Genomic DNA, 57,120 nt, shown 5'->3' with positions numbered 1-57,120 from the left:
CACTCGTTCCGCCTGGCGCCGATGCTCTCGGCGATCGGTATGTCATTTGTGCTGACAAATTATTCGCAGGTCGCCCAGGGCGCGCGGGTCAAGCCGGTGCCGCCGATCATCACCGGCGGCTACACCCTGCATGAGGGCGCCGAAGGCTTTGTCGTGCAGCTTTCCAACATCCAGATCATCGTCGTCGTCACCACCGTGGTGCTGCTGGCGCTGTTCACCTGGTTGGTCTCGAGCACGCGGCTTGGCCGCGACATGCGCGCCTGCGAGCAGGACCAGACCATGGCCTCTCTCCTCGGCGTCGACGTCGACCGCACCATCTCCATGACCTTCGTGATCGGCGCCGCGCTCGCCGCGGTCGCCGGTATGATGTATCTGCTCTATTACGGGCTGGTCGATTTCTTCATGGGCTTCGTCGCCGGCATCAAGGCGTTCACCGCCGCCGTGCTCGGCGGCATCGGCTCGCTGCCGGGCGCGATGCTGGGCGGACTTCTGATCGGCCTGATCGAGACGCTGTGGTCGGCGTATTTCTCGGTCGAGTACAAGGACGTCGCCGCGTTCTCGATCCTGATCGTGGTCCTGATCTTCCTTCCGACCGGCCTGCTCGGCCGGCCCGAAGTCGAAAAAGTCTGACGGGCCGTAGCGTGAGCGCGAACCCCGCCGTCCAAACATCGCGCGCTCCGGGCGCCGCCTTCATCCTCAAGAAAGCGCTGGTCAGCGCCTTCGTGGCGCTGGTGCTGTTCTCGCTGATGATTGGCGTCCGCACCGAGGCAGGTCCGCAAGGGCAACTGGTCTACTGGACGCGCTTCGGCGACCTCGCCGCCATGGTCGGAGCCGTGTTCGGCGGCAGCATCATCATCGAGTTGTTGCGGCAATGGTGGGGACCGGTCGACACAGTCAAAGTGGTGCCGGCTTCTGTACAACGTGGGCTTTCGCTCGCTGGACGCCTGCTCCCGCCGGTGCTGCTGGTGTTCACTTTTCTGGTGCCGGTGCTGTTCTATAACGAGCGCTACATTCTCGACCTCGCGATCCTCGTGCTGACCTATGTCATGCTCGGATGGGGGCTGAACGTGGTGGTCGGCCTCGCCGGCCTGCTCGATCTCGGCTATGTCGCCTTCTACGCGGTCGGCGCCTATTCCTACGCGCTGCTCGCCACTAATTTCGGCCTGTCGTTCTGGATCTGCCTGCCGCTGGCCGGCATTCTCGCCGCGTTCTGGGGCGTGCTGCTCGGCTTTCCCGTGCTGCGGCTGCGCGGCGATTATCTCGCCATTGTGACGCTGGCCTTCGGCGAGATCATCCGCCTGGTCCTGATCAACTGGCAGAGCCTCACCGGCGGCCCGAACGGGGTTACCGGCATTCCCCGCCCGACGCTGTTCGGCATTCCGCTTTCGCCCGCCGACGACGGGCTTGCCGCCCTGCTCGGCATCGAGTTCTCGCCGACGCACCGTATCGTATTTCTGTTTTACATCATCCTGGCGCTGGCGCTGCTCACCAATTGGGTCACGATCCGCCTGCGCCGTCTGCCGATCGGCCGCGCCTGGGAGGCGCTGCGCGAGGACGAAGTCGCCTGCCGCGCGCTCGGCATCAACACCACGACGACCAAGCTGACGGCGTTTGCAACCGGGGCGATGTTCGGCGGTTTTGCCGGCGCGTTCTTTGCGACCAGACAGGGTTTCATCAGCCCGGAATCCTTCACCTTCCATGAATCGGCGCTGGTGCTGGCGATCGTCGTGCTCGGCGGCATGGGTTCGCAGCTCGGCGTCGCGCTCGCAGCCCTCACCATGATCGGCGGCTTCGAGCTGTTCCGCGGGCTCGACCAGTACCGCATGCTGGTGTTCGGCATGGCGATGGTGCTGTTGATGATCTGGCGGCCGCGCGGCCTGATCGGCCATCGCGCGCCGACCGTGTTTCTTAAACACAGCCAGGCGATCTCGTCCGACCTCGTCAAGGAGGGCCACGGATGAGCGGCAATCCCATCCTCGGCGTCGATCGCCTGTCGATGCGCTTCGGCGGCATCGTCGCGGTCAACGACCTCACCTTCAATGCCGAGCGGCGTAAGATCACCGCGCTGATCGGGCCGAACGGCGCCGGCAAGACCACGGTCTTCAACTGCATCACCGGCTTCTACAAGCCGACCTCCGGCGCGATGCGGCTCACGCATGAGGATGGCCGCGCCATCCAGCTCGAACGTCTCAACGATTTCCGGATTTCCAAGCTGGCCAAGGTCGCGCGCACCTTCCAGAACATTCGCCTGTTTCCCGGCATGACGGCGCTGGAGAATCTCATGGTGGCGCAGCACAATGCGCTGATGCGCGCCTCCGGGCTGACGTTCCTCGGCCTGATCGGCGCGCCGTCCTGGCGCAACGCCGAACTGGCCGCGATCGACCTGGCGCGGACCTGGCTCGACCGCGTCGGGCTGCTGGATCGCGCCGACGATGCCGCCGGTAACCTGCCCTATGGGGACCAGCGGCGCCTCGAAATCGCGCGCGCGATGTGCACCCAGCCGGCGCTGCTCTGTCTCGACGAACCGGCGGCCGGATTGAATGCACGCGAAAGCGCTGCTTTGAGCGAATTGCTGCTCTCGATCCGCGCCGAACATGGCACCTCGATCCTGTTGATCGAGCACGACATGAGCGTGGTGATGCAAATCTCCGACCACGTCGTGGTGATGGACCATGGCGTGAAGATCGCCGAAGGCACGCCGCGCGAGATCCGCGACGATCCCAAGGTGATCGCCGCCTATCTCGGCGCCGACGAGGAGGAAGCGATCGCGGTGATGGAGAGCGGAACGTGAGCGCCTCACGCGATAAACCCACCTCCCCCTGCAAGCCCCTTTCAGGGGGAGGAAGGACCGAGGCATTCGCGCCGAACGGCAAAGGGGGTGCAACATGACTGCCCCCCTGCTCGCGATCCGTTCGTTGCGCGCGGCCTACGGCAAGATCGAGGCGCTGAAGGGCGTCGATCTTGACATCAAGGCCGGCGAGATCGTCGCGCTGATCGGCGCCAATGGCGCCGGCAAGTCGACGCTGATGATGACGATCTTCGGCCGGCCGCGCGCCCGCGCGGGCCGCATCGAGTTTGACGGCCAGGACATCACCGGCGTGCCGACGCATGAGATTGCGCGGCTGCGCATCGCGCAATCCCCGGAGGGGCGCCGCATTTTCCCGCGCATGACCGTGGCGGAAAACCTGCAGATGGGGGCGGATGCGACCGATAGCAGCGAAGCCGACCGGGCGAGCGGGCTGGAGCGTGTCTTCGCGCTGTTCCCGCGGCTCAAGGAACGCATGACGCAGCGCGGCGGCACGTTGTCCGGCGGCGAGCAGCAGATGCTGGCGATCGGCCGGGCCCTGATGAGCCGGCCGCGCCTGTTGATGCTGGACGAACCGTCGCTCGGCCTCGCCCCCCTGATCGCGCGGCAGATTTTTGATGCGATAAAGACCCTGAACCGGCAGGACGGCCTGACGGTTCTGATCGTCGAACAGAACGCCAACCACGCACTGAAGCTGGCCCATCGCGGCTATGTCATGGTCAACGGCCTGATCACGCTCTCCGGAACCGGCAGCGAATTGCTGCAGCGCCCGGAAATCCGCGCTGCCTATCTGGAAGGCGGCCGGCGGGAGTAACGGTGGATGCGTTCCGCTGCACCGCATCCGGGACACCGCAAACTGCGGCAAGATGCGGCGAACGGACGGTCGATTTGCCCGAAAATTGCCGATGACTTCGCGGTAAAATCAGCCGACAATGGGCCTGATTTTCGTACCCGGCCCGCCGGGTATTTCCCGAAATCGACTGAACTGCGAGGATACCTCATGAAATCACTGAAACTCATCGGCCTGGCTTTGGGCGCATCGTTGGCGCTGTCGACAACCGCGCTGGCGCAGGACATCTCCATCGCAGTTGCGGGCCCGATGACGGGCGGCGAATCCGCATTCGGCCGGCAGATGAAGAACGGCGCCGAACAGGCGGTGGCCGACATCAACGCCGCCGGCGGCGTGCTCGGCAAGAAGCTGGCGCTGCAGGTCGGCGACGACGCCTGCGATCCCAAGCAGGCGCGCTCGGTGGCGGAAAAGTTCGCCAGCGCCAAGATCCCGTTCGTGGCCGGCCACTTCTGCTCGTCCTCGTCAATCCCGGCCTCCGAAGCCTACGCCGACGGCAACGTGCTGCAGATTACGCCGGCCTCGACCAACCCGCTGTTCACCGAGCGCAAGCTGTGGAACGTGGCGCGCGTCTGCGGCCGTGACGATCAGCAGGGCCTGGTCGCTGCCGACTACATCGTCAAGAACTACAAGGGCAAGAACGTCGCCATCCTCAACGACAAGACGACGTATGGCAAAGGCCTCGCCGACGAGACCAAGAAGGCGCTCAACAAGGCCGGCTTCACCGAAAAGATGTTCGAGTCCTACAACAAGGGCGACAAGGACTTTAACTCGATCGTGTCGCGGCTGAAGCGCGACAATATCGATCTCGTCTTTGTCGGCGGCTACCATCAGGAAGCCGGCCTGATCCTGCGCCAGATGCGCGACCAGGGCCTCAAGACGGTGTTGATGGCGGGCGACGCCATGAACGACAAGGAGTTCGCCTCCATCACCGGTCCGGCCGCCGAAGGCACGCTGTTCACCTTCGGTCCCGATCCGCGCAACAAGGCGAGCGCCAAGGCGATCGTCGAGAAGTTCAAGTCCAAGAACATCGATCCCGAGGGCTACACCCTCTACACCTATGCCGCGATGCAGGTCTGGACGCAGGCGGTGGCGAAGGCGAAGACCACCGAGCCGAAGAAGGTGATGGAGACCATCAAGGCCGGTGAATGGGACACCGTGCTCGGCAAGCTGGGCTTCGACGCCAAGGGCGACATCAAGGTGATCGACTACGTCGTCTACAAGTGGGACGCCAAGGGCAACTACGCCGAGATCAATCCGAAGGGGTCTTGATCACTCACGGAAATCATATCGCATGATCGATGCGCCCCGGTTCTAGCCGGGGCGTTTTCGTCTCCGGTTCCAAATAATTTTTAACCGACTGGAACAATCAGGTTCCCGGCGCATTGAGGAACCCGGGCTGAGTTCCATGTCATTGATTTCACGACCTTAACCGTTATTCCGGCTTGATCTGCCGATGGGGCAGCGGTCTATTTGTGAAATCGCATCTCAGCCAATGGGATTCGAGCGAACTGGCCAAGGAAACACCATGAGTGATCTTTCCCCTGGAGCATCACCCTCCGTTCGCCGCGTCAACAAGCCCAAACCACCATCCACCAACGGCACCTCCGACCCGATGCAGGATCTCCTGCACGCCCTGCAGGCAATGCGCGCGGGCGACTTTTCGGTCCGGATGACCGGCGATCATCTCGGGATCGAGGGCAAGATTGCCGACACCTTCAATGAGATCGTCGCCGCCAACCAGCGCATGGCGCAGCAACTGGAGCGCGTCGGCCAGGTCGTCGGCCGCGAGGGCAAGACGCGCCAGCGCGTCAAGTTCGACCTCACCAGCGGCTCGTGGGCGGAGATGGAGGGCTCCGTCAACACCCTGATCGACGACTTGCTGTGGCCGACCCGTGAAGTCACGCGCGCGGTTGCCGCGGTCGCGCAGGGCGATCTGTTGCAGACCGTGCAGCTCGACGTCGACGGCCGCCCGCTGGGCGGCGAATTCCTGCAATCGGCCAACATCGTCAATACGATGATCAAGCAGCTCGGCGTCTTCACGTCCGAAGTGACGCGCGTGGCGCGCGAGGTCGGCACCGAGGGCAAGCTCGGCGGTCAGGCCCAGGTGCCGGAAGTGACCGGCGTCTGGAAGGACCTCACCGAGAGCGTCAACTCGATGGCTAACAACCTCACCGGCCAGGTGCGCAACATCGCCGAGGTCACCATCGCAGTCGCCAATGGCGACCTGTCGAAAAAGATCACGGTGGACGTCCGCGGCGAGATCCTGCAGCTCAAGGAAGCCATCAACACGATGGTGGACCAGCTCCGCTCCTTCGCCTCCGAGGTGACGCGCGTGGCGCGCGAGGTCGGCACCGACGGCAAGCTCGGCGGCCAGGCGATCGTCCCCGGCGTCGCCGGCACCTGGAAGGACCTGACCGATTCCGTCAACGCGATGTGCGGCAACCTCACCGCCCAGGTGCGCAACATCGCCAACGTCACCACCGCGGTCGCCCGCGGCGACCTCTCGCGCAAGATCACGGTCGACGTCCGCGGCGAAATCCTGGAGCTAAAGGACACCATCAACACGATGGTCGACCAGCTCAACTCGTTCGCCTCCGAAGTGACGCGTGTCGCCCGCGAGGTTGGCACCGAAGGCAAGCTCGGCGGTCAGGCCCAGGTCCCCGGCGTTGCCGGCACCTGGAAGGACCTCACCGACAACGTCAACTTCATGGCCTCCAACCTGACGGCGCAGGTCCGCAATATCGCCGACGTCGCCACCGCGATCGCCGGCGGCGACCTGTCGAAGAAGATCACTGTGAACGTCTCGGGCGAAATCCTGCAGTTGAAGGAAACGCTCAACACGATGGTCGACCAGCTCAACGCCTTTGCCGGCGAAGTGACGCGCGTCGCCCGCGAAGTCGGCACCGAGGGACGGCTCGGCGGCCAGGCCAACGTGCTCGGCGTCGCCGGCACCTGGAAGGACCTCACCGAAAGCGTCAACTCGATGGCCTCGAACCTGACGGCGCAGGTCCGCAACATCGCCGAGGTGACGACCGCGGTCGCCAACGGCGACCTCTCAAAGAAGATCACGGTGGACGTCCGCGGCGAAATTTTGGAGCTAAAGGACACCATCAATACGATGGTGGACCAGCTCAACGCATTCGCCGGCGAAGTGACGCGCGTCGCGCGCGAAGTCGGCACCGAAGGCAAGCTCGGCGGCCAGGCCAACGTGCGCGGCGTCGCCGGCACCTGGAAGGACCTCACCGACAACGTCAATTCGATGGCCGGCAACCTCACCGCCCAAGTCCGCAACATCGCCGAAGTCGCAACCGCGGTGGCCAAGGGCGACCTGTCGAAGAAGATCACGGTCAACGTATCGGGCGAAATCCTGCAGTTGAAGGAAACGCTCAACACGATGGTCGACCAGCTCAACGCCTTTGCGTCCGAAGTGACGCGCGTGGCGCGCGAAGTTGGCACCGATGGCAAGCTTGGCGGTCAGGCCCAGGTGACCGGCGTCGCCGGCACCTGGAAAGACCTGACCGACTCGGTGAACTCGATGGCGGGCAACCTCACCGCCCAGGTCCGCAACATCGCCGAAGTCGCGACCGCGATCGCCGGCGGCGACCTGTCGCGCAAGATCACGGTCGACGTGCGCGGCGAGATCCTGCAGCTCAAGGAAACGCTCAACACGATGGTCGACCAGCTCAACCGTTTCGCGGGCGAAGTGACCCGCGTGGCGCGCGAGGTCGGCACCGAGGGCCGGTTGGGCGGTCAGGCCAACGTGCCCGGCGTCGCCGGCACCTGGAAGGACCTCACCGACAACGTCAATTCGATGGCTGGCAACCTCACCGGCCAGGTCCGCAACATCGCCGAAGTCACGACGGCGGTGGCGAAGGGCGACCTGTCGAAGAAGATCACCGTCGACGTTAAGGGCGAGATTCTCGAATTGAAGAACACCGTCAACACGATGGTGGACCAGCTCAACGCCTTCGCCTCCGAAGTTACGCGCGTGGCGCGCGAGGTCGGCACCGAAGGCAAGCTCGGCGGCCAGGCCCAGGTACCTGAAGTCGCCGGCACCTGGAAGGACCTCACCGACAACGTCAACTTCATGGCCTCGAACCTGACGGCGCAGGTCCGCAACATCGCCGAGGTGGCGACCGCGATTGCCGGCGGCGACCTTTCCAAGAAGATCACGGTGGACGTCCGCGGCGAAATCCTGCTGCTCAAGGACACCCTGAACACGATGGTCGAGCAGCTTCGCTCCTTTGCCGCTGAAGTGACGCGCGTGGCGCGCGAAGTCGGCACCGAGGGCCGGCTCGGCGGCCAGGCCGTGGTGCCAGGCGTCGGCGGCACCTGGAAGGACCTGACCGACAACGTCAACCTTTTGGCGGCCAACCTGACCACCCAGGTCCGCAACATCGCCGAAGTCACCACCGCGGTGGCGCGCGGCGACCTGTCGCGCAAGATCACGGTCGACGTGAAGGGCGAAATCCTCGAACTGAAGAACACCATCAACACGATGGTCGACCAGCTCAACGCCTTTGCCGGCGAAGTGACGCGCGTGGCGCGCGAGGTCGGCACCGAGGGCAAGCTCGGCGGTCAGGCACAGGTCCCGGGCGTCGCCGGCACCTGGAAGGACCTCACCGACACCGTCAACTTCATGGCTGCCAACCTGACCGAACAGGTCCGCGGCATCGTCAAGGTCGTGACTGCGGTCGCCAACGGCGACCTGAAGCAGAACCTGACCGTGAAATCCAAGGGCGAAGTTGCGGCCCTTGCCGACACCATCAACAACATGACCGAGACGCTCGCGACCTTCGCCGACCAGGTGACCAGCGTGGCGCGCGAGGTCGGCGTCGAGGGCCGGCTCGGCGGCCAGGCCAACGTGCCTGGCGCCGCCGGCACCTGGAAGGACCTCACCGGCAACGTCAACCTGCTCGCCGCCAACCTGACCTCGCAGGTGCGCGCGATCGCCGAAGTCGCAACCGCCGTGACCAAGGGCGACCTGACCCGGTCGATCCAGGTCGACGCCCGCGGCGAAGTCGCCGAACTCAAGGACAACATCAATACGATGATCGGTAATCTGCGCCTCACCACGCAGGTCAATACCGAGCAGGACTGGCTGAAGACCAACCTCGCCCGCTTCACCAACATGCTGCAGGGCCAGCGCGAACTTTCCACCGTCGGCCGGCTGCTGCTGACCGAGCTGGCGCCGCTCGTCAACGCGCATATGGGCGCGATCTACCAGGTGGAGAACGCCGAAACCGCGCAATTGCGCCTGCTGTCCTCCTATGCCGGCGATGGCGCCAATCCGCATCCGCAGGTCGTGCAGTTCGGCGAAGGCTTGATCGGCCAATGCGCCATGGACAAGCGGCAACGGCTGGTATCGGATATCCCGAGCGATACCGCGCCGATCAATTCGGCGCTGCTACGCGTGATCCCGAAGAATATCGTCGTGCTTCCGGTGCTGTTCGAGAACCAGGTGAAGGCGGTGATCGAGCTTTCCTCGATCGGCTCTTTCACGACGTCGCAAATGACCTTCCTCGAACAACTGACCGACAGCATCGGCATCGTGCTCAACTCGATCGAGGCCACGATGCAGACCGAAGGCCTGCTGAAGCAATCGCAGCAGCTCGCCGGCGAATTGCAGACGCAGCAGAAGGAACTGCAGCAGACCAACGAGCAGCTCGAACAGAAGGCCCAGCAGCTCGCCGAGCGCAACGTCGAGGTGGAAAGAAAGAACCAGGAAATCGAACAGGCGCGGCGCGCACTTGAGGAAAAGGCAACCGAACTCGCGCTGACCTCGAAGTACAAGTCCGAATTCCTCGCCAACATGTCGCACGAGCTGCGCACGCCACTCAATAGCATCCTGATCCTCGGCCAGCAGCTCACCGAAAACCCCGACGGCAACCTGTCGCCGAAACAGGTCGAGTTCGCCCGCACCATCCACGGCGCCGGCACCGACCTGCTCAACCTGATCAGCGACATCCTCGACCTGTCGAAGATCGAGTCCGGCACGGTCACCGTCGACGCCGAGGAGATCTTGACGTCGAGCCTGTTGGAGACCGTCGGGCGGCCGTTCAAGCACGAGGCCGAGAACCGCCACCTCTCCTTCAACGTCAATGTCGACGAGAATCTGCCCCGCAGCATGGTGACCGACTCCAAGCGCCTGCAGCAGGTTCTGAAGAACCTCTTGTCGAACGCGTTCAAGTTCACCGCGGAAGGCGGCGTGAAGTTGAACGTGTCGGCGGCCGTCGGCGGCTGGAGCGCCGAGCATCCGATCCTCAATCATGCACCCGCCGTGGTCGCGTTCGAGGTGACCGACACCGGCATCGGCATTCCCTTGGAGAAGCAGAAACTGATCTTCGAGGCGTTCCAGCAAGCGGACGCCGGCACCAGCCGCAAATACGGCGGCACCGGTCTCGGTCTTGCTATCAGCCGCGAGCTTGCGAGCCTGCTCGGCGGCGAAATCCATCTGCGCAGCGCGCCCGGCAAGGGCAGCACCTTCGTGCTTTATCTGCCGTTGAAATATTCCGGTCCCACCATTGCACCGCGTCCCCCTGCCCCGTCGCCGTTCGCGCCCGCGCCGCCGCCGGCGTTGCAGGCCGCCACGACGCAGGAGCGGATCATCGAGCAATTGCCGGACGATCGCCTCAACCTCGCGCCGGGCGATACGATCCTGCTGATTGTCGAGGACGATCCGCATTATGCGCGGGTACTGATCGATCTGGCCCGCGACAAGGGCTTCAAGGTGCTGGTCGCCAGCCGCGGCGCCGAAGCGCTCGATCTCGCCAAGCAGTTCCAGCCGGCCGCAGTTTCGCTCGACGTGTTCCTGCCGGACATGCTGGGCTGGACCGTATTGAGCCAGCTCAAGCACAATCCGCTGACGCGGCACATTCCGGTGCAGATCATCACGCTCGATGAGGATCGTCAGCACGCGCTGGCGCGCGGCGCGTTTTCCTTCGTCAACAAGCCGACAACGCCAGAGGGCGTCAGCGCGGCGCTGTCGCAGATCAAGGAATATGCCAAGCCGCGCCGCAAGCGCCTCCTGATCGTGGAGGACAATGCCGCCGAGCAGATGAGCATCACCGAATTGCTCGGTCACGACGACATCGAGATTCTCACCGCCGACACCGGCGCGGATGCGTTGTCGACGATGCGAAACCAGCCGTGTGACTGCGTCGTGCTGGATCTGCGCCTGCCCGACATGAGCGGCTTCGAGGTTCTCGACAAGCTGCGCAACGACGAAACGCTGTCGAACGTGCCGGTCGTGGTGTTCACAGGGCGGGAACTTTCAGCCGAGGAAGACGCGGAACTTCACACCATGGCGAGGAGCATCGTGGTGAAGGGCGTCGAGTCGCCGGAACGCCTGCTCGACGAAACGTCGCTGTTTTTGCACCGTGTGATCACGGAATTGCCGGTCGAGAAGCAGAGAATGCTCGAAAAGCTCAATAGCTCCGACGAGGACCTGGTTGGCAAGACCGCGCTTCTGGTTGATGACGACGCCCGCAACATCTTCGCGCTGTCGAGTGTGCTCGAACGGCGCGGCATGAAGGTGCTGACCGCGACGACGGGCCACGAGGCCATCGCGCTGGTCAAGTCTAATCCGAACATCGCAATCGTGTTGATGGATATCATGATGCCGCAAATGGACGGCTATCAGACGATGGGCGTTATTCGAGAAAATCCGTCGTTCAGCCGCCTGCCGATCATCGCGCTGACGGCCAAGGCGATGAAGGGCGACCGCGAGAAATGCCTCGAAGCCGGCGCTTCGGACTATCTCGCCAAGCCCGTCAATACCGAGCAGTTGCTGCTCGCTATCCGAATGTGGTTGCACCGCTGACCGGCGTAAGCAGATGATGGACCAAGAGAAGGTAAACATTCTTCTGGTTGACGATCAGCCGGCGAAGCTGCTCGCCTATGAGGTCATCCTGAAGGAACTCGGCGAGAACCTGGTCAAGGCCTCGTCGGGGCGCGAAGCGCTCGAGTTTCTGCTCAAGAACGACGTTGCCATCATCCTAGTCGACGTCTGCATGCCGGAACTCGACGGCTTCGAGCTCGCCGCCATGATCCGCGAGCATCCCCGCTTCCAGAAGACGGCGATGATCTTCATTTCTGCGATCCAGGTCAGCGACATCGACCGGCTGCGCGGCTATGAGATGGGCGCGGTCGACTACGTCCCGGTGCCGGTTGTGCCGGAGGTGCTGCGCGCCAAGATCAAGGTGTTCGCGGAGCTCTATCGCAAGACACGCCAGCTCGAGCGCCTTAATGCCGAACTTGAGGATCGCGTACGCGCCCGCACCGCTGAATTGGAGGAGTCGCACGCCCGGCTTCTGGAAAGCGAGCAGCGCCGCAGCCTGGCGATCGCCGCCGGAAAGATGGGATCCTGGGATTGGGACTGGGTCAATGGCGACTGGATGTGGGACGAAGGCCAGTATCAGATCCTGGGCGTCGATCCCGAAAGCTTCGAGCTGACCCCGGCCAATATCCAGGCGCTGTTTCATCCCGACGATGTTCATGAATTGCACGAGGCGTGGGCCAGCTTCGCCAAGGGTGCAAAGTCGTACGAAGCGGAATTTCGCATCATCCGACCGAATGGCGAGATGCGCTGGTGCGCCGGAACGGCGGCGGCGAGTGCCGACAAGGACGGCCGGGTCATTCGCGTCAGCGGGGTGACCGTTGACATCACCGAGCGCAAACAGGCCGAAGAGCGTCAGACCCTGCTCGCACGCGAAGTCGATCATCGCGCCAAGAACGCGCTGGCGCTGGCGCAATCCATCGTCCGGCTGACGCGGGGCGAGAACGTGAAGACCTACATCCGTTCGGTCGAAGGACGGATCAATGCCCTTGCGCGCGTGCACACCGTGCTGTCGCTGTCGAGCTGGCAAGGCGCCGAAATACGCAAGCTGATCGACGAGGAGCTGGCGCCCTATTCGACCGGCGAGCAGATCAACTTGTCCGGACCGGAGGTTCAGCTCGAACCGGCGACGGCCCAGACGATCGCGCTCGCGCTGCACGAACTCGTCACCAATTCCGCAAAATACGGTGCCTTGTCGGCGCTGTCGGGCCGGCTGGCCGTGAGCTGGGAAAACCAGGCGGGCCTGCTCAAGATCACCTGGACAGAGACCGGCGGGCCGCCGGTCGGGAAGCCGATATCGCGAGGGTTCGGGACCAGAAGCGTGATTGCCAGCATCGAGTCGCAGCTCGGCGGCCGGGCCGAATTCGATTGGCGCCTGGAGGGCCTGGTTTGCCGCCTCTCGGTGCCGTTGACGCGACGGCAGTTCACCGCCGATCCGGTTCCGATCCGCGACGTTGCCGCCCTCGACGGCAATGGTCTGCTACGCGCCGAGCGGTAGCGGCGGCTCGCGGATCAGCCGCAATCAAGCACGATCTTCAACGACCTATCGTGCCAATGCTGCGACGGCACCGGCCGACGGCTGCAGCGATCCCTGCGCCGCTTCGATCGCACGTATCAGATCCGGCGGCCGAAACGGCTTCTGCAGACAGACCACGTTGGAGAGCTCGGGCGTTTCGGACAGAAATTCCAGCGCGGTCATTCCTGAAATCGCAATGACAGGCAGCCCCGGCACGCGGGCGCGCAACGCTGTAATCAGATCAGAGCCGCTGGTGCCCTGCAGAAAGACGTCCACGATGGCAAGGTCGAAGCTTGATCCCTCGAACAGCTTCAATGCGGACTCGGCGCTGGCCGCTTCGACAATTTCGAAATGATGGATGCGCAGCACGATAGAAATCATCGCACGAACGTCGGCTTGGTCGTCAACAACAAGCACGCGGGGCATGGGAGCCTCCCGGATCGGTCGTGCCAACAGCTTACGATGGAATTGGTGGATTTGAGCGGTTCCGCGGGCATTATTCAGCCAGTCGGTAAAGAGGCGGTTACCCTCATCGGCGCGCTGCTGTTCCCTTCATACCCTGGGTTGATTCCTGCCGAGGCGCCGCTAGCCTAGGCTGATAGGTCGGATTCCCGCGCGGGGTATGTCGCCGGGACGTTCGACCGCATCGGATAGATTGTTTATGCGTGTTTGAAGCCTTTGGCGCGTTCGCTGCCAGTTTGCCGGAGCCGATTGTTGGGTGACGAGCGCAACATCTTTCTTTCCACGATGCCGGCGACCCGCAACGATTGCACGTTCGCGCTTGTCGTGGTCGTCATCTCGGCGGTGCTGTTCGCCTCCGCGGTGCCGTTTGCCGGTGTGCCGCTTACCCCGATCCCGGCGTTCGTTGCCAGCTATCAGTCCGCGCTCGCCATCAACGACCTGATCACCGCCGTCCTCCTGTATTCGCAATTTACGATTTCTCGTTCGCGGGGACTGCTGCTGCTCGCGAGCGGTTATCTGTTCACGGCGACGGCGGCGGTCGTCCACGCCCTCACCTTTCCCGGCCTGTTTGCGCCGGGCGGGCTGCTGGGTTCGGGAACGCAGACCACCGTTTGGCTCTACATGGTCTGGCACGGCGTATTCCCGCTCATGGTGCTCGCCTATGCGCTGCTCAAGGCCAGGGACGGCGAACCCAAGGTAGGAGGCTCGGCGCGAACGGCGGTTGTTGCAAGCATCGTTGCGGTCGGTGCCGCAATGGCTCTGTTCACCTGGGTCGTCACCGCGCAACACGACCGTCTGCCGATCCTTCTGAGTGGCGGTCACTACACGCCTATCATGCTCGGCGTCGTCTCGACGGTATGGGGCCTCAGCCTCGCTGCACTCGCGGTGCTGTGGCTGCGCAGGCCGTATTCCGTCCTCGACGTCTGGCTGATGGTCGTGATGAGCGCCTGGCTGTTCGACATCGCTCTGTCCGCAATCCTGAACGTGGCGCGCTTCGATGTCGGCTTCTATCTCGGCCGCATCTACGGCCTCTGCGCCGCAAGCTTCGTGCTCGCCGTGTTGCTGGTCGACAATGTCGGACTGCAGGCAAAGCTCGCGCGCCTGCTCGGAACATCGCGTACGGAAAGCAGGCGCACGGAGCAGGCGCTTAGCCAGGAGATGGAAGAGCGGCGGCGCATATTCGAATCTTCGAACGACCTCATCCTGGTAAGCGATTCCGTGGGAAATCTGATCCAGGTCAGCCCGAGTGTCACCGATATCCTCGGCTATCAGCCGTCGGAAATGGTCGGACACAACGCGATCAAGTTCATACACCCGGACGATCTCGAACACACCCGCAAGGAGATGCGGGCGGGGCGCCGGGGAAAGAACAAGCGCAATTTCGAGACGCGCTATATCAGCAAGGACGGCAAGCCCGTCGCGCTGAACTGGACCGGAACGTGGTCGGAGCCGGTGCGCCGCCACTTCTTCATCGGCCGCGACCTGACCGAGAAGCAGGCTGCGGAAGCCCAATTGCGGCATGCGCAGAAGATGGACGCGGTCGGCCAGCTCACCGGCGGCGTCGCGCACGACTTCAACAACATCCTGACCGTGATCACCGGCACCATCGGCATTCTGGAGGAAGCGGTCGCCGATCAGCCGCAGCTCGCCGCCGTCGCGAAAATGATCGACGAGGCGGCCGAACGCGGGGCCAATTTGACCAAACATCTCCTCGCCTTTGCCCGCAAGCAGCCGCTGCAACCCGTCGAAGTCGACGTCAACGCGCTGGTGCTGGAGGCGGCGAAGCTCTTGCACCCCACGCTTGGCGAACAAATCGAAATCACGCCGCTGCTGGCCGATGATGCATGGACCGCGCTGGCCGATCCGAGCCAGCTCACCACGGCCGTCCTCAACCTCGCGATCAACGCGCGCGACGCTATGCCGGGCGGCGGCAAGCTTGCGCTCGAGACCAGCAACGTCTATCTCGACGAGAGCTATGCCGGCATGCACAGCGAGGTCACGCCCGGCCACTATGTCATGATCGCCGTCAGCGATACCGGCAGCGGCATCCCGCCCGCGCTGCTCGACCGTGTATTCGAGCCCTTCTTCACGACCAAGGAAGTCGGCAGGGGCACCGGCCTTGGGCTGAGCATGGTGTTCGGCTTCGTCAAGCAGTCGGGCGGACACATCAAGATCTACAGCGAGCAAGGCCACGGCACTTCCGTCAAGATCTACCTGCCGCGGGCAACTGGATTGCAGCAGACTGCTGCGGAAGCGCAGGTCGCGGCTAACCTCGAGGGCGGCAACGAAACAGTGCTCGTCGTCGAGGACGATGCGCTGGTGCGCCGCTATGTGATGACCCAGATCGAGAGCCTGGGTTACAAAACGCTGGAGGCGGCCAACGCTTCCGATGCCTTGCGCATCATCGAGGGTATCAGCACCGTCGATCTGCTTTTCACCGACGTGATCATGCCCGGCCCGATGAACGGCCGCCAGCTCGTCGACGAGGCGCTGAAGCGGCGGCCGGGCCTCAAGACGCTCTATACGTCGGGCTATACCGAGAACGCCATCGTCCATCACGGCCGGCTGGATTCCGGCGTGCTGCTGTTGGCAAAGCCCTATCGTAAAGCAGAGCTTGCCCGGATGATCAGGCTGGCGCTTGCCAGTTGAAGCAAGCGCTCCGGCTGATATATCCGTGGAAGGCCTTAGTCCTCTGCGTCACCAGCCCCTCATGGTGAGGAGCGCGAAGCGCGTCTCGAACCATGAGGCCCCGTCTGTGGCCCACATCTTCGAGACGCCGCTCCGCGGCTCCTCAGGATGAGGGTTTGAACGGGTTTAACGCGGTAGAATTAGGGTGGATCCAGCCCACGGACCGGCGCTTTGAAAAACCTGCTCACCGATATTGCCGGCGTTCATGTCGGCCACGCCCACGACGCAAGCGCCGCTTCCGGCGTCACCGCGATCCTGTTCGATTCTCCCGCCGTCGCCTCGATCGACGTGCGCGGCGGTGGGCCCGGCACCCGTGAGGATGCGCTGCTCAAGCCCGAGAGCACCGTCGAGGCGATCGACGGCATCGCGCTTTCCGGCGGTTCGGCGCTCGGGCTTGATGCCGCGGGCGGCGTGCAGGCATGGCTTGCCGAACAGGGGCGCGGCTTTCGCATCCGCGACGCGATCATTCCGATCGTTCCGGGCGCGATCTGCTTCGATCTGCTCAACGGCGGCAACAAGGCATGGGGACGCTTCCCGCCCTATCGCGATCTCGGCTACGCTGCGGCGAAGGCGGCGGGCGCCGATTTCGCGCTCGGCAGCGTCGGCGCCGGGCTCGGCGCGACCACGGCCAATTTCAAGGGTGGGCTTGGCTCGGCTTCCGCACAGACCGAAGGCGGCGTCACCGTCGGCGCGCTCGCGGTGGTCAACGCGGTCGGCAGCGTGACGATCGGCGATGGTCCCTGGTTCTGGGCAGCCCCGTTCGAAGAGGGCAACGAGTTTGGCGGGCGCGGACTGCCGCCTTCGTTCACGCCCGGCATGCTGCGAGCCCGCCTCAAGGGTGGGCCGTCAGCGACGCCTGCGGAGAACACCACGCTGGCGGTGGTGGTCACCGATGCCGCGTTGACCAAGACGCAGGCCAGACGGCTGGCGATGATCGCGCAGACCGGCATGGCGCGCGCCATCTATCCGGTGCATGCGCCGCTGGACGGCGACGTGGTGTTCGCTGCCGCGACCGGCAAGAAGCCGATCGATCCGCTGTTCGGCCTCACCGAACTCGGCATGTTGGCCGCCAACACGTTGGCGCGCGCAATCGCGCGCGGCGTTCACGCCGCGACCGCTCTGTCCTTCGCCGGCGCGCTACCCGCCTGGAAGGATCGTTTTGGCTAGCAACGAAGCTGCGATGATGGCGTTGTTGCTGAGGATCGACTCGGGATGCCGCCATGCCTTCCACGGTGATACGCAATTATCGCTATGATGCCGCCCGGCGCGCCTTGCAGGTGACCTTCGTCACCGGGCGCCGCTACGTCTATGAAGGCGTTCCGCCTGACGTGTTCGAGGCGTTCAGGGCGGCCTTCGCAAAAGGCAGCTTTTTCAACCGCGAGATTCGCGACCGCTACCCGTATCGAGAGATCGCCAATGAACGCTCGGCGTAACGGCCGACAGTCAGGCGCTGAGCGAGAGCGATGCGGTGGCTGCGGACGAAATCGCCTTCGCCTCGCGCTGGATCATCTGCTCGATGAAATTATAGGACGACGTCGCGGCGCTGGACGAGCTTGCCGACGCCGGCGACGTCATCGTCACCTTCGATCCGTCGGCATAGGTCAGCGACGTCGTCACCGAACCGTCGGTGTTGGTCACGGTCGTGGTGGTCGCGCCTTGTCGTGCCTGCGAGATTGGATCGGAGCCTGATCCGTCGCTACCGCTTGCCTCATCCGGACGACGGTGCCCCTTGTTAGGCCGCAGCGCCGATGCCAGTTCCTTGAGGCTGACCGAGCCGTCGCCGTCCTGGTCGAGCTTGCCGAACACGCTGTCGGCCTGCGCGAGGTTGCTGCCGCCGGCGCCAAGCGCCTCCTCGAATTCCGCCTTGGTGATCTTGCCGTCGCCGTCGCCATCGATCTGCCCGAACAGGTCCTTCAGCGCGGCGTGGCGGCTCTTCGAAGCCATCGTTGATCCGCCCGAGGACTGGCTTTGCGCGTCGAGCAGCGCACTCATGGTTTCCGGCGATATCGGCGAGCAGCCGCTGCCGCCCGAACCAGCTCCCTGGCCGATCGAAGCCGACGTGTTCGAGGACAGGAAGGCGAACGGGCTTTCGGAATTCTGGCTGACGCCGGCGGTTTGCGCCGACGATTTCGACGACGTCAGCGCCTTGAGGGCATCGATCGCCGACGATGCGGCGCCCAGAGCAAAGAACATGGCGGAACTCCAACAATGCCGCGCGGACCGCGGCCCACAATTCGTGTTCCGCTTTCCTCAGCAAGTGCCGTGCCATCCGAAAAACCCAATAAAACCGGCCATTGTCGCATCGCGTTCGAATCCGCAGACCCGGCAATAGCTGCCTGTCACGGCAGATTTTTCCGTCCACAGCCAGGCCTTCCCGCACTTATTGCTCCCGGCCACCCTGCGTGTTACGCGGAGCCGTTCCGAAGAAGTTTGGGAAAGACCGCATGTCCCAGCAATTTGCGCCACGTCCCCTCGTCATCGCACCGTCGATCCTGGCGGCGGATTTCGCCAAGCTCGGTGACGAAGTTCGCGCCGTGGACGCAGCCGGCGCCGACTGGATCCATCTCGACGTGATGGACGGGCATTTCGTGCCGAACATTTCCTACGGCCCCGACGTCATCAAGGCGATGCGTCCGCACACCAAGAAGATTTTTGACGCGCATCTGATGATCTCGCCCTGCGATCCCTATCTCGAGGCGTTTGCAAAAGCCGGCTGCGATCACATTACCGTCCATGCCGAAGCCGGCCCGCATCTGCATCGCTCGCTGCAGGCGATCCGCGCGCTCGGCAAGAAGGCCGGCGTCTCGCTCAACCCGGGCACGCCGGCGAGCGCGATCGAATATGTCATCGACCTGATCGATCTGGTGCTGGTGATGTCGGTCAATCCCGGCTTCGGCGGCCAGGCCTTCATCAAGTCCGCGCTCGGCAAGGTCAGCGACGTCAGGGCGATGGCCGCGGGCCGGCCGATCGACATCGAGGTGGACGGCGGCGTGGCGCCCGACGTCGCCGGCCGGCTAGTCGCCGCCGGCGCCAATGCGCTGGTGGCGGGCTCCGCGGTGTTCAAGGGCGGCACCATGGAAGCCTACAAGGCCAATATTTCCGCGATCCGTAACGCGGCAGCGCTGGCGCGCGGCGAAGCGATCTGACCAAGACTGCCCTGAAGCGAGGCCGAGCCAAGCCGCGATCACCGAGTTCGCGGCGGTCCGAACCAGGTGGCTAGCGCATCAGTGAGCCCGAGTTCAGTTCGGTCTCCGACCCAGGCGACATATCCGTCCGGCCTGATCAACACGGCGCTCGGCGCAGCAACCTCGCCGATGGCCGGCAACTCCCACGCACCGACATATTCGGCGGTGATCAGGTCGACCCGATCCGCCCAGGGTGCGATGTCGAGACGGCCGGGATGGCCGAGGTCGAGCAGCACGGGCCGCCCGCCGTGCAGCAGGGTGAATACCCGCAACGGGCCGCCGGCCGTGATCAGGTCGAGGTCGGGCATGCGGCGTCCGAGCAGCTTGTGTCCCTCGCCGAGGTCGTACCGGATGTCCAGACCCGATATCATCGCGGCGAAACGCTTGCGCGGCTCGTCCATGCCGAGGAGTTCGGACATGGTGTCCTTCAACGCGTTGATGCGGTCGTCCGGGCGGCGCATCAGCGCGGCTTGCGCCATCGTATTGCGCAGCACGCGGGCAGCGACCGGGTGGCGCTCGGCATGATAGGTGTCGAGCAGGCTTTCCGGTGACGTCTGCTTGACCACCTGGGCCAGCTTCCATCCGAGATTCACGGCATCCTGCACCCCGGTGTTGAGGCCCTGTCCTCCCGCGGGGTAATGCACATGTGCGGCGTCGCCGGCCAGCAGCACGCGCCCCTTGCGATAGGACGCCGCCTGCCGGGTCATATCGGTAAATCTGGAGATCGAGGTCGGGCTGTGGATCCCATAGTCGGTCCCGAAGACGGCGATCAGCGCCTCGCTGAGATCGTGCAGGGTGGGTTCGCCGGTGGATCCAAGATGCTGCTCGGTCACCATCAGCCGCACCGACCCGCCGTCCTCCAACCGGCTCAGTCCATGGATGCCGCGAGCATCGTGGTGGATACCCCATTTCGGCTCCTCCGCGATCTCGACCTCCGCGATGAGATGGCTCGTTGTCGGATCCCAGCCGGGAAACGCGATGCCGGCTGCTTTGCGGATCAGGCTGCGTCCACCGTCGCAGCCGACGAGATATTTCGCCCGCAGCGTCTGGCCGTCGGACAGTTCGACGTCAGCGCCGGTGTCATCCTGAGCGAAACCAGTGACCTCACATCCGCGATAGATCGGCACCGCCAGCTCGTCGACCCAGCCGGCGAGGATGCGCTCGATGTGGTTCTGCCAAAGCGCAAGCCCGTAATTGTGTCGCGTAGGAAAGTCGCTGATGTCCAACCGGATCATGGCGAATCCTGCAACCTGCGCCACCTGTCCCTGCGACAGGAACCGATCAGCGATCCCGCGTTGATCGAGAATCTCGATGGTGCGTGAGTGCAGGCCGCCGGCACGCGAGCCGGCGAGTTCCTGGTTGTGGCGCCGCTCGACGATGGCAACGTCGACGCCGGCCAACGCCAACTCGCCTGCCAACATCAGCCCTGTCGGACCGCCTCCGACGATCACTACCGCGTGGCCGCTCCCGTCGGCAGCGGCGGCAAGGCTCATCTCGGCCGCACGCGGCCCGCTCGTCGACGACAACACACTCATTTGGTGACTCCCGTAGGTTGTGGCTTCGGCCGGCGGCTCTACGGGATGACCGAGGTCTTGAAGCAAGCCCCTTGCGCGATACATATTGAGCTGGGAGAGGTGATGTCCGCCTTTCCGCTTCGTCTGCGATGGAGCGCATCGCCCAAACGCGAAAGTCAGCGGCAGGAAAGCCACACCAGCCGCGCGACAGGGCACGGAACCCGAAAGCTCCACGCTGCGGCCACAAAACGTCACGCATCTCGCCATAAAGCCAGATCAGCATCCCGCCTTTCACGGATGGGACACAAGTATGATCAAGGCCTTCACCACAGCTGCATTGCTCCTGGTCCTCGCGCCCTCTGCCGCGGTTGCGCAGCGTGCAGGCGACGCCGCGCTGGGTGCGGTGGCCGGCGCCGTCGTGCTAGGTCCGGTCGGGGCCGTTGCCGGTGCCTTCGTCGGCTATACCGCGGGGCCTTCGATCTCGCGCTCGTGGGGACTCGACGGCCCGCGCTCGTCGCGGCACCGCCGGCAGTCATCGCGTGACAGCGTGCGAGGTGCGAGGGCGGAAGCTGTCGGCCCAGGTCCCACATCTCCCGCATCCGCCGGTCCAGCCGAACGAAGCAGCAGCGTCACGAGCTATCCCGTGCCGAACCCGCCGCGCTCAAAGGCGCCGCCGGTCCAAACGCTTGAGTGAGTGCATTCGACGGCCGATCCGGCGTTACCCTGTGCTATCTTCTTCTGCCGGCGTCGCCGCCGATCGCGGCGGCCGCACCACCGTCACCGTGCAGTCGGCCTCAGTCGCAACCTTGGCTGAAACGCTGCCGAGCAGCGTGCGGAGCATCGAATTCTGCCGTGCGCCGATCACGATGTGATCGACATGATTGGCCCTGGTGAATTCCAGGATCGCGGCCGCGGGATCGACCGCCTCCAGCACATGTACCGTGAGCCTGCTTTCATCGAGCTCAAGCGGCCGCGCCCAGTGGCGCAGCGCGACCATGCGGTCGATGTGCTTGTTGTTGCCCTGTTCGTCGAGCGTGCGATCGATGGTGATGCGCCCGAGCTTGAGCACATTCAGGCAGGCGAGCCGCGCCGACGGCAAGGTCGAGAGCAACTGCGCGGCGGTCCGGCGCAGGCATTCGTTGAGCGTTCTTGCTCCCTCCTCGGTATCGATCGCCACGACCACGATCGGCCCCGACGCCAGTTGCGCGGCCACGCTGGATTTCGGCTTCGGCAGCGTCAAGCCGCGGTTGAAGCGGCGCCGCCACACCGTGCTGAGCGGATCGCGCTGCAGCCGCTCCGACCGCGCCGTCAGCTTGACCTGTTCGGGATGGGCCAGTTCGAACGCCAGTTGGGACGCCGTCGGATGCCGCCACACCGGCTCGATCTCAAGACAGCGCAGCACGATTTCCTGCAGCCATGGCGGATAGTCTATCTTAAGCTTGCGCGGCGGATAGGGATCGCGCCACAGCCGCCGGCGCATGCCGCGCAGCGTCTCGCTCTCGCCGAACGGCCGCTCGCCGGTGGTGAAAAAATAGAGCAGCACGCCCAGCGAAAACAGGTCGCTGCGCGGATCGTCGCGCACGCCGAGCAGGCGCTCCGGCGCCATATACGGCGCGGTGCCGTAGGGCAGACGAAACTCCTCCTGCAGCAGGTCCGGCAATTGGTTGTGGTGCGACAGGCCGAAATCGATCAGTACGCATTCGCCGGAGGGGCGAAACATGATGCTGCTCGGCTTGATGTCGTGATGGATGACGTTCTGGCCGTGCAGGTCGGCAAGCGCAGTGGCGACCTTGCCGCCCAGTACCCTCGCCTCTTCGTACGGGATCGGCAACTTGTCGATGCGGCTATAGAGCGTCTTGCCGCCAATGCGCTCCATGACGACGTAAGCCTGCCGGTCGAAATCGCCGGTGCCGAAACAGCCCGGCACATGCGCACCCGACAGCCGCGGCAGAATCATTTGTTCCATTTCGAAAGAGACGATGGCCGCCGGGTCTTCGCCCTCGGCAACCCGCGGGACCTTCATCAACAGCGGCATGGAGATGCCAGGATGGGTAACCGTCCATAGCGTCGCCATGCCGCCGTGATGGACGCATTCCCCGATCGTGAAGCCATCGAGTTCGGCGCCGGGCGCGATTGCAGGCCTCGCCATCGCCCCTCACCTCCCGTCCAAAAGACGGTCGGCCAGCCAGCGCGGCAGGCCGTTGGCGCGGATTCGGTCGGCAGCGGTCTCCACGTCGTAAGGCACGCGGCAATAGGTGATCTCGCGCGAGGCGGTATCGAGCATTGCGAACGAGGCCGCCGGATCGCCGTCGCGCGGTTGGCCGACGGAGCCGAGAACGGCGAGCCAGCGCCGGCCGCCGAGCAATTGCACCGGCACGTCGGTCGTCGGGATGAAGCTCGTCATCTTTGCCGCCGAGGACATCGAATAGAGCGCCGGCCGGTGGATGTGTCCGCAAAACGTGACGTGCGCATCGGTCGCCTCGAGGCTGCGCGCCGCATGCGGCGTGTCGCGCACATAGCGCCATTGCGAGGGCTGCGAGGCTTCGGAATGCACGTAGAGGCGATCGTCCTCGCGCAGGGTCAGCGGCAACTCCGCCAGAAAACGCCGCTGCGCCAAGCTCAGCCTGCCGCGCGTCCACTCGATCGCGATCTGGGCCGCGGCATTCATGGTTTCCGACGGCGTGCCGATGGCCTGATCGTGATTGCCGATCACGGCAATCGCGCCATCATTGACGAGATCCATCACCGTGTCGACGGCCCATTCCGGATCGGCGCCATAGCCGACGATATCGCCGAGGCAGACGATCCGCTCCGCGCCGCGGGCGCGCGCAAAGTCGAGGCACGCGCTGAAGGCCTGCCGGTTGGCGTGGATATCGGCAAACAGCGCCAGCCGCACGTTTTCCTCCCAATCCATTATCGCGCCCGTGTTGGCGCGTGCCTTGATGGATATCAAACAACAGGCGGCGCCCAGGCCGCAATCATGCCGGATGCCTGCAGGCCGCCAGACGACCAGAATCTCGTTGCCCGATAAACTTTTTTTCCGGTATGGCGCAACACAATGCCAGCCGTCTGAGTCGAGTCCACCGTGCCACATGGCCGTGCTTCGGAGCACGGCTACCGTGTTTTATCTGCGACGGCAGCCAGCGGATGTGGTACGTTGATTTTTGCGTCTGCAAGTGCCGCATGGAATGCCCTGCGCGCCGGGTGTAATTGCCGCTCACCACAGGTCGTTCGCGACCACGCCTTTTGCGGTTTCAAGTCAAAAATACCGCGGCGCCGTCTAGGCTCCGGTTTTTCCGATCTGGATTGGCTGACCGATGGGCAGTCAGAAACCATCTATGGGAGGAAATATCATGATCTCACGTCGTCTTGTGATCGGACTGCTTTGGGCAGGAGTGACAGCGTTTGCGCTCTATGCCACCCCAGTTGCATTGGCGTTCTCGCCCGAGGCGCGCAACGCAAAACTCGATGAAACCCTTCGGGGATTGGTCGAAGGTCGCAGCACTCCGGGTATTGTGGTGCTGATCCTCGAAAATGGACGCCCGGTCTACAGCCGCAGCGTCGGCATTCGAGAGGTCGGCAGCAACTCGCTGATCGGCGAGAAAGACATGTTCCGCCTCGCCTCAATGACGAAGGCCGTCACTTCAGTGGCAGCAATGATCCTTGTCGAGCAGGACAAGATCGGCCTGGATGATCCGGTCAGCCGTTTTCTCCCCGAGTTCGCTAACCTGCGGGTGCGTGGGCCGGACGGCGCCGAAGTTCCGGCGAGCAGGCCCCCGACGATCCGAGAGCTGCTGAGCCACACCGCCGGGTTCTCCTACAACTTCATCAACAATCCCCGACTCGTTGATGCATACCGCGAAGCGCGCGTGACCGACGGCCTGGACCAGCCCCAGGTAACCACGGCCGAAGCGATGCAGCGCCTTGCTTCCGTTCCGCTTGGCTATCAGCCCGGTACGAGCTGGGAATACTCGCTCGCCACTGACGTGCTCGGGGCCATCATCGAAAAGGTGACGGGAGCCAGCCTGGAAGCTTTCGTAATCGAGCGAATCGCAAAGCCTCTGAGGATCCAGAGCTTTGTGTTCAACGTACCTGAAACCATCCGCTCGAGCTTCGTGCAGGTGACCCGGCCCGCACAGGTTACGGGTGCACTCGGCACGGGCTATGTTCCTGTGACGGGACCCGAGGCTGTGCCGTTCCCGCCCACCAAGGGCACTATCAATCTCGACCCGGACCGCGCCTTCGCTCCGACCGCCTATAACTCTGGAGGCGCCGGCATGAGCGGCACCATCGGGGATTACGCGCGATTCCTGCAGATGCTGCTGAACCAAGGCGAGCTCGACGGAGTGCGGGTGCTCCGCGCGGAAACGGTCCGACAGATGACGCAGAACGCGACCGGCGATATGCGGACACTTCGCGGGCCCGGCTGGGGCTTCACGCTCGGATTTGGGATAGTGACCGACCCGGCTGCGGCCAAGAGCCGTCTTCCGGCCGGCAGCTATGGGTGGGGCGGCGTGTATGGCACGCAGTTTTGGATCGATCCGGCAAACCGCGTCGTCGGCCTGGTCCTGACGCAGACGGCGATTATCGGCTCCGGCCCGATCGCGAATCTTGTTCGAGAAGCGTTCTACACGGCCGATTGAGGTTCAATACCCAGCATTGGCCGCATAGCTCCAGGTGCCCGCCGACACCTGGGTACAGCTCTTGTTGTCGTGCTCAGGACAAACGAGGCGCGTCAGTGCTTGCGCGGCGCTTCCAAACCCTTGAGCAGGAGCGCCAGCAGCGCATCGATCCGGGCCGGGGCGCCCGGCTCGTTCCATTCCTCGGCATGAGCGGGGTGGTGGAAACGGCTGGTGGCATCGAAAATGGCGCGTGCCGATGCCTTAATGTCGGCGATCTCGAAAGCGCCCTGCTTGACGCCGTCGGACAGGATCAGCGCGATCTGATCGACAAGGCAGTCTTTGTGGCAACTCACGGATCTGCAGGCCTCGCGCGCCAGCGCCAGATAGGTCGCAAACATCTCGGGATCGTCGCTAAGCCGCTTGTGCTTGATCGTAAACATGGTGCGCAGCCAGCTCTCCAGCCGCGCTGGCGCCGGGCCGGAAGCTTCCGCAATCTTCAACAAGGGCGCGCTGAGGCGGTCGAGCCAGCGCTTGGCCACCGCCTCGCGCAGCGAGGCCTTGCTGGGGAAATGGCGGTAGACACTGCCGTGGCTCACATCGAGCGCGCGGGCCACGTCCACCACGGTTGCCTTGGCGAGGCCATAGCGGCGCAACACATCCTCGGTGACCTCCAGAATGCGTTCAGGGGTGAGAACCACGACTTCGTTCATGCGCACACCTGCGAAACGATCGGATGGGTGGTCATTTAATCCCCGTGCAGCGCCCTAGGCGAGATCAATGTTTTGCCGGCTCCAGCCGCTCGGCCTGGGCAGCCAGATGGCGGGCGACGCTCTGGTCCAGCCAGCGCTGGATCTGGGCGGCCAGATGAATGAGATGGGTCGTCATAAGGGTAGTCCTTTGCAAGTCCCCGGCCCCAGAGCCAACGAGCCGGGTGACGCCCGAGTACCGGCGTCGGCAATGAATATAGCATGTCTCGCTGACAGATTTCAATATCTGTCATTCAATAATCCGTGAGTGACGAAGCAACTCAGGGCGCCCTGGTGCCCTTGCCTAAACGCTACTGCTCGTCCTTCGGCGGCATTCGCGGCGCCAGCAGCGGGGTAAACGACACCCCGTCGCCGTCGCGGGGTGCCGCGACCAATCCGCCGCCGGTCGAGGGGTCGCCGCCCGACGTGTCCAGGATGTACTCACGGGCGGCTGAAGCAGGTTGCCCCCGCCACCGCCAAAATCGGCGGCGCGGCCGCCCTGCGGCCGGCCGGCGGCGATCTCGGAAGCCGCCTTGTCGGTCTTTTGCGCGCGGCTATCGGTATATGCCAGGCGGTAGGCCCGCGGGACGCCGCTCGGCCGATTGCCGTCATCGAGTGCCTCGACCCAGAGATAGATCGAGCCCGGATGCCCTCCAGCGAATGCGGCTCCACGATACGGACCTGCAGCAGCTTGAAGCTGGCCGGCAGCCGGTCGATGGTCGCCCAGCCCAGCAGCCCGCGCGCGCCGACGAAGCTCGCAATGTAGAACGCGCTGGTCACGACCACCGCGGCTTGGCCTGCCACGGCAGCCGCGCATAGACCAGCACGATCAAGAGCAGCGCGCCGATCAGCGCGTAGCTGATGGAGAGGATGAGGACGACCGATTGCAGGCTATTCACGGCGCGGCATCCGGACGCCGGTTTTCGGATCGATGTCCGCGCCATTGGCGCGGACGTTGCGGAACGTCTCCATCAGCGATTTGTGCCGCTGCTGGACGTCGACCACCTTGCCTTTGGCATCGAGCCAGAAGCGTAGCGCGGTCTTTTCGTGGCCGGTATGGTCGACCGTCAGCTTGTTGTCGAAGATCACCTGCGCGGTCGGATTGAGCTTCTGGACCTTCACATTCACCTCGACGGGCTGGCCGGTCGTGGCCTGAAAGTGCGAGACGTTGACAGTGTATTCGCCCGGGACGATGCCACGCAGGGTGACGATCTCCTCCCGGATCGGCGAAGGAATTTTCTTGCCGTTGACGACGATGAAATCGTTGGCGCCGCCACGGTCGTCGCGGTCGAGCGTGAGGAATCCGGCCTCGCGGCGGCGATACCAGGCGATGTTGCCGGCGGGGTCCTGCACGAACAGGTCGAGGTCATCAGGGTGGTTGTCGGGCCAGTCCATGGTGATGATGAACTCGGCCTTGCAATCGATCCGTTCGATCGTCCGCGGCGAGCAGGCGATCAGCGACGACATCGCCCGCGTGCTGGCGATGGAAAGCCTCTCCCCTTCGGCCTCGGTGCTCGATCAGTTGAGAGAACGCGAGATCGAGATCCTAAGGCAACTGGCGGCCGGCGCGACCACGGAACAGATCGCCGCAAACCTCAATCTCAGCATGAAGATCGTGCAGAACTACCACTACCTGATCAAGACCAAGACCGGCATGCGGACGGACGCCCAGCTTGTCCGGCTGGCCGTGGAGTGCGGATTGGCCAGCCTGTAGCGGCGGCCGCTCGGGCGGCTATGCGCCCTGCCCGGAGTACCCGGTTTTCCCGTCTCGACCGCCCCGTATGGGTGGCCTCTCCCGGCCCGATTTGCTAAAGCGCGGCGTAAAACCAATCGGCCGGGGACAGCCTCGCGCCCGCCCCTGCTCGTCCGGAGTTTTCGATGATCCCCCGCTATACCCGCCCGGAAATGGCCTCCATCTGGGAGCCGCAGACCCGCTTCAAGATCTGGTTTGAGATCGAGGCGCATGCGGCGGACGCGCTGGCGGAACTCGGCGTGATCCCCAAGGAAGCCGCCAGGACGATATGGGCCAAGGCCAAGGACGCTACCTTCGACGTGGCGCGGATCGACGAAATCGAGCGCGAGACCAAGCATGACGTCATCGCCTTCCTGACCCATCTGGCCGAAATCGTCGGCCCCGAGGCGCGCTTCGTCCACCAGGGCATGACCTCCTCCGACGTACTCGACACCTGCCTGAACGTGCAGCTCACCCGCGCCGCGGACCTGTTGATCTCGGATATCGACAAGGTTCTGGCCGCGCTGAAGAAGCGCGCCTTTGAGCACAAGATGACGCCGACCATCGGCCGCTCCCACGGCATCCATGCCGAGCCGGTGACGTTCGGGCTCAAGCTGGCTTACGCCCATGCGGAATTTTCCCGCGCCCGCGAGCGCCTGGTCGCCGCACGCAAGGAAGTCGCGACCTGCGCGATCTCGGGCGCCGTCGGCACCTTTGCGCAGATCGATCCGCGCGTCGAAGCGCATGTTGCCAAGGCGATGGGGCTTGAGCCCGAACCGATCTCGACCCAGGTGATCCCGCGCGACCGCCATGCGATGTATTTTGCCACGCTTGGCGTGATCGCCTCTTCCGTGGAGCGGCTCGCCATCGAAATCCGCCATCTGCAACGCACCGAGGTGCTGGAAGCCGAGGAATTCTTCTCCGAAGGCCAGAAGGGCTCGTCGGCGATGCCGCACAAGCGCAATCCGGTGCTGTCGGAAAACCTCACGGGCCTGTCGCGCATGGTGCGGGCCTACGTGACGCCGGCGCTGGAGAATGTCGCGCTCTGGCACGAGCGCGACATCTCGCACTCTTCCGCCGAACGCATGATCGGGCCCGATGCCACCGTGACGCTCGATTTCGCGCTGATGCGGCTTGCCGGCCTGATCGACAAGCTCCTGATCTATCCCGCCAACATGCAAAAGAACCTCGAACGCCTCGGCGGGCTCGTGCATTCGCAGCGGCTCCTGATCGCGCTGACGCAGAAGGGCGCCAGCCGCGAGGACGCCTATAAATACGTCCAGCGTAACGCCATGCCGGTCTGGCGCGGCGAAGGCGACTTCCAGACGCTGCTCAAGAAAGACGCGGACGTAAAGAAGCACCTGACCGATGCCGAAATCGAGGAGCAGTTCGACCTCGGCTATCACTTCAAGCACGTCGACACGATCTTCAGGCGGGTGTTCGGCGAGAGCTGATTATTCCGCCGGCGCGGGCGTTGCTGTCTTCGCCGGCGCTCCGTAGAGGCGCATCAGCACAAAGGTCACGGCGAGGATCGCCAGATAGACGGTGAGTTGCATCGCGGTCGGCTGATCGGTGTAGCCGATCAGCGTGTGCAGCGCCTTGCCGAGCAGGCTTGAGTCGGAAAGCAGCCAGCTCGAATCCCAGACCACGCTGTCGAGCGCGGTCAGCCAGTTCGCCCGCTCGAGGAACGCCGTCGCCTGCGCCGCCATGCCGGCCGCAAGCAGCGCGATCAGCACGGTCGTGGTCGTGAACAGCGCACGCGGCGGGATCCTGAGCAGCCCGACATAAGTCAGCCAGCAGACCAGCGCGCCGAGCACCAGTCCGGCGAAACCGCCCAGCGCCACGCCCCATGTCGTGTCGCTGCCGGTCGCCAGCACGCCGTAGAGGAACAGCACGACCTCGCTGCCCTCGCGCAGCACGGCAACGCCGACCACGATTGCAAGTGCCAGCAGCGATTTCTCGCCTGTGACCACCGCCTGACCCGCGGCGCGCAACTCGCCCGCAAGCTCCTTGCCGTGGCGGGCCATCCAGACATTGTGCCAGGTGAGCATCACCACAGCGAGCGCGAGGATGGCCGCGTTGAAGACCTCCTGCCCCATGCCGGCAAACAGGTTCGACAATGCGCCCGCGAAGACGGCGACCAGGCAAGCCGCCAGCACGCCTGCGAGCACGCCACCGGCGATCCAGCCGTTGCGGTGCGGCACCGTGCGCGTGACCGCCAGCACGATGCCGATGATCAGACCGGCCTCGAAGACTTCACGGAATACGATGATCAGTGCGGCAATCACGATCGGCTTTGTTCTTTCTATTTCACGACCAATGCGCCGCGGGCCACCTTCTCGTTATATTCGTCGAAGAATTCATAGCGGCCCGGCTTCTGCGCGCGGACATTGATGGTCGCATCGGTGGAGCCGGCGACCACCTTCTCCACCTTCAAGGTCTTGCTTTCGAATTCCATCGCCTTGGCATCGAGATTCTTCAGCTTGATCACGATTGGTGTATTGGCGGGGGCGCTGATCTCGGCCGGATCGAACTTCTTGTCCTTGTAGCTGAGCTGAATTTCGGTCGCGCTCTGCGCGCTGGCTGCGCCGGCGGCTGAAACAAGCGCGATGGCGGCGAACAGGGTGAGCTTCGAAAGCGGACGCGAGAAAGACATGCTGGATTTTCCATATGGCTGGCGTTATCCGGCGTTGCATACGCTGGCGGAACGCCAGGCGTGAAGGGGCAAAACGCCATTCCAAATTGGAGGACTTCTAAACGGCGTAAGCACTTGGCAGGACTTCCGTTTCGCAGTTCGGTCCACCCCGCCTGTGGAAGGTCTTGGACGAGCGGTCCCGGCAGTTTTCCGGCCTTGCCAAGCCCGTTTAAATCATTCCAAATCGCCAAAATCGCCGTCGACAACTCCATGACCCCGCCGGCACCCTCGAAGCAACCTAACGGTAACCGCAGATCGGCTAGGCTCGCAGCGTGTCGTCCCCGCCTAAAATTCTCGTCTTCGACTCCGGCCTCGGCGGCCTCTCGGTCCTGCGCGAGATCGTGGGCGCCCGGCCCGATGCGCATTACGTCTATGTCGCCGACGACGCGTTCTTTCCCTACGGCCATCACAGCGAGGAGCAGATCATTGCCCGCGTGGTGCCGCTGATCGGCGAGTTGATCGCGCGCCACGCCCCCGCGCTGGTGGTGATCGCCTGCAACACCGCATCCACGCTCGTGATGTCGCATCTGCGCAGCACCTATAGCGTGCCGTTCGTTGGCACCGTACCGGCGATCAAGCCGGCCTGCGCCGCCTCCAAGACCAAGCGCGTCTCGGTGCTCGGTACCAAGGGCACGGTAAAGCGCGAATACACCAAGCGCCTGATCGAGGATTTTGCGCAAGGCTGCGAAGTGACGCTGGTGGGATCCGCCGAACTCGCCTCTCTCGCCGAATCCGCCCTCAGCGGCGATGACGTCCGTGACGAGGATATTGCGGCGGAGCTCGCCCCCTGCTTTGTCGGCAGTGGCGAGGATCGCACCGACACCATCGTGCTGGCCTGCACCCACTATCCGCTGCTGCTCGAGCGCCTGATGCGGCTTGCGCCGTGGCCGGTCGACTGGATCGATCCGGCGCCCGCGATCGCCCGGCGCGTCTCCGCCCTGCTCGGCTCGCCCGGCCGCGAAAGCCACGCCGGCGCCGAGATGATATTTACCTCCCAGCGTCCGCACACGCTGAGCCGCGCACTGATGCCGTTTTTCGGCGGCCGCGTGCCGGCGTAGGCGCTAACCTGATCGCCGACTGACCATCGGTTTGATGTCTGCAAGGAGGCCGGCCGCTTATTTTTCATCGATCATTTCATGAGGGAGTTTCCCGCCGTGACCTCCGAGAAGCCTGCGCCGCTCAACCGTCTCCGCCAATTATGGCGCGAGGGACGGCCGACCTTCGGCGCGATCGCGACCATTCCCTCGATCCAGACCGTGCAGATCATGGGCCGTTGCGGGATCGACTGGATCATCATCGATCTCGAGCATGGGCCGATCGATCTCGGCTCGGCCCATGCGATGATTACAGCGACATCAGGCACGCCTTGCGTGCCGATGGTGCGGATCGCGGCCAACGAACCGTGGCTTGCGAAAGCGCCGATGGATCTCGGCGCGCTCGGCATCAATTTTCCGATGATCTGCAGCCGTGAAGACGCCGAAAAGGCCGTGCGCAGCGTGCGCTATCCGCCGAAGGGCGACCGGCTGTGGGGCCCGTTCCACGCCCCGTTCCGCTGGGGCGTCTCGATGCCGGACTACATGTCGGGCGCCGACGACGACATGATCTGCATGATCACCATCGAGCATGTCGAGGCGGTGAACCGCATCGACGAGATCATGGCAACGCCTGGCATCGACCTCGCGGTGATCGGCCCCGGCGACCTCGCCACCTCCATCGACAAGCGCGGCCTGCCCGACGATCCCGAGGTGGTCGCGCTGATGAAGCGGGCCGAGGAAGGCATCCTTAAAAGCGGCGTGCCGATCGGCGGCGTCGCCCGCACCGCCGAGCAGGCCAATGCGATGATCGCGCGCGGTTACGTGGCGCTGGCGCTCGGCTTCGACTGGTCGCTGTTCCAGCGCGGCATCGCGGCGAGTTTTGAAGGGGATCAAGCGATAGGTGTCGAGAGGGCGGCAAGCCCTTCACAGTCCTTGGGGTTTTACGTCGTCTGCGACGGCCACGCCACCGACATTGGCCGCTCGGGGTGCGAACCTTCTGGCGTCAAAACGCCTTGTTCGTGCTAGATGAGAGGCTTGGCGGGTTGCCGAAGCGGCCTGCCGGCTTTCTGATTTGCCTACCTTCGGAAACCCGGGCGGAGCGATGCGCGGAACGGTTCGAAAAATCACACTGCCGCGCCGCCTCGTCGCCGACCTCATGCACGCCTCGATCCGCGTGCCCTTTGTCTCGTTGAGCCGCCCCCTGCATCTCCGCGGCCTCTTGGAGGCCCGTGCGCAAGCCGTCCAACGGCCGGGCTGGGCCGCGATCTTCGCCAAGGCGTTCGCGCTGGTCGCGAAGGAACAGCCGATCCTGCGCACCCTCTACGTCAAATGGCCACTGCCGGCTTTCTACGAGCTGCCGCGCAGCGTCGCGATGGTGGCGATCGCCCGGGTCGAGGACGACCAGGACTGTGTGCTGCCGCAAAAGGTCACAGCACCCGATGAAATGTCGTTAGCCGAGGTCGACGCCCTGATCCGGCATGCCAAAACGGCGCCGATCAACGAGGTGCCGGCGTTCCGCAAGATCCTGCGCACCACCCGCCTCGCGCTGCCCCTGCGCCGCCTGTTCTGGGCGATCGGCCTCAATTTCGGCCGCCAGCGGGCTAATTATTTCGGCAGTTTCGGCGTGACCTCGGTGGCCGCCTATGGTGCCGGGCAGCTCCATGCCATCAGCCCGGGGCCCTTTGTCCTGAGCTACGGGGTGGAAAAGCCCGACCAGACCATCGACGTGGTGCTGCGCTGGGACCACCGGGTTACCGACGCCGCCCCCATGGCCAAGGCCCTGAGCCGGCTGGAACAGGTGCTGAACGGGGAGATTGCCGCCGAATTGCGCGCAAACCGGCAGCAAACTGAGCCCAAACCGGTCCGGGCGGTCGCGACCTGACGGCCTACAGGCCGTCATTCCGAACTTTTAGCCGGTCATTCCGGGGCGCCACGAAACTATGGTGCGCAATTGCGCCCCTGGGAATCTCGAGATTCCGGGTCTCGTGCTGCGGACCATCCCGGAATGACAGTGCCTTCTCGAAGAGGCCCCTTTTCATTGACACAACCGCGGTTTCTCCCTAAGAACCCGCTTGCTCGCGGGCCGGTTTCGGCCCGCGATGCGTTTCGCGACCCGTGGTCCTCCCCGAGCTTTCGAGGCGGACCTGTCGGCCCCGGCCTAGCCGGTGCACAGGAGGGCGCGTTTCCTCAAAACTCAAACTCTTATGCAGAGGACGCGATGACAAAGCGCAGTGAGGCGAAATACAAGATCGATCGCCGGATGGGCCAGAATATCTGGGGCCGCCCGAAGAGCCCCGTGAACCGCCGTGAATACGGCCCCGGCCAGCACGGCCAGCGCCGCAAGGGCAAGCTGTCCGACTTCGGCGTCCAGCTCCGCGCCAAGCAGAAGCTCAAAGGTTACTACGCCAACATTTCCGAGCGTCAGTTCCACGGCATCTATGTCGAGGCCGGCCGGATGAAGGGCGACACCGGTGAGAACCTGATCGGCCTGTTGGAGCGCCGCCTCGACACCGTGGTCTATCGCGCCAAGTTCGTCGCCACGATGTTTGCCGCGCGCCAGTTCATCAACCACGGCCACATCAAGGTGAACGGCCGCCGCGTCAATATTCCGAGCTATAAGCTCAGGCCCGGCGACGTCGTCGAGGTCAAGGAGTCCTCCAAGCAGCTCACTCCCGTTCTGGAAGCAAGCCAGCTCGCCGAGCGCGACGTGCCCGACTTCATCGAGGCCGATCACTCCAAGATGACGGCGAAGTTCACCCGCATTCCGGCGCTGTCGGACGTGCCGTTCGCAGTGCAGATGGAGCCGCATCTGATCGTCGAATTCTATTCGCGCTGATCGGACGACAGTTCCGAGATATCGAAGGCCCCGGTTTCGCCGGGGCCTTTTTGTTTGAGCGCGAATGGCTGTTCCGTGATGCGCGGGCTTGTCCCGGGCATCCACGCCTTTATGGTCACCGCGGAAGTCGTGGATGGCCGGGACAAGCCCGGCCATGATGCAAGATTGTGAGCCCTCCCCATGCACTACACCCCTGCCCCGCGCGATCCCAAGGCCGATCCCATCCGCATCAACCTGTTGTCGGACACGCAGACGCGGCCGACGCCGGCGATGCGCGAGGCGATGGCGCGGGCGGAGGTCGGCGACGAGCAGATCGGCGACGATCCCACGGTGAACCTGTTGTGCGCGCGGGTCGCCGACCTGCTCGGCAAGGAAGCCGCCGTGTTCATGCCCTCGGGCACCATGTGCAATGTCGCGGCGACGCTGGCCCATTGCCGGCCGGGCGATGAAATTCTCGCCCACGCCAGCGCGCATATCATCGCGCGCGAAGGCGGCGCGCATGCAGCGCTCGGCGGCTTTCAGATCACGCAATTGCCGGGCGATGACGGGCAGTTCACGCCGGAAACATTGCGCGCCGCGCTGCATCCGCGCTCGCGCTACCAGCCGCCGCAGACCCTCGTCAGCGTCGAGCAGACCGCCAATATCGGCGGCGGCACGATCTGGAACAAGGCGGCGCTCGACGAAGTCGTCGCGATCGCCGAGGCGAACGGGCTGATCACCCACATGGACGGCGCGCGGCTGTTGAACGCCTGCGTCGCCACGAAAATATCGGCGCGCGACATGGCCGCGGGGTGGGATTCGGCCTGGATCGATTTCTCCAAAGGCCTCGGCGCGCCGATCGGGGGCGTGATCGCAGGTACCCGCGCCTTCATCGACGATGTCTGGCGCTGGAAGCAGCGGCTCGGCGGATCGATGCGGCAGGCCGGCATTTGCGCCGCGGCCTGCATCTATGCGCTCGACCATCACGTCGACCGCCTCGCCGACGATCACGCCAATGCGCGGGCTCTGGCGCGGGGGCTGTCGCAGATCAACGGCATCCAGGTGCAGGAGCCCGAAACCAATCTGGTGTTCTTCAGGCCCGACGGCGCGGGTGTCGCCGGCGACAAAATGGTCGAGGCCTTGCGCAAGCGCGGCGTTCTGCTCGCCATGATGGACGGCCGCATCCGGGCCTGCACGCATCTCGACGTCAGCGCCGACATGATCGAAGAGACGGTCGGCATCGTGCGCGAGATTGTGCGCGCGGCGTGAGACTTCAAATGCCGTGAATTGATCCGAACTCAGGCTGTGGCGGGCATGCGCGCCCGCCACAGCGTGCTGCCGAGCAGCAGATACGTCGCGCCGGTCCACATCGCCTGCCAGTTCTCAAATCCTTCGTTGAGGACGACATAGACCGCGGCAAGGGCGAACAATCCGGCAAACACGGCCTCCGAGAGCGGCCGCTTGCCGGATTTCGAACTGTTGAGGAAGGCCAGCGCCCAGAATGGCACCACGGCCATGGTCAAGGCAGCGAACGGGAAATCGCGCCAGCGCGCATCGAAGATCAGGCTCAATGCGCTCTGCGTGGCAATGAGCGTCGTTGCAATCAGCGTGATGCCCAGCATGTTGGTCATGAACAGCGGCGTCAGGCCCTTGGGCGGCCCCAGCACTTCAACAAACGACGGAAGCGCCCGCCCCGACATCAGCGCGTAGGTGGACAGCAGCGGCGCTGTCACGGCCGTCACCAGCAGAAAGCCTTGAAGCAGCCAGCCGCCGAGCCCGTAGCTTTCGTGGAACATCTTGTCGAAGCTGATGCCCAGCAAAACGCCGCCGACGGTTGCCGATACGGTGACTGCGCTCCACGATGCCAATGCTGGCGACGCCGGCCGCCGCTTCGGCATGAACATGGCGACGGCGAATACGCAGATGCACAGAAGAAGGCCGCCTGCCATCTGCAGCTTCCAGAACGGGTAGTTGCTGATGGCCACCCCTGCCGGATATTTCAGCTTGCGTTCGACGCCGTCGAACAGCCCCCAATAGCCGCCCACCGTGCCTTCCCAGCGGCGTTTCCACGGCTCGTCATAGGCCTCGAACAGATTGACGCGAAATTTGTCACGTCGCGCCCGCTCGAGAATCTCGGAAATGAAGCGCGCCTGATTGACGCGGGAAGCCAGCGCGCCGTCGCGCATCCGCCCCTGGCTCGGCCAGCCGGTCTCGCCGATCAGGATCTCCTTGCCCGGAAACGCTGCGACCACCTGTTTTCGGATATCATCGACATGCGCAGCGGCCTCTTCGGCACGCGGCGGAACGTCTTCCCAATAGGGCAAGAAATGGGCGGTGACGAAATCGACATCGGCGCCCACTTCGCGGTAACGCATCCAGAACTCCCAGACATCGGCATAGGTTACCGGAACATCCACGCGCGGCTTGACCGACTGGATGGTTTGGCGAAGGTCGCCCACCGTCATGTCGCCGCGCAGCAGCACTTCGCTGCCGACGATGAGCGCCGCGACGGTGTCGGGATGATTCTTCACCAGCGAGACCGCAATGTCGCAGAGCTGCGCGTTCTTCGCACGATCGCGTCCGAGCCACACGCCGAGCAGAACCTTCAATCCGACCCGGGACGCAAGCTCGGGCACCTTGTCGAGCCCGTTGTCGATGGAATAGGTGCGGATGCATTTGGAGACCTTGGCCAATTCGGCCAGATCTTCCGCAATCTGCTCCGGGCCCACGATGAGCGTCGGATCATGCGGCGTCTGATCGTTGCGGAACGGCGCGTAGGAAACGCATTCCAGCTTCGCCGCATGATCGATCGGCGCGCGCGTCAGTGCTACGGGAGTGGCGAGCCACCACCACACCGCGACAACAATGGAAAGCGACAGAAATAATAGCGCCAGCGGCGTGCGAATGCCGATTGTCCTGCTCCCCAAGGTAGGTAGATGGGCCTATTTAGCGGCGCGCGACAGCTATGTCGACCGCCGATGCAACCGCGTGCACAATTGCGCCGCAATACGGAAGCGGCGATATTAAGCTGCTTCCAATGCGGAGCATCAAAAGTGAGCCTAGTTCGCTCAAAATTGATTCCGTCCCAGCGAGTGAAATGATGTCATTGAAGAGATTTTCCCGCCGCCAGTTTGGCAGGATTGCCGGCTGGTCGGCACTTGGAATGCCGATGCTGTCGGCCAGCTCCGGACTCGCGCAATCAGATCAAGCGACCGGGATCAGGAATCAAGGGGCCTCGTCCGGTTTTCCAAACGGCTTTCTCTGGGGCACGGCGACTTCGGCCTATCAGGTCGAGGGCGCCGTCAGCGAAGACGGCCGCGGTCCATCGATCTGGGACCGTTTTTGCCAGACGCCCGGCGCCATCGCAGATCGCAGCAATGGCGACACCGCGACCGATCATTATCGCCGCTACAAGGAAGACATCCAGATCATGAAGTCGCTGGGCACAAAGGCCTATCGATTTTCGGTCGCGTGGCCGCGCGTCTTCCCGGAAGGAACCGGCTCGCCAAATCCAAAAGGCCTCGATTTTTACAATCGCCTCGTCGACGAATTGTCGGCGAACGGCATCACGCCGTTTGCCACCCTGTATCACTGGGATCTGCCGCAGGCGCTGCAGGATCGCTTCGGCGGCTGGACCTCGCGCGATACGTCGAAGGCCTTTGCGGATTACGCCGCCCATGTCACCGAACGCTTGAGTGACCGCGTGAAGCATTTCTTCACGATCAACGAATGTTCCAGGCTGGTTCATCTCGGCCACGGAATCGGCGCGGATGCGCCGGGCCTCAAACTGCCTCAATCAGGCCTGAATCAGGTCCGTCACCACGTCGCGCTGGGACACGGTCTGGCGGTTCAGGCCATCCGCGCGCACGGAAGCGCGGCAACGAAAGTCGGTCCGGCGGAAAATGCCGTAAGTTGCATCCCCGCCATCGAGACATCAGCCGATATCCGCGCCGCCGAGACCGCGACGCGCGAACTCAACGCCGGCTATTTGACTGTCATGATGGAGGGAAAATATACCGACGCATATCTAACGCGGGCCGGCCGGGACGCACCGAAATTCACCGCCGAAGAGCTGCGCATCATTTCGTCTCCGATCGATTTTGTCGGACTGAACGTCTACACGCCCGATCACTACGTCGTGGCCGCCGACAACGAACGCGGCTTCACGCTCTTGCCGTTTCCTCCCTCGTTTCCGCACATGCAAGCCGCCTGGCTCAGGCCTGGCCCCGAGGCGATCTATTGGGTGCCGCGTCATGTGGCCAAGCTGTGGAACGTAAAGTCGATCTACATCACCGAGAACGGAACGTCAGGGAGCGACCAGCCGGCGGCAGATGGGACCGTCTACGACGTCGACCGCATCATGTACTTGCGCAACTATCTGACCCAGTTGCAGCGCGCGACATCCGAAGGCGTGCCCGTGCTCGGATATTTCTTGTGGAGCCTGATGGACAATTTCGAATGGTCTGATGGCTATGAGCAGCGCTTCGGCATCTACCACGTCGACTTCGATTCCAAGCGTCGTACGCCCAAGCTGAGTGCGGCGTTCTATCGAGAGACGATCGCGAAAAACGCCGTGGCGTAATCAGCGGTTGTCAATCTTTGCGCAGACCTTTCCCAAGCGCCTCGTACATGATCGTCTTCAGCGCCAGTTGGATTCGCCCGCCTTGCGTCGGAGCCTGCACCATGAAGACAACGAGCAAATCATCCTGCGGATCGACAAAATAGAAACTTCCGCCTGCGCCATCCCACCGGTATTCGCCGAGCGGCCATGTCGTGTTTGGCGGCGATGAGGTGCGCACGGCAAAGCCAAGCCCGAAGCCGCTGGACGGACCCGGGAAATAGAAGGGATCGTGGATGATCTTGGTCTCGGGCCCGATCTGATCCGACGTCATCAGCGCGACCGTCTCGGGCTTGAGATACCGCCTGCCGTCCAGCTCGCCGCCGTTCAGCAGCATTTGCAGGAAGCGGGCGTAGTCCCGGGCCGTCGATACCAGGCCGGCGCCGCCGGATTCCCAGCGCCGCGGCACTGTTGGATCCCCGATTCCGGCCACCCGAAAGCGATCGACGGGAAATGCCTGGGCGATGCGCGGCCACTTCGCTCTATCAGCGACGTAGTATTCGGTCTCCGACATCCCGAGCGGATCGAACAGTCTCTGCTTCTCGAATTGAAACAGCGTTTGCCCTGACACCACCTCGATGACACGGCCAAGCACGTCTGTTGAATGACTGTAGTTCCAACGCGTTGCCGGCTGATCGGCGAGCGGCAGCGTCGCGATCCGGTCGGCGAATTCGGCATTGTCGAAATCGCCGGCGTACAGCTTGGGATCTGCATAGAGTTTCTGCACCGCGGTTTCGCCGAAGAAGCCATAAGTGATACCCGAAGTGTGCCGCAGCAGATCCCTGATCGTGATTGGACGCTTCAGCGGCTCGAGTTTGAGCGGATACTTTCCTGCTTCATCGGAAAGATCGACGCCAACCTTTGCATCCGCAAAGGCGTGAATGTATTTCGATATGGGATCATCGAGGGCCAGCTTGCCGTCGTCAACCAGCATCATCGCGGCAACCGAGGTGATGGCCTTCGACATCGAATAGATTTGGAAAATGGTGTCCGGCGTCATCGGCTGACTGGACGCAGGGTCGCGCACGCCGAAACATTCGAGATGGACCGGCTTGCCGTGCTGCTGAATCAACAGAACTGCGCCGGGAATCTTGCCGGTCGTAACTTCGTTGCGGACGTAGTTACCAATCCGGTCGAGGGCCGCGCGTGAAAAAGTTGGCGCGTCGGGCGCCTTCTCGCTTCCCGACGCTTGCGGTGAGCTACCGAAAAAAAGCAGCGCGAGCGCGACCGCAACAAGGCAGCGCCCGACGGCGCCGTTAGTTCTCGAGCGCTTCATAGACCAACTGCTTCAGCGTCCGCTGGATGCGCTGACGTTCCGTCGGCGTCTGCTCGAGCAGCACGAAGAACATGTCCTGCTTGCGGTCGACCACAAAATAGCAGCCGCTGGCGCCGTCCCACTTCAATTCGCCGAGCGATCCCGGCGGCGGCGGCTTGGCGTTGCCGGGATCGGTGCGCACCGCAAGCCCAAGGCCGAACCCGAAGCCGTCGCCGGGGAAATAGAAATAGTCCCGCTCGACCCCCGAGCCCGGCCCGACATGGTCTGATGTCATCAGCTTGAACGTCTCCGGCTTCAGGTAGGTCTTGCCCTCGAACGTGCCGCCATTGAGCAGCATCTGCGTAAAGCGTCGGTAGTCCGCCATGGTCGAATACATGCCGCCGCTGGCGAACTGGATTTTCTTGAAGTTGGTCGGATTGGTGTCGCGGCCAACGCGGAAATTGCTGTCGTTCGGCACCGGCAGCGCGATCAGCTTCTGCTTCTCCGGATCGATGACGTAAAAGCCGGTGTCGATCATGCCCAGCGGATCGAGCAGCCTCTCACGCATGATCGTGAGCAGCGGTTTGCCGGCCGCGACTTCCATGACCCGCGCCAGGACGTCGGTAGAATGACCGTATTGCCAGAGTGCGCCAGGATGATTGTGCAGCGGCAGCTTTGCGATCCGCTCCGCGAATTCGGCGAGATCAAAATCGCCCTCATAGATGTTGGCGGCGGCATAGGCCTTGCGGACCAGGCTATCGCCGTAGAAGCCATAGGTGATCCCCGACGTATGCAGCATCAGGTCGCGGACGATCATCGGCCGGTTTGGCGGCACCAGCTCCAGCGTCTTCTTGCCATCCTCAGTCTTTGTCTCGACGCCGACCTTCACATTCGCGAAGGATGGAATGTATTTCGAGACGGGGTCGTCGAGCTTGATCGTGCCGTCCTCGACCAGTTGCATGGCCACGACCGAGGTGATCGCCTTCGTCATCGAGAACAGGCGAAAGATTGTCTGGTCCGTGATCGGTTTCCTGGACTCCACGTCCTGCACGCCGAAGGTCTGATGATAGACCTCCTTGCCGTGCTGCTGGATCAGGACGTTGGCCCCGGCGATCTTGCCGGTCGTCACCTCGTTATTGAAGAACTCGGTGATCTTCGCGAGTTTGTCCTGGTTGAAATGCGCGCCGGCTGGAATATCGAAAGTTCCTTCGGCGCGGACCGGCGCTGCCGCGAGCAACAGCGCGCCGCAGATGAGCGCGCGCAGGATATGGCGTGAATTCATTGGACCCCTCTCCCCGGAATTCACGGGAGAGTGTAGCGGAGGCACGGTCAGGGACAAGGGCTGCCGAAGCCGGCCATTGCCTCTTCATGCAGCCGGCCGCTGTCAGCGGAGAAGCAGCAGAAGATGACCCTTGTCACGTGGGGCGCCGCCGCCAACGCATCGACGACGCTGGCGACCGCAATGCCGGCGGCGCGGTCGGGGGGAAAGCGATAGACGCCGGTGGAAATTGCAGGAAAAGCCACTGAGGCCAGGCCGTGCTTCTCGCAGAGTTCGATCGAGCGACGGTAGCAGGAACCAAGCAGACCGTCCTCGCCGCGATTGCCACCATTCCACACCGGCCCAACCGTGTGGATCACATGCTTGGCTGGAAGCCGATAGCCTTTGGTGATCTTGGCGTCGCCCGTGGCGCAGCCGTTCAGCGTGCGACATTCGGCAAGCAGCTCAGGACCGGCCGCGCGATGAATCGCCCCGTCGACACCGCCCCCGCCAAGCAGCGACGTATTCGCCGCGTTGACGATGGCGTCAACGCGCAGTGTCGTAATGTCGGCAACGATGACTTGGAGCCGCGCCTGGCCGATCTGGCGCGCGGAGCCGCTCAGGCGGAAGCCGCCGCGTTGACGGTGACACCCTTGTCGGCAAAGAGCTGCTGCAATTCACCGGCCTGGAACATCTCGCGGACGATGTCGCAGCCGCCGATGAACTCGCCCTTGACGTAGAGCTGCGGGATCGTCGGCCAGTTGGAATATTCCTTGATGCCGTTGCGCAATTCGGCGGATTCCAGGACGTTCAGGCCCTTGTAACCGACGCCGACGTGGTCGAGGATCTGCACGACCTGTCCGGAGAAACCGCACTGCGGAAACTGCGGCGTCCCCTTCATGAACAGTACGACGTCGTTCGACTTCACTTCGTTGTCGATGAATTGCTCGATGCTCATATTTGCTTCCTTTTGGGGCGCACGGCCCTCGCGGCTTCGCCTGGTGGCCGGTTCGTCCATCTAACCCGGTTGCTTCTCATATATGTAGCCCAAACCGTTGTGCATCCAAAGTAAAATGGCGAGGAGCCGGTATGCGGAGGGCTGGCTTAGGGGCCCAAGAGCGACCGCCACCCATAGTCTGACGATATCAATATCATAGCGGGGGAAGGCTTTTTTCCTGGACGGGAACCCCTATCTAGGACGGACCGCCCGCCGGGAACCAGTTTGCCAGACCAACGTTCTCCCCGCTAATCGGAGACCCCTGTGACGAAACCAGTATCCGCCGCGTCGCTTGCCAGCCCCGCCCCGTCACTCTTCTCCGATTCCGGCACCATCGTCCAGAATTTGGTGGAAGCCTACCTCGCCGTCCGCGACGAGACCGAGCGGCGGGCCGCTCCCTTGAGCGCTGAGGACCAACTCATCCAGTCGATGCCGGACGCAAGCCCGGCTAAATGGCATCGCGCCCATACCACCTGGTTTTTCGAGCAATTCCTGCTTGGCGAGCACTGCGAGGGTTACCAACCCTTCCACCCTGACTACGCGTTTCTATTCAATTCCTATTACGTCAGCGCCGGGCCGCGGCATGCCCGCCACCAGCGCGGCCACCTGACCCGCCCCAGCGCGGACGAGGTCACCGCCTATCGCCGCCATGTCGATGCTGCCGTGGTGAAGTTCTTTCAGACCGCCGGCGAGGAGCGCCTCGCCAGCCTTGTCCCGCTGGTCGAGACCGGCCTCAACCATGAGCAGCAGCATCAGGAATTGATGCTGACCGACATCCTGCACGCCTTCGCCCAGAACCCGATCCCGCCGGCCTACGACCCATCCTGGCGCTTGCCGGTATCGCATCGCGACGGCGACGAATGGGTCGTCCTTAACGAGGGTATCCATACCGTCGGGCACACCGACGACAGCTTCCATTTCGACAATGAAAAGCCCGCGCACCGCGCTCTTGTCGGCCCGGTGAGGCTCGCCCGCAACCTCGTGACCAATGCCGAATGGCTGGCTTTCATGGAGGATGGCGGCTACAGCACCGCCACGCTGTGGTTGATGGACGGTTTTGCCACGGCGACTAACGAGGGCTGGCAGGCGCCCGGCCACTGGCGCCAGATCGACGGCGATTGGCGGATCATGACGCTCGGCGGGTTGCAGCCGATCGACCCTTCGGCCCCGGTCTGCCATGTCAGCTATTACGAGGCGGACGCCTTCGCACGCTGGGCCGGCCGCCATCTGCCGACCGAAATGGAGTGGGAGGTCGCCGCCCGCGCCGGCCAGCTCAACGACGCCTTCGGCATCGTCTGGCAGTGGACCCGCAGCGCTTATTCCCCCTACCCCGGCTACCGGGCCATCGAGGGGGCGCTCGGCGAATACAACGGCAAGTTCATGGTCAACCAGCTAGTGCTGCGCGGCTCCTCGCTTGCAACTCCACCCGGCCACAGCCGTATCACGTACCGCAACTTCTTCTACCCGCACCACCGCTGGCAATTCACGGGGGTGCGCCTCGCCGACTACGCCTGACGTTTTTCGATCATCGAAGCGCGCCGGAAAGCGCGTTCAGGAGAGTATCATGAATGTGCATGCCGCCGCTTTGGCCCACACGCACCCGTTCGACGAGCAGACCACGGTATTCGCGAGCGACGTGATCGGCGGTCTCTCGCAATTTCCCAAGCGCCTGTCGCCGAAATATTTCTACGATGCCGCGGGTTCGGAGCTGTTCGAGCAGATCACGGTTCTGCCGGAATACTACCCGACCCGCACCGAGCTCGGCATCCTGCGCAGCCGCGGCAATGAGATCGCCGCGCGCATGCCGAAAGGCGCGGCGCTGGTCGAATTCGGCGCCGGCGCGACCACCAAGGTCCGCCTGCTGCTAGAGCGCTGCGATTTTTCCGCCTATGTCCCGGTCGACATTTCCGGCGACTTCCTGAACGCGCAGGCCAGCGGCTTGCGCAAGGATTTTCCCGATCTCGGCGTCTATCCGGTTGCCGCCGATTTCACCACGCCGTTCGAGCTGCCGGCTGAAATCGCCGAGATGCCCAAGGTCGGCTTCTTTCCGGGATCGACGCTCGGCAATTTCGAGCCGCATGAAGCGCGCGCCTTTCTGCGCAGCGCGCGCGACATCCTGGGCGAAAGCGCGCAGATGATCATCGGCGTCGACCTCGAGAAGAACGAGCGGGTGCTGTACGACGCCTATAACGACGCCGCCGGCGTCACCGCGAAGTTCAATCTCAACGTCCTGGTCCGCATCAACCGCGAGCTCGGCGGCAATTTCGATGTTTCCGCCTTCATGCACCGTTCGGTCTATAATCGCGAGCGCCATCGCATCGAGATGCACTTGATTTCAAAGAAAGCGCAGAGCGTGCGCATCCTGGGGCGGAACTTTTCATTCCGTCCCGGCGAGAGCATCCATACCGAGTCGAGCTACAAATACAGCCTTGACCGCTTCACCGCCTTGGCGCGCGAGTCGGGCTGGGCTGTGCGGGAATCCTGGACCGACCGCGACCAGATGTTTTCGGTTCACGCCCTGGTGGCGTCCGCCTGAAAGTTGGTCGCGGGCGTGCCGTTCACGTCTTGCAGACCGACCGCTTGCGGTCCGGCCGCGGCCGTCGCGTCGGGGCGATCCTGGGAGAAACAGATATCCAGTCGTCGGACAATCGGTCTGCGCCCAAGAGCCACGCATGAATGATCCGCCACTTGTCCTGTCCACGAGACTGGAAATCCAGTAGCGGCGATGCGGCGTCCTGCAGTTCGTGATAGAATTTCAGCGAGTCTTTTCCAGTCGGTCCGTGCGGCTCGATCGTCTGCGTCACGACCCAGCGGTCCCACTCTTGAATGATCCGTACTCTTGCTTCGCTCTGTTTCATAGGCGCGTATTCCCGGCCACGGCACCCCCGTGGGCACTGAGTGATCGCGCTGGTCAAGGTTTGATGGAAAGGTGCTTACGCCGCCGCGCGTCCCCACACCTTTGCCGGGAGCCAACTATAACCAAACTTCTTAACAAGTGTTCATCTTTATTACCCCGCCCGCAAAAGGGTCCATCTGCGCTTCCGTTTACCCATCGAAACGTCCAAATTTTGACGCGGACTCAGCCGAGTTTCTCCTGCAGCATGGCTTCGGGGTGAGTTCGTGCGAGGGGATGTCAGCATGGGGAACGCCTATCCAGCGTCCAGCAATCACGGACAACGTTCCGGATCGTCGTCTGTTCACGATGATGCGGATACCGGCTGGGATGAGGAAGCAGACACCGAGCGGGCAGCGCTTCGCGAGGAAAATGCGAGGCTTCGGGCGCTCGTCGTCCAACTGTCAACTCTCGTTCTCAGAAACGTCGTCGATCAGAACAGTCAGCCGCAACTGATGCCGGTCAGGCCGCCAAGGTTCGATTAGGCCAGCTTCGACTAGGCTAAGGCCGGACTAGGCCAGGACTGGACTAAAGCTACTATTCTTTCGGGCTCGACCGCAGCGACGTCGTCTCCCACACCGCGACCATAATCATGATCGCGGTGGTCAGGATCGACAGCGTCAGCGGCGACAACTCGCTTGCGAACCAGGCGAGCCCGCAAAGCACGATGATGCCTGCCCCATGTGAGAGTTGCAGGAAGCCGCGAAAGCTGTGCTTGAACAAGAGAGTCCCTAACAGAAACAGCAGGGGGCCGCCGATCGCACTCGTTACCGTCTTGAGATCGGAATGACCGCCCGGGTGTTTCAGCACCAGTTCGTCAGCCACCGCCGAGACGATGATGCCGGCGACGATCGGCATGTGCAGATACGTGTAGGCAAGCCGCGCCAGCCTGCCCGGCTCGCTCGATTTTGAAAGCTGCTCGGAGCCGGCCTCGGCGCCGATATGGAAATAGACCCACCACATCGCGATGCTGCCGACGAGCGCCGAGACGAACGCCAGAACGTTTTCGCTCGTCCAGGTGAGTTCGGCGAACGTCGCCCCGATGACGACGATGGATTCGCCAAGGGCGATGATGATGAACAGCGCGCAGCGCTCGGCCATGTGGCCGCCTTCGATCATCCAGTCCGCGACCGAGGACGCGCCGTAGCCGGGAATCCAGAACCGTACCGCCGGCGAAATATATTCGATGACCAGCGCAACGGCCCACAGCGTCAACCGCTGCTGACCTTCGAGCATCCCGCCGGCGATCCAGAAGACGGCGGAGACCGACAGCCAGGCAGCAATCCGGATTGCATTCATGCGTGTCCGCGGCCGCGAGGCCGGCGTCGACAACCACAGAAATATCGTCTTGCCGACCTGCATCGCCGCATAGGCGATGGCAAACCACAAGCCGCGCTCGTCAAACGCCTTTGGGATCGAGGTCGACAGCACCAGCCCGCCCAGCATCATCGCAAACAGCAGCAGCCGGACCGGCGTCTTTTCGGGATTGAGCCAGTTGGTGATCCAGGAGGTGAAGACCCACACCCACCAGACCGCGAGAAACAGCAGCGTGACCTGCAGCGCGCCGGAAAGCGTAAAATGCGCGAGCAGCGTGTGCGAGACTTGCGTGACCGCAAAGACGAAGACGAGGTCGAAGAACAGCTCCGCATAGGTGACGCGGCTGTGCTGGTGCGGCACGATCGCGCGAAACATCGCGCCGTGCGGATTGTCCGTCATCGGTGCTCCCGCGCGCGTGGTCGGGACTAACCGTCAGGTACGCCGGGGTCCGTCAGGTACCCCGGTTTGCAGCGCCAGCGCATGCAGCAGGCCGCCCATCTGCCCTTTGAGCGACTGATAAACGATCTGGTGCTGCTGTACGCGCGACTTGCCACGGAACGATTCCGAGATCACGGTCGCGGCGTAGTGGTCGCCATCGCCTGCGAGATCGCGGATCGTCACCTCGGCATCGGGGATAGCTGCCTTGATCATCGACTCGATATCGTGGGCATCCATCGGCATTCCAGCATGTCTCCGTCAGGTGTTTCGAATCACGGCCCGCTCGCGCGACCGTGACGGCCAAACCTAGCGCTTACGGTCTTCTAGGTCACGCCTCGTGGCACTATATTCCGGGCCGAACCGTTTGACACCGCGAGATCGCGTCGCGCCCGATCATTTCGGGCTGACCGCAAAAAGAGGCTCAGAATCATGAAATTGCCCGGTCCCGACCATCCGATCACGATTACCGCGAACCCCAAGCGTGTCCGCGTCCTGGCCGATGGCGTGGTCGTCGCCGATACCACCCACGCGCTGACCCTGAAGGAAGCCAGCTATCCGGCGGTGCAATATGTGCCGCGCGAGGACGCCAATATGGCGCTTCTGGCCCGCACCGAGCGAACCACGCACTGCCCCTACAAGGGGGATGCGAACTACTTCAGCATCAATGCCAACGGCAAAAGCATCGAAAATTCGATCTGGACCTACGAGACGCCCTTCCCGGCCATGGCCGAGATCGCAGGCCATCTGGCGTTCTACCCGGACAAGGTGACGATCGAGGAAGTGGCATAGCAGGGACAACGTCATTCCTGGATGCCGCAAAGCGCCAGACCTCAGATGCGCAATTGCGCATCGGGGAATCTCGAGATTCTCAGGTGCGCAATTGCGCACCATAGTTCGCGTCTTCGACGCGCCGCGGAATGACGACGTCGGGCTAAGCCCTGAATATTGTTAGCCCGAGGATCAGGAGCACCAGGAAGATCACGACGAAAACATAGAACAGAAAGCGGGCGATGTCGGCAGAGGCCTCCGAAATGCCGGTGAAGCCGAGAATGCCGGCGACAACAGACACCAGAAAGAAGATCAGCGCCCATTTGAGAATTGTCATTGCTTGCTCCGCAACCTCTGCGCGCCGCGCCCATGGCGGCCGACTTCAGCTAACGGCGGCTCGCGCCGGGGGTTCCGAAGCAGCCCGGGGATGCGGTCGCCAGCGCCCAGAATGGGCCTTGCTGAATCAGGTTCCCGGCGGCAACATTTGTCCATTAGCCTGGCTGGGAGGCGCGCATGACATCGATTTCCGCCGTGGGGCATGCCGACGTGAGCGCGGTGCCCAAAGCCAAATCGCGAAACCTTTCGCTTGATCGCGCCCGCAGCTTCCTGACGCTGGTGGTGCTGCTCCACCATGCCGTTATCCCCTATACGTATTTTGGTCACACTGATCCGAAGTACTTCTTCGGCTTCGACATGATCGTGCTCGCCACCGACAGTTTCTTCATGGCGATGTTCTTTTTCCTGTCGGGCTTGTTTGCGTGGTCGGGCATCGCACGCAAGGGACCGCTGAGCTATCTGACAGATCGCTTGCTTCGGCTTGGCCTGCCCTTCGTGATCTGCGCCTTCACGGTCATTCCGCTCGCCTATTACGCCATCTCGCTGCGGCACCATCCCGAGATCGGCTTTTCGGAATACTGGTGTAATATGGTCACGAAGGGCCCGTGGCCGAGCGGACCGATCTGGTTCCTCTGGGTCCTGCTCAGTTTCGACGTGGTGGCCTGCATCTTGTATCGGCTGTCTCGCAACTTGCTCGATCCGATCAACCGCCTCTCGCTGTACGGTCGTCGCCGGCCCGCCCTGTTCTTCGCGGTCATGCTTGCCGTCACCGCTGCATTCTATGTCCCCGGGCTGATGCGTTATGGACCAAGCAACTGGTTCGAGTTCGGGCCGTTCTCGGTGCAGCACGGGCGCGTGATGCTCTATGCGAGCTACTTCTTTTTCGGTGCCGGCATCGGCGTCGCGCAAATGGATCGCGGGCTGCTCGCGGCAGACGGCCGCATGGCGAAGGTCAGCTGGGACTGGATGGTGCTGGCGATCGTTCCGTATTGCCTCTTGTGGGTGCTGATCTTCATCAAGCGCCAGATACTGGGCAACCCGTCGCCGCTGCCGAACTGGTATGAAGCGCTCTACGCCGTCTGCTTCACCGTCTTCAGCGTGGCCATCATGTTTCTGATCCTGGCCTTGTTCCAGAGGTTCAGGCAATCAGGCTCAGCCAAGCTGCTCGATCCGATGCAACCGGACGCCTACGGCATGTTCCTGGTGCACTATCCGATCGCGCTTTGGCTGCAATACTGGCTGTTCGACTATGACCTGCCAGCGATCGTCAAGGCCACGATCGGGTTCGTGCTGACAGTCGCGGCGAGCTGGGCGCTGACACGAGCGTTGCGGCAGATCCCAGGCGCGACAAGGGTGCTGTGATCTAAGCGGCGGTCATTCCGGGGCGATGCGTCAGCATCGAACCCGGAAACTCGAGATTCCGGGTCTGGTCCTTCGGACCATCCCGGAATGACGACCAGCCTACGACGCCTTCCCGCTCATATAGGCGGGCAGCCAATGCTCGAACGCAGTGTTGAGCGCGCTTACCGCCACCTGCCCCTCGCCGGCCACTGCGAGCGTATCGCCGCCGGTGGTGCCGATCCGCGCGCACGGCACGCCTGCGCCCTTCATCTTGGCCAGCACCAGGCCGGCGTCTGCCGCCGATACCGTCACGATGTAGCGCGCCTGATCCTCACCGAACCAGTAAGCTTGCGGCACGATCGATGTTGGCGCCGCCAGTAGCTGCGCGCCGATACCACCGGCGATTGCCATTTCGGCCAGCGCGATCAAGAGGCCGCCGTCGGAGACGTCATGCACGGCCGTGGCCGTGCCGGCATGGATCATGCCGCGCACCACGTTGCCGTTGCGCTTTTCGGCTGCAAGGTCGACCGGCGGCGGCGCGCCCTCTTCGCGGCCGCAGATGTCGCGCAGATACACCGATTGTCCGAGCCAGCCTTGGGTGTCGCCGATCAGGAGGATCGCTTCGCCCGCCGCCTTGAACGCCAGCGTGGCCGACTTGGTGAAGTCGTCGAGCAGACCGACGCCGCCGATCGAGGGCGTCGGCAGAATGCCGCGGCCGTTGGTTTCGTTGTAGAGCGAGACGTTGCCGGACACGACCGGGAAGTCCAGCGCGCGGCAGGCTTCGCCGATGCCCTTCAAGCAGCCGACGAACTGGCCCATGATCTCGGGCCGTTCCGGATTGCCGAAATTGAGGTTATCCGTGATCGCGAGCGGACGGCCGCCGACCGCCGTGATATTGCGCCAGGCTTCCGCCACCGCCTGCTTGCCGCCTTCGAACGGATCGGCCTCGCAATAGCGCGGCGTCACATCGACGGTGAGCGCAAGCCCCTTCGGCCCGTTCTCGACACGCACCACGGCGGCATCTCCGCCCGGGCGCTGCACGGTATTGCCTAAAATGACGTGGTCGTATTGCTCCCACACCCAACGCCTCGAGCACAATTCGGGCGTGCCGATCAGCTTCTCCAGCGCCGGAATGATTCCGATCGGCGGCGTCACCTCGCGCGCATGCACCACCGGCAGCGGCTCAGAGGCGACATGCGGCCGATCGTAGACCGGCGCCTCGTCGCCCAATTCCTTGATCGGCAGATCGGCCATGATGTCGCCGCCATGCTTGACCACGAAGCGCTTGCTCGGCGTGGTGTAGCCAACCACGGCGAAATCGAGGCCCCACTTCGTGAAGATCGCCTCGGCCTCTTTTTCCTTCTCGGGCTTGAGCACCATGAGCATGCGCTCCTGACTTTCCGAGAGCATCATCTCGTAGGCGCTCATGCCGCTCTCGCGCGTCGGCACATGATCGAGGATCAGGTCGACGCCGAGATCGCCCTTGGCGCCCATTTCGACCGCTGAGCAGGTCAGGCCCGCCGCGCCCATGTCCTGGATCGCGATGACGCAGCCTTTTTCCATGATCTCGAGACAGGCCTCGAGCAAAAGCTTTTCGGCGAAGGGATCGCCAACCTGCACTGTCGGGCGCTTCTCCTCGGAATTGTCGTCGAACTCGGCCGAGGCCATCGAGGCGCCGTGGATGCCGTCGCGGCCGGTCTTGGAGCCGAGATAGACGATCGGCATGTTCACGCCGGAGGCCGCCGCGTAGAAGATCTTGCTGGATTCGGCCAGCCCAACCGCCATCGCATTGACCAGGATGTTGCCGTCGTAGCGGGTATGGAAACGCACCTGGCCGCCGACCGTCGGCACGCCGAAGGAATTGCCGTAGCCGCCGACGCCGGCCACCACGCCCGACACCAGATGGCGCGTCTTGGGATGTTCCGGCGCGCCGAAAGACAGCGCATTAAGACAGGCGATCGGCCGCGCGCCCATCGTGAAGACGTCGCGCAGGATGCCGCCGACGCCGGTTGTCGCGCCCTGATAGGGCTCGATGTAGCTCGGGTGGTTATGGCTCTCCATCTTGAACACGACCGCCTGGCCGTCGCCGATGTCGATCACGCCCGCGTTCTCGCCCGGGCCCTGGATCACCCACGGCGCCTTGGTCGGCAGGCCGCGTAGATGGATGCGCGAGGATTTGTACGAGCAGTGCTCGTTCCACATCGCCGAGAAAATCCCGAGCTCGGTGAAGGTCGGCACCCGCCCGATCAGCTTGAGGATGCGCTCATACTCATCCGGCTTCAGGCCGTGGCTGGCGACGATTTCGGGGGTGATCTGGGGCTCGTTCATAGGTGCCTTCATAGGAAGATCGACGGGAGGCGAAAAGGCCTTTTATGACGCATTTCGGCCCTGTCCAGAGCTTTGCGAAGAGCGCCTTGCAGGATCGGCGTTTGCACATCGTTCCCGGATCGGATTTAAGGGCTGAAACATCCAATTGAAGGCCATTTTTAGTGAACGAACTCCCCCAAAATGCATTCCACCGCCGCCCCGATCTGCATGTCGAAACCGAGGGCGAATTTGCGGGCTGGCGGACCTGGACCCGCGACAGTTTTGAGACCCATAACGGCCCCTTCTGGCACCGGATGGACGAGAACGGCAAGGTGCAGTGCGCATTCCGGGTCGAGAAGAAGCATCTCAACGGACAGCGTAACGTCCATGGCGGCTGCTTCATGTCGTTCGCCGACTATTGCCTGTTTGCGATCGCCTCGTCCGTGCTGGAGGGTCCCGGCGTGACGGTTTCCTTCGCCTGCGAATTTCTCGACGCTGCACGCGAGGGCGAACTGGTCGAATGCGACGGTGAAATCACGCGCGCCGGCGGCTCGCTGATCTTCCTGCGCGGCGTGCTGAAATCGGGCGAGCGGCCGCTGTTCACCTTCTCAGGCACCATCAAGCGGATGAAGTGGAAGAAGCCGGCAGGCGCCGCCGCCATTGTCACCTGATGCGCCACAGGCCCGTCGCGGCTGGCGCGATTATGCGTTGCTGCTCGCGCCGGCGGGCGCTTCATCTCGACGCGATCACCGATTGCGGACGTCGGAAGCTGTTCGCGCAGCAGTGAACCATTGCCTCGCCAATCCCGGTCCTGTTGATCACCTGGGCGCAGCAGGATCTATCGCATGATGAAGACACGCCTCTGCTCTTCCAGCAGCTTGTCCACTTCACGTCTCGGCCGCGAAATTCTCTCCGGGGAACAGCAACGATCTGTGATTGGCCGGACAGGAACGCATCCGAGCGCATGGTGTTGCGCCGTTATGCAACCAGAGCAGGAGCAATCATGAAACTCGCAACAATCGGATTGGCGATGGCGATGACATTGACGAGCACGTTCGCGCTGGCGCAGGCCGGCGGCAGCGGCGCGGGCGGAAGTTCGGGCACCGGCGGCGCAGCGGCAGGTGGTACGGCTGCGGGCGGTGCGGCAGGATCCTCCACCAGCGGAACGACCGCCGGAAGTGGAACGGGCGGTGGTTCCACCACCGGCATGAGCAACGACGCCGGCAGCGCCGCGGCCGCACGCAACAGCACCGTGAATCCGTCCGGGAACACGCACATCAATCCCTCGCCCAGCGGTTCGACGCTCGGACCGTCAGGACCCGGCTCGCCGACCGGCAGATAACAACGGCAGACAACAAAAGCCCCGCAATGCGGGGCTTTTTCATTCATGTGATCGCTGAGCGCTATTTGTTTTCTTCCAGCAGCTTGCGGTACTTCTCGACGTCGCGCGTCACCAGTTGGCCAAGCACCTCGCTGGCGTGCTCGTTGGCGTCGGGCGCGACAGTGGAGAGATCGTGAAAGCGCTTCTTCACCGCTTCGCTCTCGACGGCGGCTTTCGCCGCGGCATTCAGTTTCGCGATGATCGCCGGCGGCGTGCCCTTCGGCGCAAACAGGCCGTTCCAGCCCTGTGCTTCGAAGTCAGGAAGCCCGGCGTCCGCCGAGGTCGGCAGGTCCGGCAAGGTCGCAAGCCGCACAGTCGAGCCCACTACGAGACCTTTCACCAGCTTGTCGTCGATCGCCTGCGACACCGAGGCAGCGGAGTCGCAGACACCATCGATCTGGCCACCGATCGCATCCGTGAGCGCCGGCGCCGCGCCGCGATAGCCGACGAGCTGGACGTCAATGCCGGCAGCCTGCACAAAGCTCTTGCAGATCAGGTAATTCGATGAGCCGACGCCGGCATGGCCGAGATTGACCTTGCCGGGATTCTTCTTCGCGTAGGCGATGAAGTCCTGCAGGTTCTTGGCCGGGAAATCCTTGCGCACCGCGACAATGCCGAAGGTTTTCGCAACGACCGCGATCGGCACAAAGGATTCCGGCGTGAACGGCAGTTTCGGATAGATCGTATAGGTTGCGGCGCTGGTGCCGGCATTGCCGATCGCGATGGTGTAGCCGTCGGCTTCCGCGCGCGCAGCACGCGCCAGCGCGGTCGAGCCGCCGGCGCCCGCGACATTCTCGATCACGATCGGCTGCCCGAGCGACTTGCTCATCTCCTCGGCGACTACCCGGGCGATCACGTCGGAAGTGCCGCCGGCCGCGAACGGCACGATCATGCTGATGGGACGCTTTGGATAGTCCTGCGCATACGCGGCCGTCGCCAGAGACAGCGCCGCCACCGTGCCCGCCAATTTCGAGATGAACGACTTCACGCCGCTTTTTCCAGATGCGCGGCAAGCCCTGCGAACAGCCCGCGGCCGTCGGTGCAGCCCATGATGTCTTCGACGTGATTTTCCGGGTGCGGCATCATGCCGAGCACATTGCCACGCTCGTTGACGATGCCGGCGATCGACTGCGCGGCGCCGTTGATGTTGGACTCCTCGTCGACGACGCCCTCAGGGGTGCAGTAGCGATAGAGCACCCGCCCCTCGCCTTCGAGCCGCTTCACCGTCTCCTCGTCAGCCTCGTAGTTGCCCTCGCCATGTGCAACGGGCACGCGGATGACTTGGCCGGCATTATAGCCGCGCGTGAACGGCGAATCCGAGCGCTCCACCCGCAGATGGACATCCTTGCAGATGAATTTCAGCCGCGCATTGCGCATCAAGACGCCGGGCAGCAGCCCCGCTTCGCACAGGATCTGAAAACCGTTGCAAACGCCGAGCACCAGCCCGCCACCGGCCGCATATTTGCGCACCGCGTCCATCACCGGTGCGCGCGCCGCAATGGCGCCGCAGCGCAGATAGTCGCCGTAGGAAAAACCGCCGGGCACGACGACGAGATCGGTACCCTTCGGCAACTCGGTCTCGGCATGCCACACCATCGCGGCCTCCTGGCCGGAGACGAGCTTGAGCGCCCGCGCCATGTCGCGCTCGCGATTGATTCCGGGAAAGACGAGAACGGCTGATTTCATGGCGGTTCCGGCAGGAAAGGAGATTCGTCGGCAGGCCGCCGACCAGCCCAGACATAACCATTTGACGCGGTTTTTTCCAGTGCTAGCGTCGCCAAAACGGCCTGCGTGGAAGCCGCACTCAACAACAATCGCTCAGGGATGGAAGCCATGAATGTCCCGTCGCGGGCGACATCTGCAACCGAACCGATGACCTCCGATGGCGTCGTCGCGGCCGGTGTTTACGTCGATGGCCGCCGCATCGCCAATATCGCCATAGAGGAGGCGTCGAGCTGGCGCAGCAAGCCCGGTCACGTCGTCTGGATCGGTCTCTACGAGCCGGATCTCGCGCTCCTGAGAAGCGTGCAGCAGCAATTCGACCTGCACGATCTCGCAATCGAGGACGCCAATCACGCCCATCAGCGCCCCAAGATCGAGCAATATGGCGACGGCCTGTTCATCGTGGCGCGGACGGCACAACTGATCAAGGGCCGGATTGCGTTCGGCGAGACCCATTTGTTCGTCGGCGAAGGCTATCTGGTCTCGGTGCGCCACGGCGCATCGACGTCATATGCGGCGGTGCGCGAGCGCTGCGAGAGCTGTCCCCGCGCGCTGGCGCGCGGCGAGGACTATATTCTCTACGCCATCCTCGATTTCATCGTCGACAATTACTCCCCGGTGCTGGATGCGATCCACGAAGAGGTCGAGGAGATCGAAGACTACGTGCTCGCCAACGCCATCACGCGCACCGAGGTCGAGCGGCTCTATATGCTGCGCCGGGATCTGTTGCGGCTGCGCAACGCGATCGGGCCGCTGGTGGAAGTGTGCCGCCGGCTTGAACACGACAATTTGCCAATGGTGCGCTCGACCATGCGGCCGCTGTTTCGCGATGTCACCGACCATGTCAGGACGATTCAGGAGCGCACCGATTCAATGCGCGAGGTGCTGGCGTTCGCGTTCGAGGCAAGCCTTTTGGTTGGCCAGGCGCAGGAGACCGCGGTCTCCAAGAAGCTGGCCTCATGGCTCGCCATCATCGCCGTGCCGACGGCGCTCGCCGGAATCTACGGCATGAATTTCAAGCACATGCCCGAACTGGATTGGGACTACGGCTACTTCATGGTGCTGGGATTGATGCTCGCCGCCTGCAGCGCACTGTACTGGCGATTCCGCCGTGCCGGATGGCTGTGAGCGGCCGGCAGGTCTTACAACGTCGGCGCGTCATTCAATTCGAGGCGGTGCTCGATACGATCCAGACGGCCTTCGTGCCGGACCAATGTCGCATGAATTCCAGAGATCTCCTGGAATACGCCGGTGATCTCCTGCCTAATGCCATTCTGAGACGTGCGCGACGCCTGCATCTCCTGCTTGAGTTCATCGACCTTGCCGTCGACCTGGGCCAAGCGAGCCTGGACCGACCTCAACACCTCAAACATCAACTCCATCGTCACGTCGGCCATTTAACCCACCCTCAAGCCTTCACCTCGATAGCGTAATTCTCGATCACGGTGTTCGCCAACAGCTTGTCGGCGGCATCCTTCAATGCCGCCTCGGCCTTGGCCTTGTCCGAACCCGACAGCTCGATGTCGAACACCTTGCCCTGACGGACGCTGGCAACGCCATCGACGCCGAGCGATTTCAGCGCGCCTTCGATGGCCTTGCCCTGCGGGTCGAGAATGCCGGACTTCAACGTAACGGTAACGCGTGCCTTCACGAGACTTGCCCCAGTTCTTCTTCAGCTCTTCACCAGCACCGGGCCGGTGCCGGCCGGGCGCTCGTTCTCCATCAGAATGCCCAGCCGTTTCGCCACTTCGGTATAGGCTTCAAGCAAACCGCCGAGATCCCTGCGGAAACGATCCTTGTCGAGCTTCTCGTTCGACTTGATGTCCCACAGCCGGCACGAGTCGGGCGAGATCTCGTCGGCGACGATGATCCGCATCATCTCGTTCTCGAACAGCCGGCCACATTCCATCTTGAAATCGACCAGACGGATACCGATGCCGAGGAAGAGACCGGTGAGGAAGTCGTTGACGCGGATGGCGAGCGCCAT

General features: G+C 63.4%; 48 protein-coding genes and 5 pseudogenes (2 of these 53 running past the window's edge). 27 read left to right on the top strand and 26 right to left on the bottom strand.

Annotated elements, in window-relative coordinates; translation table 11 throughout:
• The 7 genes and pseudogenes from HCN50_RS07910 to HCN50_RS07880 all read left to right on the top strand — a co-directional run.
• Nucleotides 1-630 carry the 3' portion of an ABC transporter permease subunit gene (locus HCN50_RS07910; protein WP_161853718.1) on the top strand. 288 nt of this gene lie to the left of the window's left edge, so the window shows 630 of its 918 coding nt (coding positions 289-918); its start codon lies off the left edge, out of view; the stop codon is at nucleotides 628-630.
• An 11-nt stretch (nucleotides 631-641) separates the two neighbouring features.
• A complete protein-coding gene (gene livM, locus HCN50_RS07905; protein WP_171709036.1) occupies nucleotides 642-1,961 on the top strand; it encodes a high-affinity branched-chain amino acid ABC transporter permease LivM in 1,320 nt (439 codons plus the stop codon).
• Nucleotides 1,958-2,791 (top strand): ABC transporter ATP-binding protein, encoded by an 834-nt coding sequence (locus HCN50_RS07900; protein ID WP_171709035.1) that lies wholly within the window; start codon nucleotides 1,958-1,960, stop codon nucleotides 2,789-2,791. Before livM ends, HCN50_RS07900 begins: the two co-directional genes overlap by 4 nt.
• A gap of 94 nt (nucleotides 2,792-2,885) precedes the next feature.
• Nucleotides 2,886-3,620, top strand: coding sequence for an ABC transporter ATP-binding protein (locus tag HCN50_RS07895; protein ID WP_171709034.1), 735 nt, complete (start codon nucleotides 2,886-2,888; stop codon nucleotides 3,618-3,620).
• A gap of 186 nt (nucleotides 3,621-3,806) precedes the next feature.
• Nucleotides 3,807-4,925: a branched-chain amino acid ABC transporter substrate-binding protein gene (locus HCN50_RS07890; protein ID WP_171709033.1), complete on the top strand. Its 1,119-nt coding sequence runs from the start codon at nucleotides 3,807-3,809 to the stop codon at nucleotides 4,923-4,925.
• Nucleotides 4,926-5,277: 352 nt separating this feature from the next.
• Nucleotides 5,278-11,478, top strand: a pseudogene (locus HCN50_RS07885) (HAMP domain-containing protein); the annotation flags it as partial.
• 16 nt (nucleotides 11,479-11,494) lie between these two features.
• Nucleotides 11,495-12,991, top strand: a complete 1,497-nt coding sequence (locus tag HCN50_RS07880) for an HWE histidine kinase domain-containing protein (RefSeq protein ID WP_171709228.1) — start codon at nucleotides 11,495-11,497, stop codon at nucleotides 12,989-12,991.
• Between the two features lie 45 nt (nucleotides 12,992-13,036).
• On the opposite strand, the gene HCN50_RS07875 is transcribed toward HCN50_RS07880, so the two are convergent.
• On the bottom strand, nucleotides 13,037-13,435 hold the full coding sequence (locus HCN50_RS07875; protein ID WP_171709031.1) for a response regulator: 399 nt from the start codon (nucleotides 13,433-13,435) through the stop codon (nucleotides 13,037-13,039).
• A 321-nt stretch (nucleotides 13,436-13,756) separates the two neighbouring features.
• Between HCN50_RS07875 and HCN50_RS07870 the strand changes: the two genes are divergently transcribed.
• The 3 genes from HCN50_RS07870 to HCN50_RS07860 all read left to right on the top strand — a co-directional run bounded on the left by HCN50_RS07870 (nucleotide 13,757) and on the right by HCN50_RS07860 (nucleotide 17,592).
• Nucleotides 13,757-16,120, top strand: a complete 2,364-nt coding sequence (locus HCN50_RS07870; protein WP_171709227.1) for an MASE4 domain-containing protein — start codon at nucleotides 13,757-13,759, stop codon at nucleotides 16,118-16,120.
• Between the two features lie 210 nt (nucleotides 16,121-16,330).
• The gene (locus HCN50_RS07865) at nucleotides 16,331-17,326 is read left to right on the top strand and encodes a P1 family peptidase (RefSeq protein WP_171709030.1); all 996 of its coding nucleotides are present in this window, start codon (nucleotides 16,331-16,333) and stop codon (nucleotides 17,324-17,326) included.
• Between the two features lie 53 nt (nucleotides 17,327-17,379).
• On the top strand, nucleotides 17,380-17,592 hold the full coding sequence (locus tag HCN50_RS07860; RefSeq protein ID WP_171709029.1) for a KTSC domain-containing protein: 213 nt from the start codon (nucleotides 17,380-17,382) through the stop codon (nucleotides 17,590-17,592).
• Nucleotides 17,593-17,602: 10 nt separating this feature from the next.
• Here the strand turns inward: HCN50_RS07860 and HCN50_RS07855 are convergent, their stop codons facing one another.
• Nucleotides 17,603-18,352 carry an EF-hand domain-containing protein gene (locus HCN50_RS07855; RefSeq protein ID WP_171709028.1) on the bottom strand — a complete coding sequence of 250 codons (750 nt, stop codon included), beginning with the start codon at nucleotides 18,350-18,352 and terminating at the stop codon, nucleotides 17,603-17,605.
• Nucleotides 18,353-18,603: 251 nt separating this feature from the next.
• Here HCN50_RS07855 and rpe point away from each other — a divergent pair, with 251 nt between their 5' ends.
• Nucleotides 18,604-19,305, top strand: a complete 702-nt coding sequence (gene rpe / locus HCN50_RS07850) for a ribulose-phosphate 3-epimerase (RefSeq protein ID WP_171709027.1) — start codon at nucleotides 18,604-18,606, stop codon at nucleotides 19,303-19,305.
• 38 nt (nucleotides 19,306-19,343) lie between these two features.
• On the opposite strand, the gene HCN50_RS07845 is transcribed toward rpe, so the two are convergent.
• Complete coding sequence (locus HCN50_RS07845) at nucleotides 19,344-20,837, bottom strand: FAD-dependent monooxygenase (protein WP_171709226.1); 1,494 nt, start codon at nucleotides 20,835-20,837, stop codon at nucleotides 19,344-19,346.
• Between the two features lie 331 nt (nucleotides 20,838-21,168).
• On the opposite strand from HCN50_RS07845, the gene HCN50_RS07840 reads away from it, so the two are divergent.
• Complete coding sequence (locus HCN50_RS07840; RefSeq protein WP_171709026.1) at nucleotides 21,169-21,552, top strand: DNA-directed RNA polymerase subunit N; 384 nt, start codon at nucleotides 21,169-21,171, stop codon at nucleotides 21,550-21,552.
• A 24-nt stretch (nucleotides 21,553-21,576) separates the two neighbouring features.
• Here HCN50_RS07840 and HCN50_RS07835 read toward each other — a convergent pair whose 3' ends face one another.
• The gene (locus HCN50_RS07835) at nucleotides 21,577-23,007 is read right to left on the bottom strand and encodes a serine/threonine protein kinase (RefSeq protein ID WP_171709025.1); all 1,431 of its coding nucleotides are present in this window, start codon (nucleotides 23,005-23,007) and stop codon (nucleotides 21,577-21,579) included.
• Between the two features lie 6 nt (nucleotides 23,008-23,013).
• Nucleotides 23,014-23,754, bottom strand: a complete 741-nt coding sequence (locus HCN50_RS07830) for a metallophosphoesterase family protein (protein WP_171709225.1) — start codon at nucleotides 23,752-23,754, stop codon at nucleotides 23,014-23,016.
• A 457-nt stretch (nucleotides 23,755-24,211) separates the two neighbouring features.
• Between HCN50_RS07830 and HCN50_RS07825 the strand changes: the two genes are divergently transcribed.
• On the top strand, nucleotides 24,212-25,501 hold the full coding sequence (locus HCN50_RS07825; protein ID WP_171709024.1) for a serine hydrolase domain-containing protein: 1,290 nt from the start codon (nucleotides 24,212-24,214) through the stop codon (nucleotides 25,499-25,501).
• A gap of 92 nt (nucleotides 25,502-25,593) precedes the next feature.
• Here the strand turns inward: HCN50_RS07825 and HCN50_RS07820 are convergent, their stop codons facing one another.
• The 3 genes and pseudogenes from HCN50_RS07820 to HCN50_RS33555 all read right to left on the bottom strand — a co-directional run.
• Nucleotides 25,594-26,190: a TetR/AcrR family transcriptional regulator gene (locus HCN50_RS07820; protein ID WP_171709023.1), complete on the bottom strand. Its 597-nt coding sequence runs from the start codon at nucleotides 26,188-26,190 to the stop codon at nucleotides 25,594-25,596.
• A 347-nt stretch (nucleotides 26,191-26,537) separates the two neighbouring features.
• Nucleotides 26,538-27,125, bottom strand: a pseudogene (locus HCN50_RS07815) (hypothetical protein).
• A pseudogene (locus HCN50_RS33555) lies at nucleotides 27,118-27,687 on the bottom strand (DUF2135 domain-containing protein); the annotation flags it as partial. The pseudogenes HCN50_RS33555 and HCN50_RS07815, both read right to left, overlap by 8 nt.
• On the opposite strand from HCN50_RS33555, the pseudogene HCN50_RS07805 reads away from it, so the two are divergent.
• Together HCN50_RS07805 and purB are read left to right on the top strand one after the other, a co-directional pair.
• Nucleotides 27,647-27,940, top strand: a pseudogene (locus HCN50_RS07805) (helix-turn-helix domain-containing protein); the annotation flags it as partial. The pseudogenes HCN50_RS33555 and HCN50_RS07805 overlap by 41 nt on opposite strands.
• 164 nt (nucleotides 27,941-28,104) lie before the next feature.
• The gene (gene purB / locus HCN50_RS07800) at nucleotides 28,105-29,412 is read left to right on the top strand and encodes an adenylosuccinate lyase (protein ID WP_171709021.1); all 1,308 of its coding nucleotides are present in this window, start codon (nucleotides 28,105-28,107) and stop codon (nucleotides 29,410-29,412) included.
• Here purB and HCN50_RS07795 read toward each other — a convergent pair whose 3' ends face one another.
• Both HCN50_RS07795 and HCN50_RS07790 read right to left on the bottom strand, forming a co-directional pair.
• Nucleotides 29,413-30,246, bottom strand: coding sequence for an FTR1 family iron permease (locus HCN50_RS07795; protein ID WP_311967453.1), 834 nt, complete (start codon nucleotides 30,244-30,246; stop codon nucleotides 29,413-29,415).
• Nucleotides 30,247-30,263: 17 nt separating this feature from the next.
• Nucleotides 30,264-30,614: a cupredoxin domain-containing protein gene (locus tag HCN50_RS07790; protein WP_171709020.1), complete on the bottom strand. Its 351-nt coding sequence runs from the start codon at nucleotides 30,612-30,614 to the stop codon at nucleotides 30,264-30,266.
• 311 nt (nucleotides 30,615-30,925) lie between these two features.
• Between HCN50_RS07790 and murI the strand changes: the two genes are divergently transcribed.
• From murI to HCN50_RS07765, 5 genes and pseudogenes are all read left to right on the top strand, one after another.
• The gene (murI, locus tag HCN50_RS07785) at nucleotides 30,926-31,711 is read left to right on the top strand and encodes a glutamate racemase (RefSeq protein WP_171709019.1); all 786 of its coding nucleotides are present in this window, start codon (nucleotides 30,926-30,928) and stop codon (nucleotides 31,709-31,711) included.
• A 78-nt stretch (nucleotides 31,712-31,789) separates the two neighbouring features.
• Nucleotides 31,790-32,575: pseudogene (locus HCN50_RS07780) on the top strand (HpcH/HpaI aldolase family protein); the annotation flags it as partial.
• Nucleotides 32,576-32,789: 214 nt separating this feature from the next.
• A complete protein-coding gene (locus HCN50_RS07775) occupies nucleotides 32,790-33,569 on the top strand; it encodes an acyltransferase (RefSeq protein ID WP_171709017.1) in 780 nt (259 codons plus the stop codon).
• Nucleotides 33,570-33,905: 336 nt separating this feature from the next.
• Nucleotides 33,906-34,523: a 30S ribosomal protein S4 gene (gene rpsD, locus HCN50_RS07770; RefSeq protein ID WP_171709016.1), complete on the top strand. Its 618-nt coding sequence runs from the start codon at nucleotides 33,906-33,908 to the stop codon at nucleotides 34,521-34,523.
• Nucleotides 34,524-34,703: 180 nt separating this feature from the next.
• On the top strand, nucleotides 34,704-35,771 hold the full coding sequence (locus HCN50_RS07765) for a threonine aldolase family protein (RefSeq protein ID WP_171709015.1): 1,068 nt from the start codon (nucleotides 34,704-34,706) through the stop codon (nucleotides 35,769-35,771).
• Between the two features lie 29 nt (nucleotides 35,772-35,800).
• Here HCN50_RS07765 and HCN50_RS07760 read toward each other — a convergent pair whose 3' ends face one another.
• On the bottom strand, nucleotides 35,801-37,429 hold the full coding sequence (locus HCN50_RS07760; protein ID WP_235976819.1) for a glycoside hydrolase family 17 protein: 1,629 nt from the start codon (nucleotides 37,427-37,429) through the stop codon (nucleotides 35,801-35,803).
• Nucleotides 37,430-37,602: 173 nt separating this feature from the next.
• Between HCN50_RS07760 and HCN50_RS07755 the strand changes: the two genes are divergently transcribed.
• Entirely contained in the window at nucleotides 37,603-39,084 is a 1,482-nt protein-coding gene (locus tag HCN50_RS07755; protein ID WP_171709014.1) for a GH1 family beta-glucosidase, read from the top strand.
• Between the two features lie 10 nt (nucleotides 39,085-39,094).
• Here the strand turns inward: HCN50_RS07755 and HCN50_RS07750 are convergent, their stop codons facing one another.
• From HCN50_RS07750 to grxD, 4 genes are read right to left on the bottom strand one after another with little or no spacing between them, the layout of a single operon-like run.
• Nucleotides 39,095-40,396, bottom strand: coding sequence for a serine hydrolase domain-containing protein (locus tag HCN50_RS07750; RefSeq protein ID WP_171709013.1), 1,302 nt, complete (start codon nucleotides 40,394-40,396; stop codon nucleotides 39,095-39,097).
• Entirely contained in the window at nucleotides 40,377-41,657 is a 1,281-nt protein-coding gene (locus HCN50_RS07745) for a serine hydrolase domain-containing protein (RefSeq protein ID WP_171709012.1), read from the bottom strand. The genes HCN50_RS07750 and HCN50_RS07745 overlap by 20 nt, the downstream gene beginning before the upstream one ends.
• Before the next feature lie 47 nt (nucleotides 41,658-41,704).
• Nucleotides 41,705-42,256 (bottom strand): O-acetyl-ADP-ribose deacetylase, encoded by a 552-nt coding sequence (locus tag HCN50_RS07740; RefSeq protein WP_171709219.1) that lies wholly within the window; start codon nucleotides 42,254-42,256, stop codon nucleotides 41,705-41,707.
• Complete coding sequence (gene grxD, locus HCN50_RS07735; RefSeq protein WP_171709011.1) at nucleotides 42,253-42,591, bottom strand: Grx4 family monothiol glutaredoxin; 339 nt, start codon at nucleotides 42,589-42,591, stop codon at nucleotides 42,253-42,255. Before grxD ends, HCN50_RS07740 begins: the two co-directional genes overlap by 4 nt.
• A gap of 303 nt (nucleotides 42,592-42,894) precedes the next feature.
• Here grxD and egtB point away from each other — a divergent pair, with 303 nt between their 5' ends.
• Nucleotides 42,895-44,145 carry an ergothioneine biosynthesis protein EgtB gene (gene egtB, locus HCN50_RS07730; protein ID WP_171709010.1) on the top strand — a complete coding sequence of 417 codons (1,251 nt, stop codon included), beginning with the start codon at nucleotides 42,895-42,897 and terminating at the stop codon, nucleotides 44,143-44,145.
• A 49-nt stretch (nucleotides 44,146-44,194) separates the two neighbouring features.
• Entirely contained in the window at nucleotides 44,195-45,166 is a 972-nt protein-coding gene (gene egtD / locus HCN50_RS07725; RefSeq protein ID WP_171709009.1) for an L-histidine N(alpha)-methyltransferase, read from the top strand.
• A 22-nt stretch (nucleotides 45,167-45,188) separates the two neighbouring features.
• On the opposite strand, the gene HCN50_RS07720 is transcribed toward egtD, so the two are convergent.
• The 3 genes from HCN50_RS07720 to HCN50_RS07710 form a co-directional block, all read right to left on the bottom strand.
• Complete coding sequence (locus HCN50_RS07720) at nucleotides 45,189-45,488, bottom strand: hypothetical protein (protein WP_171709008.1); 300 nt, start codon at nucleotides 45,486-45,488, stop codon at nucleotides 45,189-45,191.
• A gap of 572 nt (nucleotides 45,489-46,060) precedes the next feature.
• On the bottom strand, nucleotides 46,061-47,239 hold the full coding sequence (locus tag HCN50_RS07715) for a low temperature requirement protein A (protein ID WP_171709007.1): 1,179 nt from the start codon (nucleotides 47,237-47,239) through the stop codon (nucleotides 46,061-46,063).
• Between the two features lie 33 nt (nucleotides 47,240-47,272).
• Entirely contained in the window at nucleotides 47,273-47,521 is a 249-nt protein-coding gene (locus HCN50_RS07710; protein ID WP_171709006.1) for a BolA family protein, read from the bottom strand.
• Nucleotides 47,522-47,707: 186 nt separating this feature from the next.
• Here HCN50_RS07710 and HCN50_RS07705 point away from each other — a divergent pair, with 186 nt between their 5' ends.
• Complete coding sequence (locus HCN50_RS07705; protein ID WP_171709005.1) at nucleotides 47,708-48,067, top strand: DUF427 domain-containing protein; 360 nt, start codon at nucleotides 47,708-47,710, stop codon at nucleotides 48,065-48,067.
• 142 nt (nucleotides 48,068-48,209) lie between these two features.
• Here HCN50_RS07705 and HCN50_RS07700 read toward each other — a convergent pair whose 3' ends face one another.
• Nucleotides 48,210-48,383 (bottom strand): DUF1328 domain-containing protein, encoded by a 174-nt coding sequence (locus tag HCN50_RS07700; RefSeq protein WP_171578267.1) that lies wholly within the window; start codon nucleotides 48,381-48,383, stop codon nucleotides 48,210-48,212.
• 176 nt (nucleotides 48,384-48,559) lie between these two features.
• On the opposite strand from HCN50_RS07700, the gene HCN50_RS07695 reads away from it, so the two are divergent.
• The gene (locus HCN50_RS07695; RefSeq protein ID WP_171709004.1) at nucleotides 48,560-49,744 is read left to right on the top strand and encodes an acyltransferase family protein; all 1,185 of its coding nucleotides are present in this window, start codon (nucleotides 48,560-48,562) and stop codon (nucleotides 49,742-49,744) included.
• Between the two features lie 99 nt (nucleotides 49,745-49,843).
• On the opposite strand, the gene purL is transcribed toward HCN50_RS07695, so the two are convergent.
• Entirely contained in the window at nucleotides 49,844-52,051 is a 2,208-nt protein-coding gene (gene purL, locus HCN50_RS07690) for a phosphoribosylformylglycinamidine synthase subunit PurL (protein WP_171709003.1), read from the bottom strand.
• A gap of 161 nt (nucleotides 52,052-52,212) precedes the next feature.
• On the opposite strand from purL, the gene HCN50_RS07685 reads away from it, so the two are divergent.
• The gene (locus HCN50_RS07685; protein ID WP_171709002.1) at nucleotides 52,213-52,701 is read left to right on the top strand and encodes a PaaI family thioesterase; all 489 of its coding nucleotides are present in this window, start codon (nucleotides 52,213-52,215) and stop codon (nucleotides 52,699-52,701) included.
• 307 nt (nucleotides 52,702-53,008) lie between these two features.
• Here the strand turns inward: HCN50_RS07685 and HCN50_RS07680 are convergent, their stop codons facing one another.
• Genes HCN50_RS07680 through purQ form a run of 3 tightly spaced genes read right to left on the bottom strand, consistent with a single transcriptional unit; the run spans nucleotide 53,009 to nucleotide 55,097 of the window.
• Nucleotides 53,009-53,419 (bottom strand): hypothetical protein, encoded by a 411-nt coding sequence (locus HCN50_RS07680; protein ID WP_171709001.1) that lies wholly within the window; start codon nucleotides 53,417-53,419, stop codon nucleotides 53,009-53,011.
• A 14-nt stretch (nucleotides 53,420-53,433) separates the two neighbouring features.
• Nucleotides 53,434-54,399: a tripartite tricarboxylate transporter substrate-binding protein gene (locus tag HCN50_RS07675; protein ID WP_171709000.1), complete on the bottom strand. Its 966-nt coding sequence runs from the start codon at nucleotides 54,397-54,399 to the stop codon at nucleotides 53,434-53,436.
• Nucleotides 54,396-55,097, bottom strand: a complete 702-nt coding sequence (purQ, locus tag HCN50_RS07670; RefSeq protein ID WP_171708999.1) for a phosphoribosylformylglycinamidine synthase subunit PurQ — start codon at nucleotides 55,095-55,097, stop codon at nucleotides 54,396-54,398. Before purQ ends, HCN50_RS07675 begins: the two co-directional genes overlap by 4 nt.
• 147 nt (nucleotides 55,098-55,244) lie before the next feature.
• On the opposite strand from purQ, the gene corA reads away from it, so the two are divergent.
• Entirely contained in the window at nucleotides 55,245-56,261 is a 1,017-nt protein-coding gene (gene corA / locus HCN50_RS07665; protein ID WP_171708998.1) for a magnesium/cobalt transporter CorA, read from the top strand.
• A gap of 14 nt (nucleotides 56,262-56,275) precedes the next feature.
• Here the strand turns inward: corA and HCN50_RS07660 are convergent, their stop codons facing one another.
• The 3 genes in view from HCN50_RS07660 to purC are tightly spaced (at most 21 nt apart) and all read right to left on the bottom strand, a layout consistent with a single transcriptional unit that may run on beyond the window.
• The gene (locus HCN50_RS07660) at nucleotides 56,276-56,530 is read right to left on the bottom strand and encodes a hypothetical protein (RefSeq protein WP_171708997.1); all 255 of its coding nucleotides are present in this window, start codon (nucleotides 56,528-56,530) and stop codon (nucleotides 56,276-56,278) included.
• Nucleotides 56,531-56,541: 11 nt separating this feature from the next.
• The gene (gene purS / locus HCN50_RS07655; RefSeq protein ID WP_171578275.1) at nucleotides 56,542-56,784 is read right to left on the bottom strand and encodes a phosphoribosylformylglycinamidine synthase subunit PurS; all 243 of its coding nucleotides are present in this window, start codon (nucleotides 56,782-56,784) and stop codon (nucleotides 56,542-56,544) included.
• Between the two features lie 21 nt (nucleotides 56,785-56,805).
• Nucleotides 56,806-57,120, bottom strand: the 3' portion of a protein-coding gene (gene purC / locus HCN50_RS07650) for a phosphoribosylaminoimidazolesuccinocarboxamide synthase (RefSeq protein WP_171708996.1). It continues 453 nt past the right edge of the window; only the last 315 of its 768 coding nucleotides appear in the window; its start codon lies beyond the right edge, outside the window — the gene reads right to left on this strand; the stop codon is at nucleotides 56,806-56,808.

Origin of the sequence: Bradyrhizobium archetypum, assembly GCF_013114835.1 — a bacterium.
GTDB lineage: Bacteria > Pseudomonadota > Alphaproteobacteria > Rhizobiales > Xanthobacteraceae > Bradyrhizobium > Bradyrhizobium archetypum.
This window is presented reverse-complemented; position numbering and strand designations above follow the sequence as displayed.

What these genes read in the sequence shown, in the direction of transcription:
- HCN50_RS07745 (WP_171709012.1), bottom strand. Translation starts at nt 41,657, where the DNA reads ATGAATTCACGCCATATCCTGCGCGCGCTCATCTGCGGCGCGCTGTTG.
- HCN50_RS07680 (WP_171709001.1), bottom strand. Translation starts at nt 53,419, where the DNA reads ATGAATGAAAAAGCCCCGCATTGCGGGGCTTTTGTTGTCTGCCGTTGT.
- rpe (WP_171709027.1), top strand. Translation starts at nt 18,604, where the DNA reads ATGTCCCAGCAATTTGCGCCACGTCCCCTCGTCATCGCACCGTCGATC.
- HCN50_RS07855 (WP_171709028.1), bottom strand. Translation starts at nt 18,352, where the DNA reads ATGTTCTTTGCTCTGGGCGCCGCATCGTCGGCGATCGATGCCCTCAAG.
- rpsD (WP_171709016.1), top strand. Translation starts at nt 33,906, where the DNA reads ATGACAAAGCGCAGTGAGGCGAAATACAAGATCGATCGCCGGATGGGC.
- HCN50_RS07845 (WP_171709226.1), bottom strand. Translation starts at nt 20,837, where the DNA reads ATGAGCCTTGCCGCCGCTGCCGACGGGAGCGGCCACGCGGTAGTGATC.
- HCN50_RS07825 (WP_171709024.1), top strand. Translation starts at nt 24,212, where the DNA reads ATGATCTCACGTCGTCTTGTGATCGGACTGCTTTGGGCAGGAGTGACA.
- grxD (WP_171709011.1), bottom strand. Translation starts at nt 42,591, where the DNA reads ATGAGCATCGAGCAATTCATCGACAACGAAGTGAAGTCGAACGACGTC.
- HCN50_RS07900 (WP_171709035.1), top strand. Translation starts at nt 1,958, where the DNA reads ATGAGCGGCAATCCCATCCTCGGCGTCGATCGCCTGTCGATGCGCTTC.
- HCN50_RS07695 (WP_171709004.1), top strand. Translation starts at nt 48,560, where the DNA reads ATGACATCGATTTCCGCCGTGGGGCATGCCGACGTGAGCGCGGTGCCC.
- HCN50_RS07765 (WP_171709015.1), top strand. Translation starts at nt 34,704, where the DNA reads ATGCACTACACCCCTGCCCCGCGCGATCCCAAGGCCGATCCCATCCGC.
- HCN50_RS07720 (WP_171709008.1), bottom strand. Translation starts at nt 45,488, where the DNA reads ATGAAACAGAGCGAAGCAAGAGTACGGATCATTCAAGAGTGGGACCGC.
- purB (WP_171709021.1), top strand. Translation starts at nt 28,105, where the DNA reads ATGATCCCCCGCTATACCCGCCCGGAAATGGCCTCCATCTGGGAGCCG.
- purQ (WP_171708999.1), bottom strand. Translation starts at nt 55,097, where the DNA reads ATGAAATCAGCCGTTCTCGTCTTTCCCGGAATCAATCGCGAGCGCGAC.
- HCN50_RS07875 (WP_171709031.1), bottom strand. Translation starts at nt 13,435, where the DNA reads ATGCCCCGCGTGCTTGTTGTTGACGACCAAGCCGACGTTCGTGCGATG.
- purL (WP_171709003.1), bottom strand. Translation starts at nt 52,051, where the DNA reads ATGAACGAGCCCCAGATCACCCCCGAAATCGTCGCCAGCCACGGCCTG.
- HCN50_RS07840 (WP_171709026.1), top strand. Translation starts at nt 21,169, where the DNA reads ATGATCAAGGCCTTCACCACAGCTGCATTGCTCCTGGTCCTCGCGCCC.
- HCN50_RS07710 (WP_171709006.1), bottom strand. Translation starts at nt 47,521, where the DNA reads ATGCCGATGGATGCCCACGATATCGAGTCGATGATCAAGGCAGCTATC.
- HCN50_RS07775 (WP_171709017.1), top strand. Translation starts at nt 32,790, where the DNA reads ATGCGCGGAACGGTTCGAAAAATCACACTGCCGCGCCGCCTCGTCGCC.
- HCN50_RS07715 (WP_171709007.1), bottom strand. Translation starts at nt 47,239, where the DNA reads ATGACGGACAATCCGCACGGCGCGATGTTTCGCGCGATCGTGCCGCAC.
- HCN50_RS07700 (WP_171578267.1), bottom strand. Translation starts at nt 48,383, where the DNA reads ATGACAATTCTCAAATGGGCGCTGATCTTCTTTCTGGTGTCTGTTGTC.
- HCN50_RS07870 (WP_171709227.1), top strand. Translation starts at nt 13,757, where the DNA reads ATGCCGGCGACCCGCAACGATTGCACGTTCGCGCTTGTCGTGGTCGTC.
- HCN50_RS07890 (WP_171709033.1), top strand. Translation starts at nt 3,807, where the DNA reads ATGAAATCACTGAAACTCATCGGCCTGGCTTTGGGCGCATCGTTGGCG.
- corA (WP_171708998.1), top strand. Translation starts at nt 55,245, where the DNA reads ATGAATGTCCCGTCGCGGGCGACATCTGCAACCGAACCGATGACCTCC.
- HCN50_RS07895 (WP_171709034.1), top strand. Translation starts at nt 2,886, where the DNA reads ATGACTGCCCCCCTGCTCGCGATCCGTTCGTTGCGCGCGGCCTACGGC.
- egtD (WP_171709009.1), top strand. Translation starts at nt 44,195, where the DNA reads ATGAATGTGCATGCCGCCGCTTTGGCCCACACGCACCCGTTCGACGAG.
- HCN50_RS07820 (WP_171709023.1), bottom strand. Translation starts at nt 26,190, where the DNA reads ATGAACGAAGTCGTGGTTCTCACCCCTGAACGCATTCTGGAGGTCACC.
- HCN50_RS07750 (WP_171709013.1), bottom strand. Translation starts at nt 40,396, where the DNA reads ATGAAGCGCTCGAGAACTAACGGCGCCGTCGGGCGCTGCCTTGTTGCG.
- HCN50_RS07860 (WP_171709029.1), top strand. Translation starts at nt 17,380, where the DNA reads ATGCCTTCCACGGTGATACGCAATTATCGCTATGATGCCGCCCGGCGC.
- HCN50_RS07835 (WP_171709025.1), bottom strand. Translation starts at nt 23,007, where the DNA reads ATGGCGAGGCCTGCAATCGCGCCCGGCGCCGAACTCGATGGCTTCACG.
- HCN50_RS07755 (WP_171709014.1), top strand. Translation starts at nt 37,603, where the DNA reads ATGTCATTGAAGAGATTTTCCCGCCGCCAGTTTGGCAGGATTGCCGGC.
- HCN50_RS07705 (WP_171709005.1), top strand. Translation starts at nt 47,708, where the DNA reads ATGAAATTGCCCGGTCCCGACCATCCGATCACGATTACCGCGAACCCC.
- HCN50_RS07790 (WP_171709020.1), bottom strand. Translation starts at nt 30,614, where the DNA reads ATGTCTTTCTCGCGTCCGCTTTCGAAGCTCACCCTGTTCGCCGCCATC.
- HCN50_RS07880 (WP_171709228.1), top strand. Translation starts at nt 11,495, where the DNA reads ATGGACCAAGAGAAGGTAAACATTCTTCTGGTTGACGATCAGCCGGCG.
- HCN50_RS07660 (WP_171708997.1), bottom strand. Translation starts at nt 56,530, where the DNA reads ATGGCCGACGTGACGATGGAGTTGATGTTTGAGGTGTTGAGGTCGGTC.